Genomic DNA, 57,671 nt, shown 5'->3' on the forward strand with positions numbered 1-57,671 from the left:
GGCTCGATCGTCGGCAGCGTCAGATGTGTATAAGAGACAGGCCAAAGAGTTTGTAAAGTTCAACGAACGTTGCCTGACCATGCTATTGGGCGATATGCGTTCCTACAATTTTGTAGTCCAAATCACGCCCGATTTTGATGATATACAGTTCCGTATCCGGGCAATAGATTTTGACCAGCAGTTTTATGAAGGTAATATTAAGGTCTATATGCCACAGTTTTTTAAGGAGAATTTGCCTTTGGTGAAGCTTTGTATGGAACACCTTACCGAAAAAACAGTGCAACAGTATAAACAGGAAGAGCTTTCTTCTATCGTACATCGCGTACGTAGCGAACGTCACCGTTTAACCGATTTGAGAGATGTCTCCTGTAAAGAAGAGCTCACCACTAAAGAAAATATCCAAAAGCTGAAGGAAAGTATGGCGGAATATTATAAAGATGCTGCCTACAAAGATTGTCAGAACATGACGGATATTATAGAATTGAATATCAAGAATATTATACGACAGGTGAAATTATAAGAATTTAGTTGTTTCTTCGATAGGAGCAATCTATAGGATCTTGATTTAAATTGAGAACTGCAGCCCAAATTAGATTGAAGGCCAAGATAAAACGACCAAAGATGATGTTGGGGTTCCCATACAGTCATATTTAATCATTAGTCCTTCTATGTTTCACAAAGTAGAAAGCCAAGTTAAAAGCAATAATGATATGGTTGATGATGTTGGCTACCAAACCGTAGTAGTGGCTAAAAATATGGAAGCGTTCCTTTAAGCTTTCACGATGCTTTTTCTTGCTCATACCACCCACTAAATATTTGGCTACATACAAATGCGTATTGACAATACTGGAAGCTTTTTTGGCAATCTTAATAATCCAATCAATATCTGCACTGTATTTATAACGTAAATCGTAAGGCTCGGTTAGGCTACGCTTAATGTAGATGGCTTGGTGGCTAATGTTCATCCCATATTTAAAACTCTGCCAAGTGAAGTACTCGGGCGCTTGATGCCTACGTCTGCCTAAGCTTTGCCAATTCTCGTTGTACATTTCCGTTTCGCCGTAGTAAATATCTGCACCTGGAGCTGTAGCGAATATCCGTTTTACGGTTTCTTTATCATAGATTTCATCGCCCGAATTCATGAACAATACATAGTCGCCTGTGGCTAAAGCCAAGCCTTTGTTCATGGCATCGTAAATGCCCTTATCCTTTTCAGACACCAGCTTTGCGATACGATCTTTGTGTTTATTGATAATTTCTAGTGTCCCATCATTAGAGGCGCCATCAATTAGGATGTATTCAATATTACCATAGCTTTGGTTCAATACCGAAAGCATGGTACGTTCAATATCCCTGGCATTATTATATACGATGGTGATTACACTCAGTTTCGGAAGCATAGCACAATTTTAAGGATAAGTATTGATATTTTTTGGACGGTAAGTGAGAATTGTGTAATCAATGAAGCGCAACGTTAAGAGCTGATCCTCTCATTTTGGCAGCTCATCTATGAGCTTCAGATATAAGGCTAAATGCTGCTCGGCGATTACGGTCGGAGCAAAAGTAGTAAGAACACTTCTACGGGCCTCTTTTTGTATTTCTTCCTGGTGCTCATGAAGATAAAGCCACTCAATGCCATCGGCTAAATCTGTGGCAGATTGATAATCGGCCAAGTAACCATTTTGCAAGTGTTTTACCATGTCTGGAATACCGCCCGTTTTGAAGGCAATTACAGGGGTAGCACAGGCTAGGCTTTCCATCACCGTATTGGGAAGGTTGTCTTCCAAAGAAGCCGTAACGAATGCATCGGCTGCTGCATAACATTTGGCCAAATGTTCATCTTTATTAATGGTGCCTAAAAAAGTGGTTTTAAAAGGAAAATCGGGCATGTTCTTTTCATCTTTATTTCCAAAAATAACGAGTTCAATTTGCTTGTTCTGAATTTCGGGACGTCGAGAAAGCTCGAATAAAGCATCAATTAAATAGCTGGTGCCCTTATGTTTGTCATTTTTCGACGGCATGAAGCCACTCATGATCACAAACTTGTCGGGCGATATTTTTAATATCTTTTTGGCTTCTGCCTTAACGTAAGGTTTGAAGACATCGACCTCTATGGTATTGGGAATAACAGAACAGTGCCTTAAACCCAGTAGGCTGCTCTCTTTCACAGATTGTGCCATCCAATGGCTAGGCGCCACGATATGAAAACTGAGTGAGGAATAAGCTTTCTGTTTCCGTTGCCAGTTCTGATGTGAAATGTCATTTTTCCCACTGAGCTTAAGTAATGGGCAATGACCACATTGTCTATGGAAATTTTCACAGTTGTAACGTACATGGCAACCTCCGGTGAAAGCATTGCTATCATGGAAGGTCCATACAATAGGTTTTTCCAGCTCATCAAGCTCCGCTAGAAACTTAGGATTTAAAAAGCCATGGTTAACCCAATGGATATGGATAATGTCGGCTTCTTGGATCCATTTATTTTTTAATAGAGATTGACCAAACCATTGTAAAGAAAATGGGGTTTTAACCGCTTTTACAAATATCTTGGCCAGGTATCGTTCTGCCATGATATGGAAAATAGCCTTTGCTTTGGCTATGGGAGTACTGCTAAGGTTTACAATAGATGGATCTTGGCCAAATTTATAGTAAACCAATACCTTAGATTCGACACTTAATGTATTAAGGGCATTGCTTAAACGTAGGCAGGCACGTCCTGCGCCTCCATTGCCATCATAAGTATTTAGGTGAACAACTTTCAAATCAATCAAAAATAACATTAAATTACCTAGTCATATAACAATACACATTAAAATTTGCTTTAAAGCCTAGCGGAATTTTCTTTTCTTTGCTAAACTTATGGCAAACTTATTAACCGATAGGGATTTTTGGGTAAAATATTGGGAAGGCAAAACTGATCTTTCGGTTACCATCCCGGAAAACTATTTATTCCACCGGCAACTTGGCAATCTCGTTAAACGAGAGAAAGTGAAAACAGCGATAGAATTGGGTGGTTTTCCAGGGTACTATGCTGTTTTTTTAAAAAAGTACCTGAAGCTGGATGTTACCTTGCTAGATTATTTTGTACACGAGCCCATCACCAATCAGTTGTTGGAAGCAAATGGTTTGTCGAAGGGAGAGGTAAGCATTATCGAAACCGATTTGTTCAACTATCAGTCAGAAAAACAATACGACTTGGTGCTGAGCTGTGGTTTGATTGAGCATTTTAACGACACAGAAGATATTATTAATAGACATGTGAATTTCTTGAAACCTGGCGGAACCTTATTTATTACCCTGCCTAATTTTAGGTCTGTTAACGGATGGTTCCAAAAAACCTTTGATAAAGAGAATTACGATAAGCATAACATCGACTGTATGGACCCCGCTTTTCTGAAAGCAATTGTAGAAAAAACAGGGTTGAAAGTTGTACAGGCAAGCTATTTTGGGGGCTTTAGTTTATGGCTTGAAAATGAAAAGGAGAAATCTGCAGGTGTAAGATTATTTAAGAAAGCAAGTTGGTTTGTGGGGAAAGTGTTGACGAAGATCATTCCCTTTGAAAGCAAGGCATTATCTCCTTATATCTTGATTGAGGCAAAGAAATAGCGAGTAATCTTAATATAGAATGTAAATTTATCATCCCAGATCTTCTTGAAAAAAGCTATTATGGATTATAATAGAATGGATGGGGAAAGATACGATCTAATCGGCTTTAAGATATAATCCAATTTCACTCAGTGTAATAGCTGCTGGCGACTTTGTAATGCTCAGCCTAACCTTTTTGGTATGGATGGGTGCTGCAACTCTAATCAGTTTTTTGGCGCCAATACTTTCCCCCTCGGCAATTTTCTGCCAATGGTTATCTATAAAGGCTTCTATATGATAAGCTTCAATTCTTTGTCCTATGGCAATAAACTCTTGTAAGCTGATGAGGTCAAAAGTAATGGCTTGGGAGAAGCTTAAGGAAATGGACGCCTGTTTAACATTGTCATTCGTAGCCCAATAGGTATTTTTGTCCCCATCAATTAATAATTGGGGACTATATTTTTTGCCCCTAAAATGGGTTGCGCTAATAGCTGCTCCGTGGGCTAGGTTATTGGAAAAAGTCTTGGTTAAAATAAGGCCAAAAGCTGCTAGCGCCTCTACGTCATCTTCGTGTAGAATACCCCTGGTATCTGGTGCCAATCCCAAATCTAGTGCTGCGCCCCTGCCCACGCTTTTAAGATACAGGTCAAATAATTGCTCTGGAGTTTTAGGTTTTTCATTTGGGTGATAAAACCAGCCCTTTCGTAAAGGTACATCGCATTCTGCAGGCATCCAGAATTTGCCGTTTCTAATGCCCATTGGGCTCTGTGGATAGTTGGCCTGCCCGGGAACAGCTACATTTTTACCCTCCGGAGGCATAGGTGTAAAAGTTCCCCAGCTTGTTTCGGCAGCGGTTCCTTTTTCATTGCCTACCCAACGTATATCTGGTCCAATATCACTAAATATATTAGCTGTGGGCTGTAGTCTTCTGGTTAATCCCCAAGTATTTTCCCAATCGTAATAAGTGGTGTTGTCAATGGTCCTTTTCTCCTTTGCACCACCATAATAACCATCTCCACCATTTGCACCATCATGCCAACTTATAAATAAGGGGCCATAGTGAGTATATAGTTCTTTTAACTGGGCTTGATAGATGGATAGATATTTGCTAGTCCCATAATAGGCATTGTTCCTATCCCAAGGCGAGCAGTAAATACCAAATTGTAGGCCATTTTTTCTGGCAGCATTTTCAAAGTCCTTAACCAGATCGGCTTTGCCATTTTGATAAGGACTTTGGGAAATATTATAGTTGGTGGTTTGGGTGGGCCATAAAGCAAAGCCATCATGATGTTTAGCTACCAATATGATTCCCTTTAAACCACCCGCTTTTGCCGCTTTTACAATTTGTTCGGCATCAAAACTGGTAGGGTTGAATATCTTTGGGTCGGCATCGCCATAGCCCCATTCCTTGTTTTCGAAAGTGGTAGGTGTAAAATGGACCAAGCCATAGAGCTCTATATTATGCCAAGCCAATTGGCTTTTTGATGGAACAGCTCCATAAGCTGCAGGGGGAGCTTGAGCCTTTAAGATCGGTGAACAAATGATAAAAAATAGCAGTAGGTTTAGGGTAGATGCCTTCATGGGTTATTTTTTATTCAGTTTTTCGTGGATAAACCGTTTGATCCTATCCCAAAGAGAGCCTTTCCTGTGGGCCAAGAAATGTTTGATCGCTTGATAAGCCTCTTTATCTTCCGTTATTGTTTTTGGGAATTCTGTAATGGGCTTCGGATTGATCACTACGTTGTAAATATCATTGATCCCCGAGTGGATACCTGTTCCATCGTGCCCGATATTATTGACCAGCGATTGAGAGGGGTTTAAGGTCAAACCTCCATTTAGAAAGATCGAAGCGTACCAACGTATGGCCCAGGAATTGTTTTTTCCATGCTTGAAATCCTGCATCTGCTTCCAAAAATTCATGGTATTATCTATGGAGAAGGCCTGTTTTTTGGTGGCGTCAAATTGCTGGATCAAATTATCGATATTGGGTTCAAAATGTTGCCAAGCCCTTTTCCAAGTGGCCCACCCCCAACTGGTAGCCGCTCTGTAAAAAAAACTTTGAGGAAGGTTTTCATGATTTAGTACATACATGTAGGCGCCAATGTGCATTACCTTTGGTTCATGGCGATAACGGTCTAAGGCCTCATTAAAATAGGTTAACGTATGTGGAGAACTGATCAGGTCGTCCTCAAAAACGATCACTTGACCATAGGTCTGATTTAGGTAGGAAACCCCTTCAATTACTGAATTGGCCAAGCCTTTGTTCGTTTCGCTTTCAATGATCTTAATACTCTTAAAGCCGTCTATAGTCTTAATAAAATTTCTTACTTCATTTACCTTATCCTCGTCGACTTTGCTTTTTGCCCCATCTGAAAAAATGTACAACCTGCTGTCTGCGGCAAGTTCGTTCTGTTGTAAGAACTTTAGTGTACGTTCAGTATGTTGGGGCCTGTTGTAAACAAATAAAGCTATGGGAGCCAAGTTTTGCATTCGTTTTTTTTTTAACTTAACAAAGGTAGCATTAGCGAAGTATAGTCACACTACCAGTATATTTTCTTTTTGATTGATTGGCCAACTGCAAGATATAATAATAATTGCCTACGGGCAAGGGTTTTCCGTTGAAAATGCCATCCCAAGGCGTAATAAAATTATTGTTTTCGAAAACTTTTTGACCATATCGGTTAAATATTTTAACCGTAGTACCTATATAATCTTTAATATTTCTAATGACCCATTGATCATTCTTACCATCGCCATTTGGCGAAAAAACATTAGGAATAAAAATATCTTTCCATACGATAACTTTTACCTCGGCTTGTGCTGTGCAGCCACCTGGACCTGTTACGATTAGGGTATAAATAGTCGTAGATTCTGGATTAACCTTGGGATGCTTGATGTTGGGATAGTCAAGTCCAATTGTTGGCGACCAACTATAGCTAAGAACATCATTGCCCGTTTGCGGCTTCAAAGTTTTGGGACCATCGTTTTCAATGATAATATCACCTTCAAAATAGACTAAGGGTAATGGACTTACGGCAATAACAATCTTGTTGCTTATGAAGGGTACGCTACAGGCATCAGAACCAGCAATTTCACAATAAATCTCGTCGTTGTCTTTTAAACCGTTAGCAGTATATGTTCTTGAAGTAGTCGCCTGTATGCCATTTTTAAACCACTTAAATGTAGGATTTGTGCCGGCACTGGCATAGAGTGGTGTAAAAATGACTGGAGCTCCGGCACAGATGCTGGATTTGGATGCCGAAATACTCAAAGAAGGTATTAGACTTGTATTAATGATGATATCTTTTTGTAAAGTAACCATACAGCCGTTGGCATCGGTAATGGTTACATGGTAAGTGCCACTGCTATTAAAAGTATTGCTTGCGGAATTGGGCGTACTTCCACCATCCCATAGGTAAGTAACCCCTCCAGATGCGGTGAGGGTTACTTTATTGCAGCCAGTGGTATTACCTGTTATGTTGGTTTGTCCAATACCAATAGTAACCGTTTTAGATAAAGTGGCCGAGCACCCTTCTGCATTGGTCACTGTAACAGTATATGTGCCGCTGGTGGTAAAGGTGTTCGTCGCAGCGCTGGGTGTTAACCCTCCACTCCATTGGTAGCTTGTCCCTCCCGTAGCAATAAGGGTTGCGGAAGAACAGCCAGAGGGATTTCCAGAAATACTGACCGTAGGAGGCATAAAAACGTCGACTTTTAACGAATTGCTATAAGAAATACAGTTGTTGATGGTGGCAACTCGTCTGAAAAAAGTAGTTTCCGTAAACTCAGGAGGCGTATAGTCCTTTCCGGTAGCTGTAAAAATATCAATCCATGTAATGTTATCGAGGCTTTTTTGCCATTTATAAGTAAAGCTTGCCTGAACAGAAGCCGAAGGAGTAGATCCAGAGATGCTTAATGTGGCGCTGGAACAAAATATATTTTGGGCAATATTAACCAAGTTGTTTTGAATGGCGGGATATATCAACAAACTGGTATAAGAGTCGTAAGTTGAAGGATTGTTGGAAGTATTTTTTCTTCTGAAAGAGATGACAAGATTGCTATTGGTGAAATTAGTTAAATTATTCGTCTGATAGTTGACTTGGGTGGAATTAGCTGGGGCATTTGACCAAATATTATTAACGAGCATTTCCCATTGGTAATTTCCGGGACTGCTGCTTTCGCCGTTGAGTATTACATTTTCTCCAGAACAGCTACTAACCGAGAAAGTATTTTGGGCATTTACATTAACTTCCCAAAAATAATCGATGCAGTTAGAAGTAATTTTATAGATTTTTGGGGTAGAAAAATCTGTTTCAATAGCTGAAAGAGGATCTAGCACCCCAATATCTGTCTCTATTTTAGGCTTTAATTGCCTTATGTTGGTACCAGTCTTAACAGTAATTGTTATTTTTTTGTTAATCACATCAATAATTGTTGGACCATTCTGTTCGTCAAGTTCAAACTTGGTAATTAATGGTTCTCCAGTAAGTTTGATTTGGTTGAATTTTGAGATATAACCGTCAGAGTTACCGTGCTTTGCTGTTAGGTTTAAGTCGCAATTTCCGGGATTGAAGTCTACAGTACGACAAAATGCACCACCTAACAGCACATTCTTTTTTGAATCTACGTCAATTTTGTGCCCAAAGTTTCCAGTACAGCTGCTACCAAAATTAAATGCCCATTTATAACCCCCATTACTATCATATTTTGCAAAAAAAGTATCTCTTCCTCCATGAGAGGTCAATACTTTAGCTGCAGTGCCAGGATTAAACGTAAGTGTTTGATCGAAGAAGCCACCTATATAAGCATTGTTCTCATTGTCGACGGTTATGTAATAGCTATAGGGATTACTGGCGGTAGATGAAATGCCTCTGGCCCAAATGGTTTTTCCGCTGTTATCATATTTGGCAACAAAAAGGCTAATGGCACTGGTAGAATTTAAAGAGATTAAATTAGCCGAGTTGAAATTGATCGATCCAGAAAATACACCAGTTGCAAATAGGTCATTGGTAGGACCAATTGAAATTGATGCTACAGTTCTACTTGAAGATCCATCTATTTTGTTGGCCCATTCTAAAATTCCATTTGATGTATATTGGGCAATGAAGTACGTTTCTCCCGATGCAGTAAAGTGATTTGCTACTCCTCTTGGGTTTAAATTAATGTTGGCTCCAAAGTAGCCCATTAAAGCGATAGAACCATTGGAGTCTGTTTTTACACTCTTTATTTCGTCCATGCCTGTTGAGCCAAACCCAGCTGACCAAAGAACATCTCCAATTGGATTATATTTTACCACAAATCCATCATAGCTGCCTCTGTTTGCAAGTGTATTGCCAGAAATCGTTATACTGCTAGATGAAAATGAACCCACAAAAATGACATTTCCATCTTTATCCGTAGTTACAACATGCCCCCGATCAGTACTAAAGCTACCCACGCTTCTTGCCCAAATGAAATTTCCATCCGTATCCAGCTTAACAACTAATGCATCTTCTCCTCCATTGCTGTTAATGGTATAAACGCCGGGTCCAGGATTGCAATCTATGCTCGGAGAGGAAAATGATGCGCCTATAATCACATTCCCATTTAGGTCAACAGCAAGATTGTTCACTTGATCAAGCCCACTGCCACCAATGCTTTTTGCCCATAGTAGTTTGCCGTCAGGAGTGTATTTGGCAATAAATATGTCATAGTTGCCATTCGAAGAGAAATTGATCGGACTCGAAACTCCAGAATGGTCAACAGTCAACGTTCCTTGGAAATTTCCTGCAACATATATATTGTCGTTTTTATCTACGCCAATTCCTGCTAATTTGCTTTCACCCGTTCCGCCAATATCTTTTACCCAATCGGGAATAGGTAGATCCTGTGAAAATAGGGGAGTAAAGAAAAATAAAGAAATTAAAATAAACCAAGTTATAAGCCGTATCAAAGATTTTTATGCCAAAAAGTGATAAACGTTTAAAAGTAATTATTTTATGATATTATTTGATAATTCTTAAACCTTGTTTGTTAATTATCCATATTTTTAGCCATGATTAAGCATATAAAGCAAATGCTATTGAAGTATTTGCCTATTTATTACTTCCAGTCTAGTCGGTCCTATTCTCAAGATGGAGAGGATATGATTTTAAAAGCACTGTTTGAGCAAAAGAAAGGTTATAAAGGTTTTTATGTAGATGTAGGCGCCCATCACCCGGTTAGATTTTCTAATACCAAATATTTCTATGATAAAGGATGGAAAGGGATTAATATTGAACCTACACCCAATGCAATAAAGGCATTTAAAACCTTTAGAAGAAGGGATATCAATCTAAATATTGGCATTGGACCAGAAAAAGGGGAACTTACTTTCTACTGTTTTAATGAGCCAGCTTTAAATAGTTTTTCAAAAGAAGTTTCAGAACGAGTAGATAGAGAATCTTCAAAATATAAGATCATAAAAGAACTCAAAATCGAGGTAATGCCTTTGTCTTTAGTATTTGATCAGTACCTTCCAAAAGGGGGAAAAATAGATTTTATCTCTATAGATGTTGAAGGTTTGGACTATCAGGTACTAACCTCTAATAATTGGGATAAATATCAGCCAGAAGTAATTCTGGTAGAAGAGAATATCGATGTAGACCATATTGGAGATTCCCCAATTTATAATTTTCTAAAAGGAAAAGGTTATCGCTTCTTTGCGAAGACTTTAAGGACATGTGTGTATAGAAAATAAACCTAATTTTTTCTTGTAAATTTCTGAAATACAGTGACCAGAAATAATGATTTTAACATCATGAAACCCTGTTTTTGGGTTTTCGGTATAAAGATAATAAGGAATGTGGACGATAGGTAGGCAAATACAGTGGCAATGGCCGCACCCATCATACCCATTTTGGGAATAAGTAGAAAGTTTAAGATAATGTTTACCAAAGCACCTAGGCCAGTTCTGATAAAAGTTAGCTTATGATAACCTTCGGCAATAAGGAATTGTGTACTCGCTACGCCTAGAAAAACGAAAATGCTGCCCCACACATGTACGGCAAGCACAGGTGCTGCTTCCATATATTGAGGTTTAAAAAACTTGTAAATAAGAGGTGCGCCAAATGTGATCAATAAGGCAAAGCCCAAACTTAACCACACCATTAAATCGAAAAGGTTCTGCAGTCTTTTTTGATAGCGTTGTAGATCATCCCGTCGGGCATTCAAAATAGCAGGGAACAATGAGGAAACGATGGCAACGGGCACAAAATTTAAGGCTTCACTGAACATCACCACGGTAGCATAAGCTCCTGAGGCATTGGTGCCAGATTCTGTCCCTAAAATCTCCTTCAGCATAATGATGTCTATCTTCATGTAAATAGATACCATGATACCCGAAATAATCAAGGGCCATGATAACCTTAAAAGCTTTTGGGCCAACTGGGGGTTATACTTCCAGTTAAATATGTTCCGTCCCTTGCGTTGGTACATGAAAACATAGCCTAGGGAAATGAGCAGGATGTCAAAGGAGTAGGCGTAGATAAAATAGACCAGCTTTGCAGAAATAAAGATAAAAAAGATCTTTATCAGAGCAGAAATGATATTACCTATAATCTGTACTTGCATGATATATTTTGACTGTACTTCTGATTGAAAGTAGGAGTCAATGACCGTAAAAGATTGGAATAGTCCTGTAAAAGAAAGGATGAGCACAATAGAATAAGGTATTCCCGATAGGGGGAATAGCTGCCAGGCGATAAAAATTAAGGGAATGCAGGTTGCACCAGCAATGACTTTTAGGCAAAAAGAGGTGCCCAAAATCGTATCCCTTTTCTGTGGAGATTGATGCAGCTCTTTTACAATGAAGCTATCTAGTCCCAGCCCAGCTAATGCAGCAAAAAGAAATACATACGAAGTAGAGGTGCTTAATATCCCATTGTTATAGGTAAGCAAATAATTGGCCACCATAATATTGGTTATCATCTTAATAGCCATGCTACCTACGCGCCCCATCATCAACATGCCCGTATTCTTAAAATACTTATGTAGGGCATCTTGATCAAAGCCTGGAATGTGGGGAAGTTTCATGAGGTCAAAGATGCAAAATTAGCTTTGTTGCTTAAAACTATTTTCTATGCGCTGCAATTGTTTTAAGTGATGCTTCAAGTGAATTTCGATAAACCTAAGCCATTGTTTGGCATTTAGATAAAGTAATACCGGGTGTTTCACTTTAATTTTGGGGTCGGCACCATCTATTTTTGGAATGACCTGAACCAATTGCAACTCAAAATCGGTGATGAACTGCTGCGCTGCGGTAATACCAATTTTTTTCACCCTGGCAGCTATTTTTGAGGGAGCCTTGTATTTTTTGCCTGGTGGAAACATGCCGAAAAATAACACGAGCTTTACGATAAACAAGGTTGGCTTGATAGCGCCTTCTTTCTTAATGCAACTGTTCAGGGCGATTAAAGAAAGAAGGCTGGCATCAAAAATATGCGAGTAAACCTCACTGTAGCTCCAGCCGCCCATGGGAGGAGCTGTCTGGAAATCGGGTTCAACGATACTGTTCAGCTTTGTCTTGTAAGCTTCTATGGTTTTTATAATTGACTGATGTACTGGGTTGACCTTCATTAAATAAAAATAGGTTTTATTTCTGGCTCGCTAAAAAATCAAGCAAATCTTTTCTGTTGCTCGGAAACTTGAGTACATCGGCAATGGTAAAATAATTGGCTTTGTCAGATGCATTAGGGAAAGCCAATTTAGCGAAAATTAGCGCCTTATCTTCAAAACTATATAGTTTTATGAGGCTCTTGAGCTGTTCGGTAGTCAAGAGTACATTGGGTATAACGGTTTTGGCCAAAGTGGTTTTGTTATCGTCAAAAGCCTCGCTAGACATACGGGTGTAGAATTGTCTAAAATCTTCCGGAGATATGGGCCTTAAGTGCCTATTTGTTTTTTGGGCACCTGCAAACTTGGTAAACTCTTCTTTATAACTGGAGAAAGTAAAGGCATCCCTTACCAGATAGTAATTGCCAAGATCGGTAATATTTGGATAAGCACTCTTTGCAAGCGTTAATTTGTTGCCGTCGTTGTTAAAGTGATTTAGCAATGTAATCAGTTGGGTGCTGCTTATTTCGCCATAAGCCAGATAAGCCTCAATTAACTTCATTTTGGTATCATCGAAAGCTTCTTTTTTTACGGCGGAAGATAGGCTTTCAAACTGATGGATTTCGTTATTACCCGTAGGGTAACGAGGGGGAACGATACCGGTGTTGTAGGGTTCTATGTAGCCATCAAAATCATTAAGCGCATATACACGATTACGGTATAAGTTGAGCTCGTTGATAATACTCAGACCCCTTCGGCTATTGTAGCTTAAAATAAGCCTTGTACTTGGATTGACCTCTAAAACGCGACTGAATATTTTTTTGTTCCCAGACAGAATGGTTAATGTCGGGCTGTAATTATAGACATCATAAAACCTGAACCTACCTTTTGAAGAGCCCATAAACTCATCATCTAGGTATACGGTATAGTGGCCTCTATCTGTAATTTGGATAAAAACTTCGGCTTTGCCACGGTTATTTTGGGCAAAGCTTGACAAGGTACAAAGCAGTACAATGCCTAAAAGGATAAACTTCTTCATGTTGTTCAATTGTGTGTGGTTAAAACCAGACCAAACATCAAACCAAAAAATGTTAAGAAAAGTTAAAAATGCTTGAGCAGCTCTTCCAAATGGTTGATCTGAAATTCTACATCATTGGGTTTCTGCACTTTCAAGGGGTTAAAAAAAATGGCTTTCATGCCAAAATTCTGTGCGCCATAGATATCGGCCTCTAAACTATCGCCAATCATCACACTTTCGGGCTTGTTGGCTTTGGCAACACTTAGCGCATGCTCGAAAATGGCTTTGTCTGGTTTATTTACACCAACCTCTTCCGAAATGACCACATTCTTAAAGTAGGGGTTAAGATTGGAAACCTGCATTTTGGTAAGCGTAGCTTCCTTAAACCCATTAGAAATGATATGAAGTTGGTATCTTTTGCTGAGGTAATCGAGTACCTTTTCAGCACTTTCAAAAAGATTCTTTTTGGTTGGGCTGATATTTACGTAATCTTCTTCAAAATCTGTTGGGATAAGCTCGGGTTTTAAACCAAGGTCCAGGAATGTTTTTTTAAAGCGCTGTTCACGTAGGGCCTGTTTGGTGATCTTACCCAAGTGGTATTGTGCCCAAAGCTGGTGGTTGTTCTGTGTATAAGTATGGATGAAGAGCTCTACAGAAGATAAGCCTAATTCTTTCAGTTGATAGGCATGGTAAAGTTCTTGTAAAGTCTCTTGCGCATTGCGGTCAAAATCCCAAATGGTATGGTCTAAATCGAAGAAAATGTGTTTTATCGGTTGCAAATCTTATGGATGTGAAGTTGAAATCCTGTAAAGTTAAATAGATTTGACGAAGGTTTGATGTGCCGAACAATTTTATTTCTGATTACTGATTTTTAAAACTTTAGGTTAACTACTGTTTAATTCCATAAGCCAAATCGCCCGCATCGCCTAAGCCTGGCACAATGTAGCTTTTGCTGGTCATTTCACTATCAATAGCACCTAGCCACAAACTTGCTTTTGGTAAATTGGCCCTTACATGGGCAACCCCTTCTGTACTTGCAATGGCAGCTACAATGTGCAACTTGTCGATCTTGTATTCTCCAATGAGTTCTTTGGCACAAAGTACAATACTTAAGCCAGTGGCCAACATGGGGTCTACCAAAATAACGGTTTTCCCTTCTAGTTCTGGAGAAGAAATGTGTTCCATCTGTATCACAAAATCGCCGTTCTTTTTGGTTTTTCGGTAAGCGGTAATAAAAGCCGATTCTGCTTGATCAAAAACAGTTAACATACCTTGGTGCATAGGTAGCCCAGCTCTTAAAATGGTAGCTAAAACAGGTTTTTGCGCCAATACAGTGCTTTTTGCAATGCCCAAGGGGGTTTTGGTCTCGATTTCTTTATAGGAAAGTGTCTTGCTGATCTCATAAGCAAAAAATGCACCCAAGCGCTCCATGTTTTGCCGGAAACGCATCGAATCTTTTTGGATAATTTCATCTCTCAGTTCGGCAATGAAAGTATTGGCAATCGAATTGTTTTTGCTGAGTTCGTATATCATATAGTAAACATAGTGAAATATAAGCTAAAAGCAGGTCAGCTAACTGCAGTGCTGACCATATGTTCATAAACAGTTTTCCAGCCTTTCCAGCGGCTGGTTTCTGATAGCGATTCGTTATGCCATAAGCTATAAAACGTACCATTGACTATCTTCACGGCATTTAAAAGTTGATCAATCTGAATTTTTGCCTCGCTTGGGGTAAGCCCTAAATATTTTTGTAGTGTAGCATCCATTACAGCAAAAGGATGCACTTTAAGATGCGATTGCTTTTCTAGCTGTAGGTCATACCAAAAGAAAGGCGTACAAGTACCCGCTCTGAATCCTACCTGGGAAGCATAGCCCATTGTATAATCATGGTTGATACCCACTTTAATAAGCTGAAGATAGGTTTTGGGTAAATGGAGCTTTAGGTAATGTTGTCTAGAAATATCTATGGTTTTATCTAATAAATGATCTAGCGAAGCTTTCTCCGATCTTAATTTCAATACATTCGAATTAGACGCATAAGAAGGATGTATACCAACACGGGCATGTTTTGCGGTAGAGCGGATGAGCTGTTGTAATAAGCCATCTGAAGGATGGATATTTACATCATGTGTTTTATCGCCCTTCTCAGAAAAAAGAAAGAAATAAATAGGTTTTAACTGGTATTTTTGATGGAGCCCGTTGAGAAATGAATAAGTATCAAAGGGATCCTTCTTTTTGCCAAGACCTGTGTTGATGATATTGCCCAGTTTTTCCTTGTCCAGTTTTGTGAGTGCCTTGATGAGACGTGCTGCATTTTTTAATAAGCCACTTGATTTAAAATGATAGGCCCTGTCAATATCTATGGTAGGGATGAACTCAAAAGTTCTGCTGCCAAAATGTAATTGGGCGAATTTTTTCGACAACAAGTTTTTTAAGATCATGCTCCAATGGTCTATAATAGGAGTTCCGAGCAAATTCAGTTGATATTGTAAGCTTAGTTTTGCAGGAAACCTGAAATGTTCATCAGGCATATAAGGTAGGTATTCTTCATACCTGCTCAAAAAATAGAAGGATGCAGAAAAAATATCAAAAGGAAAGGTGCCGTTCTCTACAGGGAAGGGTACAGTTTCATCTCCGAACTGGGTAGTGCTAAGGTCTATTTGCTCAATGTTGTTTTTGGTAAGCAGGCCAAAAGATTTAAAGAACAGCTCATCGGCCAAAGGAGCGGGAGCGTAACTCAGTTTTGGACCATCATATTGGGCAAAGTTTTTTGCAACACTGGTAAACTCGAAATCACAGCGCAAGATCTCTCTAAAGATAAAATTAAAAGTGTACTTGATTCTTGGTGTAACCTGTGGGCTGTAAATGAGCAGTTGCATACAGCACTAAGATAGTGAATTAAGAAATTAATAGTTAAGAGTTTGTAAAAAAAGGAAAGGGAGCCAGGCCGGTTAAAAAGAAACAGACATTATTTTTTCTGGATAGTTTGCCTTTGTGCTCTTTCTTGCCCCGTTTTTTTCCACATGTAAAATATTCATTTGGTCATCGAATAGGTCATACAAGATGCTATTACTTACTGTTAAACTCTGTAAAGCACTGATGTTTTCGATCTCCAGAAAAAGATTTGTAGCTTCATGATCATTCTCAGCGCCTAAGTAGTTGGCCTTGCTTATTTTTCCATTAACTGTAAACTTTAGGTTAGCTTCTAGGTAACTTTTAATCAGAATATTCATTTCCTGCTGTAGTTTTTTGTCCTGCAGGTCGATTTTTGTTTTAAAACGTTTGGTTAATGCATTTTCAAAATCGTCGGAGAATATTTTACAAGTGATTTCTAATGATTTACTTTTGTTATTGTAGGAGATTTCAGTGGTACTTACATGTAGGGGGTGTCTATTTTCAGTTTTGAAGGCAGTAAGAATAAAAAATAGACTTATAATAGGTAACAATTTTGAAAGCATAGCGCTCATTTTTAATTTTATCTGATAAAATTAAGCTAAAGACTTTATATTAGCCAATAACCCGCTAAAAAACCGAGCTGTAATATGCCGTTACAAGATTTTTTATTCTATTTTAAACTAGGTTGGTCACATATTGTTAGTTTGGGTGCGTTAGACCATCAATTATTTATTCTGGCTTTGGTGGTTGTCTACAGTCCCAAGAATATAAAGCAACTGTTAATACTAGTTACGGCATTTACCATAGGCCATTCCCTTACCCTATTGCTCAGTACCTTGGATATTATTCGCTTTTCTGGCAAATGGATAGAGTTTTTAATTCCCTGTACCATTGTGGTTACGGCCATCAGCAATTTATTTAAAAGGGGATATTCATTAAAATCAATGAGTACCAATTATTATCTGGCGCTGTTTTTTGGATTAATTCACGGGATGGGCTTTGCAAATTCGGTCCGTATGATGCTCGCAAGAGACCAATATATAGGATGGGGGCTATTTGGCTTTAATTTGGGGCTGGAAGTGGGCCAACTTGTTTTTGTCGTGGTTATTTTGGTTATTACGGGACTTGCGTTCTCTATATTCAGGGTCAAACGAAGAGACTGGGTGATGTTCATATCCGCTGCGGTTTTTGCCTTGGCATTGCAGATGGCCATAGAAAGAGTTCCCTTTTAATATTAATATCTTATAAGATGATAAAGAAATGGTATAACATTTTAGTAATGAGCGTGGCTTTGGTTCAGCCCGTGTTGGGCCAAAATATTCAAAATAACCCTGGAAGTAACCACGGGAATAAATTTGAGCAGTTGGGCACCATTCTGCCTACGCCTAATGAACAGCGTACAGCAAGTGGGGCACCAGGGCTAAGGTATTGGCAACAAAAAGCTGATTATGATATTAAATGCGAACTGGATGAGAATAAACAAAGGTTGAAGGGTTCTGAAACCATTACCTATTACAACAACTCTCCAGATGTATTGACCTATCTGTGGATACAGCTGGATGAGAACCAGCATAATAATATAAGAAATGCTAATTATCAAAATGCCTCCAAGATGCCAGAGAATACTACTGGAACACAAGTGGATGACATGGCGTTGGGCAAAGCAGATAATGGTTATGGCTTTAACATTACCAAGATAACTGATGGGGAAGGAAAGAACCTTCGCTATACCATCAATAAAACCATGATGCGTATTGAGGTTCCCGCCCTAAAATCGGGTTCAAAATTTATTTTTAACATAGATTGGGACTATAATATTGTAGACAGGATTGCCCTGGGCGGAAGGGGAGGTTATGAATATTTTCCTAAAGATGGTAACTACCTGTTTACCATGAGCCAATGGTATCCACGTTTATGTGTGTACAGCGACTTTCAAGGGTGGCAAAACCACCAATTTACAGGGAGGGGGGAATTTGCGTTGACCTTTGGGGATTTTAAGGTTCAGATGACGGTTCCGGCAGACCATATGGTGGGTTCTACCGGCGAATGTCAGAATTATGCGCAAGTGCTTACACCAAGCCAATTAAGTAGGTTTAATAAGGCAAAAATAAGTAGTACTCCTATAGAAATAGTTACTCTGGCAGAAGCAAAGGCAGCAGAAACCAAAAAATCATCAGCTAAAAAAACATGGGTTTTCCATGCAAAAGATGTAAGGGATTTCGCATGGACCTCTTCAAGAAAGTATATATGGGATGCCATGAACCAGCCTGTTGAAGGAAAGGATGTGCTGTGTATGAGTTTTTATGGAAAAGAAGCCTATAATCTTTACAGTAAATTCTCTACAAGGGCAGTAGCACATACGGTAAAAACCTATTCTCATTTTACTATTCCATATGCCTATCCTGTGGCCCAAAGTATAGAGGCCGCCAATGGAATGGAGTATCCCATGATCTGTTTCAATTATGGCAGGACAAATGAAGATGGTACCTATAGCGAAACCGTTAAAAATGGAATGATAGGTGTAATTATTCATGAGGTAGGCCATAACTTTTTCCCTATGATCATTAATAGCGATGAGCGTCAGTGGTCATGGATGGACGAAGGATTGAATACCTTTGTTGAATACCTCACCGAAGAACTTTGGGACAATAAGTTTCCGAGCAAGCGAGGTCCGGCATATGCCATTGTACCTTATATGAAATTGCCCAAAGATCAGTTGGAACCCATTATGTCCAATTCAGAGAATATTGTAAATTTTGGGCCAAACGCCTATGCTAAACCCGCAACAGGGCTTAATATTTTACGGGAGACCATTATGGGCCGAGAGCTGTTCGATTATGCTTTTAAAGAGTACTCAAGAAGATGGGCGTTTAAACATCCAACACCTGCAGATTTTTTCAGAACCATGGAAGATGCCAGTGGCGAAGACCTCGATTGGTTTTGGAGAGGTTGGTTTTACAGTACCGATGCTTGTGATATTGCTTTAGATGAAGTGAAATATGCCAAAGCAGATTTTCCCAAACCAAGCCAGCCGGTCGCGGGTACCATAAAAATAGATAAGCCCTTGGTCAATGAGGATGATATTGGCAAAATAAGGAACAGGGAAGACAAACGAATTAAGTTCTATACGGATCAGGATTTGGAAGCCAGGGACTTTTACTGGAAATATGCGCGTGGTTTGGTACAGATTGATAGTAGTAAGATAAAAACCAAGGAGATAAGACTGCCATTGGAAGAATTTTCTGCAGAAGAGAAGACAAAATATGGCAACAAATATTTTTACGAACTTAATTTTAGCAATAAAGGAGGTTTGGTGATGCCTATTATTGTACAGTTTACCTTTAAGGATGGTACATCTGTGATCGATAGAATTCCTGCGCAAATTTGGAGACTGAATGAGCAAAAAACCTCAAAATTCTATGCTTTGGATAAAGAAGTGGCCAATATAAAGATAGATCCATTCCGTGAAACTTCAGATATAGACGAGAGCAACAATACCTGGGGAGGAGCGCAGGCACCATCTAGATTCCAACTGTTTAAAACCAAAATGAACGCGGCAGGAAGGGGCCAGTCTGACGGGGTCAATCCTATGCAGCTGGAAAAGAAAGGGAAATAAGACTGTTGATGAGGTTGCGGCTTGGCTTTGCTGCGTTTATAAAATAGGTGAAATGCAATTTGGGTTAATATATTTAAAAGTATTTTCAACTCATGCTGCTTCAAATTGTTGTATGCTAAAGCTATCTTTGTAGATCATGAAGTTCAAACTCATCTCCGATTATAAACCAACAGGCGATCAGCCAACTGCAATTCAACAATTGGTAGAAGGTGTAGATGCTGCAGAACATTACCAGACCCTTTTGGGGGTTACAGGTTCAGGCAAGACTTTTACCGTGGCTAATGTGATTGAGCAGACCCAAAAGCCCACACTTATCCTTAGTCATAACAAGACTTTGGCCGCACAATTGTACGGAGAATTTAAGCAGTTTTTCCCCGAAAATGCGGTGAATTACTTTGTTTCCTATTACGATTACTATCAGCCGGAGGCGTATATGCCTACCACAAATACTTATATTGAAAAAGATCTGCAGATTAACGAGGAGATTGAGAAATTACGTTTGCGTACGACTTCTTCATTAATGTCTGGCCGTAGGGATGTTATCGTCGTCTCTTCCATTTCCTGTATCTATGGTATGGGAAACCCGGAAGATTTTTCTAGATCTGTTTTTCGTTTTGGCGTAGGAACCAAAATAAGCCGTAATGCATTTCTACACCGTTTGGTAGAAATTCTATATGCCAGGACCATTAATGATTTTAAGCGTGGAACCTTTCGTGTAAAGGGAGATACTGTAGATATTTTTCCAGCCTATCTGGATAATGCCTATAGAATTTCATTTTTTGGCGATGACATAGAGGAACTTTCGATCATTGATCCGGTAACTGGAAAGACCTTTGAAAAAATACAGGACATGTCCATTTATCCGGCCAATCTTTTTGTTACGCCTAAGGATAGGTTTAATCAGTCTATTTGGGGTATACAAGAAGAGTTGGAAGTGCGTAAAAATCAGTTATTGAACGATAGGCAATTACTTGAGGCCAAACGATTGGAGGAAAGAGTGAACTTTGATATCGAAATGATGAAAGAATTGGGCTATTGCTCTGGAATTGAGAATTATTCGCGTTTTTTCGATGGAAGAGCACCTGGTATGCGGCCTTTCTGTTTGCTGGATTATTTTCCAGATGACTACCTGATGGTCATTGATGAGAGCCACGTGACTGTTCCGCAGATCAGGGCGATGTACGGTGGTGATAGATCACGCAAATTGTCATTGGTAGAATATGGTTTCCGCCTGCCTTCAGCTTTAGATAACAGGCCACTAAACTTTGAGGAATTTGAGCGCCTGGCGCCACAAACCATCTATGTAAGTGCTACACCTGCCGATTATGAATTGCAAAAATCGGGAGGAGTGGTTATTGAGCAGGTGATCAGGCCGACAGGTTTATTAGATCCTATTATTGAGGTCCGTCCTGCCATAAACCAGGTCGATGATCTGTTGGATGAGATTGATAAAACCATAAAAATGGGAGATCGGATATTGGTAACCACACTAACCAAACGTATGGCCGAAGAGCTTACTAAATATATGGACAGGTTAAATATCAAATGTCGTTATATCCATTCGGAAGTAAAAACTTTAGAAAGGGTTGAGATTTTGAGGGGATTGCGCTTGGGAGAATTTGATGTGCTGGTGGGAATCAATCTTTTGAGAGAAGGCTTAGATTTGCCAGAAGTAAGCTTGGTGGCCATTTTGGATGCAGATAAAGAGGGTTTCCTACGTTCGGATAGGGCTTTGATACAAACTATTGGCCGTGCTGCCCGTAATGATAGGGGTAGAGTTATTATGTATGCTGATAATATGACGGAATCTATGGAACGTACCATTAACGAAACCAATAGGCGTAGAGAAAAACAGGTAGCCTATAATCTGGAACATGGCATTACGCCCAAAACCGTAGGTAAATCTAAGGCTGAAATTATGGAACAGACCTCTGTACTAGAGGTTTCCGAGAAACATAAAGCCAGGGTTAAAGCTTATGTAGAAGTAGACGAAGTAAGTATAGCTGCCGATCCAGTGGTACAATATATGACCAAGCCCGAAATGCAAAAGGCCATAGATAAATCTCGTAAGGATATGCAAAAAGCCGCAAAAGATATGGATTTCCTAATGGCTGCCCGTTTACGTGATGAAATGTTTGCCCTAGAAAAGATATTTGAAGAAAGATTTGGGAAATAGTAAGATGGGGACCATAGGAATGGCCTAAATATCAATAAAAGATATTTAGGTGGGTGAGGATAGCCGCCTATAGCCCACTGCTAGGTTTGGTGTCCCCACCAAACTCCTGCTGTCAAATATTCAGTCAATTATAAACAGCGCCAAAGAAATGTGTGGAAAACAAATAAATAACCCATTCGAAATAGAGGAAGATGCTCCTCCCCATCAGTAATTTTGGGCGGTGTGGTTATCATCTATGATATAGTTGGGGAATTTGGCATTAACTTAAGAGGTTTTACTTCATAACACTTTGTGTAAAATATTTAGTAGGCTGCCCAATAAGTAGTTGGTTTAATTACTTTTGATTTCTACACTACACAACTATGAAATTAAAACTTTTTTTCGTGCTGGCCTGCGCCAGTACCACCGCTTTTGCGCAACTGCCGCAAACGGTAACCGTTCCCCTAGGTGGAAATGCCTATGTTGAACATCAAGATGATGCCAAACTGACCCAAAGAGGTATAGAGCAATGGAAATCATCCACTGCATCCATTAAAGTTTATGTGCGTTTGGCCAAAACTGGCGATTTGACGTTGTCTTTGGGCGATGTGACTAAAATTGAGGGCGATAACCAATTGAGTATTGGGATTAAGAACCAGTTCAAAACCATTCAGGTCAGGCAAGATGCTGCACATCAACTCAAGGTAGGAACATGGAAAATAACCGATACGGGCTATCTGGTCATCGAAATCAAAGGGCTAAAGAAATCTGGAGCTTATTATCCCAATATGGGCAATCTGGAGCTTTCTGGAAGTGCCATTGATGAAAATACAAAGTTTGTCAAAAGTAATGAGGGCAATTTCTTCTATTGGGGAAGAAGAGGCCCCTCTGTTCATTTAGGATACCAGGTGCCCGAAAAAATGGAAGTGGAATGGTTCTATAACGAACTAACAGTGCCCAAGGGTGAAGATGTAATCGGTTCTTATTATATGGCCAATGGATTTGCTGGGGGCTATTTTGGGATTCAGGTCAATTCAGCTACCGAAAGAAGAATTCTGTTTTCGGTTTGGAGCCCCTTTAATACAGATAATCCAAAGGAAATACCGGAAAGCCATCAAATTAAGTTGCTGAAAAAAGGTAAAGAAGTACATACTGGGGAGTTTGGCAATGAAGGAGCCGGAGGACAAAGTTTTTTGAGGTATCAATGGAAAGCAGGGAATACCTATAGATTTTTACTAAGAGCAGAACCCGTAGCAGATAATTATACAAATTATACAGCCTATTTCTTTGCTCCAGAATTAGGTCAATGGCAGCTGGTTGCCTCTTTCAGCAGACCGCAGACACATACTTATCTAAAAGGTATACATTCCTTTTTAGAGAACTTCAGCCCTAATCAAGGCGATAAACAAAGAAAGGTATTGTTCAATAACCAATGGGCTTGCGATTCAAAGGGGAACTGGACAGAGTTGAACACAGCCCGCTTTACTATCGATAATACAGGAGCCCAAGGTTACAGATTAGATTATGCAGGTGGAGTGGATGGAAAATATTTTTTTCTGAAGAATTGTGGATTTTTTAGTCAGAATGTAAAAGCCAAGACACTTTTTACTAGGCCATTGAGTAAGGAAAAGCCGCAGATCGATTTTAATGTTTTGCCTTAGCGATGTTATTAAACGGAAGGCATAGTGTTAACTGGCGTTTGGTGTCCTCATCAAATGCCAGCTATGGTTGATACAGGCGAGTAGGGATACCCGCTTAAGTATTTTCTTTCATTGAAATTTAGACAGCTTCTTCGTTTTCAAGATGTTATTTTTGAACATATCGGTTAAAGATAGGCTGATCATGAACATAGGCAGTTGGACTCGGGGGTTTAAAACATTATGGTAAATGTTAGTGTTATAAATAAGAATCTTTCGGGATATCAGTTTTCAACAGCATAAGAGCGAGGCTTTGTGAATGGTCCCATTTGACTTTTTCTGAGAATTTTTGGAAGAAGCTCGGGCTAGGGAGCAACGAGTTTGTAAAGATATAATGCTAAATTTGAAAACTTGTATGCTTAAAATATGGATGGACAAAACAGAAAAGATATATACCCAGGCCTAGAAGTAGGAATTATTCTAAAGAAAGACCAAAGAAACGGTACCATTACCTATGGATTTGTCAAAAACCTGCTCACCTCATCGGCATTTCATTCCAGGGGAATAAAGGTAAGGTTGGAGGATGGACAGATAGGAAGAGTGGTAGAGATTATAAAAGAAGATTAAAGGTAATTTGCCCCCATGCTTAGCAAGCAAAAAATCGGGTGGTTAAGAAAAGTAAATTATTCCTATTTCTTTTTACAGCTCTTCTGCCAGCGAAACCGCTTTTTTTATGAAATACTTTATAACATTTTTAATATAAAGAAGAAAACCAGAAAAAATAACGTTTATATAAGTAACAACAATTGGAAAATCTAATACAACTTTAATGATAGCTGATAAGGTTTCCCATATGAAAAAAGATAAGGACAGCAAGTATATTAACAGCGTGTGAAGACCGTAAATGAAGAATTGTAATGTAAATGCAATGAAAATAAGGTGCGGTAACAAAAAACATTCACCAAAGTCTATATTTGTATTAACAATATAAAGATGGGTTACATATTAAATTTTCTACTGATTGCTATTATTGTTTTATGGGTAATTCGATTACTTGTAAGGATGATTTTTCCTGCAGTAATTAGAAATGCGTTTGGCAATATGCAAAATCAGGCCAATGCAGGCCAACAACAACGATCAAGAAGACCGGAAGGGTCTATATCTATAGATTATATGCCTAAAAAAGATAAGAAAAAGGGCAACGCCGATAAATTGGGTGAATTTGTAGACTACGAGGAAGTAAAATAGGCTACAACCGTAGACTCATTAAATCCCTTAAGGTACTATCTAGTTTTGGATATTGAAACTTAAAACCATTTTTTACCAGTAGTTTTGGAGCTACCCACCTACTTTTTAGAATAAGTTCGGTTTCCGTTCCAATTAGCCGCGCACCCAGTGTCAACATCCAAGTGGAACAGGGTAAGCCAAAGTAGATTCCATATACTGCTCTTAGCTTTTGCATAAATTCCCTGTTGGTAATGGCATTTGGCGATGTGCAATTGACTCTACCTTTTATAGCTTCATTTTCTAGGATTCATTGTGTACTGAGGGCCGCATCTTGTTCATGTATCCAACTTACATACTGTTTGCCATCGCCTTGTTTACCTCCCATTCCAAACTTTGCCAAGGTTAACAATCTTGGAAAGGCACCACCAGATCTGCCCAATACAATGCCCATTCTTAAGGCTATCTTTCGGGTATTTGGAAGTTGGGTCTCAAAAAAACTTTCTTCCCATTGTCTACATACTTCAACAGAAAACCCATAGCCTATTTCTCCTGTACTTTCATCTTGTTCATGATCTTCAGCATGACGATAAATGGTGGCAGAAGTAATGTTGATCCAAACCTTTGGTGGATTGATCATTTTTTCGATCACGCGATTTAACAAGCGGGTTGGACCCACTCTAGAATAGATAATTTCTTGCCGATTTTTAGAAGTATACCTACAGTTTACGTTCTTGCCACAAAGATTAATCAATAAGTCGGCATTTTCAATTTCTATGCTCCAATCGCCCTCGGTTTTGCCATCCCATAGAACAGTTTTGATATTGGGTAGGCCTATGGGTTGTTGCTGCCTAGCCAATATGATAACCTCATTAGCTAAACCCATATAGTGTTTGGCTAGTACTTTGCCTAAATATCCGCTGCCACCAGCTAAAACTATTTTGTTGAACTTTTTCATCTTTTCTATAATTTATGAGCAGATTAAAACATGATAAAACCTAAGATAACAAGGCGATAAATGAGCCAACTAAAAGTCAACGAGTACCCTAAATCCAAAATTTTACTTCTTCTCAAATGTTCCAATAACATGAGTCCTGCAACAAATAAGAAATATAAAAGGTAAACCATGGTATGTAGCTGCAAAAATGTATGGATCCAAAGCAGTGGTAGTAATAGTAAGCTTCCCGCTAAGGAAATGGTCATCATGTTGCCCAGATAGTCCCATAATTTTTGAGGCCGATATAAAAGGCAGACTGCGCCTTGAAAAAACAGTTGCCCACCGCAAATCAGGTACTCCCTGTAGGCATTGCCATAATGGGTCAGTAGGTAAGCTGCAATAAACCAGCTTAGTATCAAATATAGCATTCGATAATGAAGCTTAAATTCTGGCCACATCTCTTGAGGTTTTGGTCTTTTGGGGATGATGATCTTACGGTTGTAAGATACTAATGCATAGATTTTGCTCATTGCCCAGGCAAAAGGTTTAAAGGTAAACAAAGGGTTGAGCATGGGTATGGCATGACCTATGATTTTAAATAGGCTATATATGCCATAGGTAACCTTGCCTGTGCGCATGTCTACCAAAGCGATTTCATTAACGACCCTTTTTTGATCTATGTATGGACAAATATTTTCGGACAGGTCCTGATAGGCACTTCTACCATTCGCCTCTAGCATTTTTGTTTTGGTAAAAGCTTCGGTATAAAAACGGCACATCGGACAATTAGCATCATATAGAATAAGGTGGTTGTATAATGTTTTTATAATGTATGTTTTGAATTTTCAGTAATAATTGAAACTTTAGGTTAAAAAATAAAGCCTTTAGGCTTTTATTGGCTACGTTATCAATTCTTAAGCAAATATACGTGGTGTTTCTGAAGTTTCAAATATTATTGAAATTTTTGGATTGCTTCTATTTTCTTGTCCATTTTTTTGAGCTGTGTTAAATTCTTACTTCTTTATCTCATCCAATTTTCTATTTTTGGAGTTAGTTTAAACTTAAAATAGCCTTAATGAATAATTGGTTCAATAAAAATGGTATTCATATCGCCATTATAGCTGCTTTTGTCATCATCTGTTTTGCTTATTTCAGCCCTGTACTGCAAGGAAAAGTACCTGCACAGAGTGATGTGATACAATCAAAAGCCATGCAAAAGGAAATTATGGAGTACAAGGACAAAGACGGCAAAGGCCCCCTTTGGACCAACCAAATGTTTGGCGGGATGCCAGCGTATCAAATTTGGGTACAATATGCCTATAATGGAGCCACCTATGGCATTGCTTTAATTACAAAAGCCCTTCCAAATCCTGTTGGAACCGTATTGTTACTATTAATAGGGGCCTATTTTTTGTTCATCACCCTAAAAGTGAATCCTTGGCTAGCAGCGGCAGGTGCCATTGCTTTTGCCTTTACCACTTATAATTTTGTATTGATTGCGACTGGACATAGCAATAAAGCATTGGCCATTGGTTTCTTTGCTCCAATTATTGCGAGTATCTTTATTACCTTGAGGGGTAGATACTTGCTCGGAGCCAGTTTAACGGCACTGTTCTTGGCCTTGGAAATTAGGGCTAACCATGTGCAGATGACCTATTACCTATTTCTTTCCCTACTTATTTTTCTGGGGATAGAGCTTTATCAGGCCTACAAACATAAGACACTGCCCGCATTTGGGAAGGCGATTGGATTTTTGGCCGGATCGATAGTTATTGCGGTGATGATCAATGCCAGCTTACTTTGGACAACTTCAGAATATGCTGCAGAGACCAACAGAGGCAAATCTAACCTGACCAATCAGGCTGCGGAGAAAAGCGCTGGCATGACCAAAGACTATGCTTATAATTGGAGCCAAGGGGTGGGAGAGAGTTTTACTTTTCTGATACCCAACCTATATGGTGGTGCTACAGGTATTGACGATTTGGTAAAACCAGAAAGTCATTTATATAAAACAATTGCTGCCGATTTTACGGGAGGTGACCCTACACAGACCGTGCAGGTGATCCAGCAGTTGGCGCAGGGTTTTAATATGCAGCAGTATTGGGGTGAAAAACCGGGTACATCTGGAGGCTATTACTTTGGCGCCATTGTATGCTTTCTATATATCTTTGGCTTATTCATTGTACGTAGCAGACTGAAATGGTGGATCTTGGGTACTACGGTATTGTTTATGCTATTGTCCTTTGGTAAAAACTTCCCCTTAGTATCAGACCTCTTCTTTGATTACTTTCCTCTATATAATAAATTCAGGGCGGTAGAATCCATCTTGGCCGTTGTAGGACTTATGGTACCAATATTGGCTTTTTTAGCCGTAAAAGAAGCACAGGAGGGAAACTTAGATCAGAAAGTATTGGTGAAAAAATTAACCTGGTCAGCAGGTATTACCGGAGGTTTCGCCCTTTTGGTGGCTATTATACCGACTGTGTTTTTTAGTTTTAAGACCAGTAACCACCAGGAAATTGTACAGGCCTTAACCCAAAGTCTACAAAATAATGCGGCCATGGCACAAAAATTGGCCAATGCACTGGTAGAAGATCGCGTAGCTATTGCCCGTGCCGATGCTTTTAGGGCATTTTTGTTTATTTTGATCGGTTATGCTATTGTATGGGCCTTTATTACCAAAAAACTGAATACACAGGTGGCATTTGGCCTGTTGGCTTTTGCCGTGCTGATTGATATGTGGCAGGTAGACCGAAAATACCTGAACAATAAGAATTTTGAGAGCAAATCAACTTTGGCCAACTATTTTCAGGCCAGAGATGTGGATGGGTTTATCAACTCAGATCAAGATCCTAATTTTAGGGTTTATGACCAAACAATCAATACCTTTAGTGATGCAAGCACTTCTGCTTTCCACAAAACCATTGGTGGTTATCATGCGGCAAAACTTAAAAGATATGATGAGCTTATCCAAAACCAGTTTGCCAAAAGTGTAAATCAAGATGTATTGGACATGCTGAATGCCAAATACTTCATTACCCAAGATCCACAAAACGGGTCCTATAAAATGTCAAGAAATGCAACGGCACTAGGCAATGCATGGATTGTAAAAGGAGTGCAGTTTGTGAAAAATTCCGATGAGGAAATGAAGGCCATTAGCAGTTTTGATCCTAAGCAGGAAGCCATTGTAGATGAAAGGTATAAGAAATTATTAGATACTACCCGTTTAGGTGCAGACCCAACTGCCTTCATTAAAATGGAGCATTATCATCCAGACCATATCGAATATAGTTATAGTGCACCAAGAGATGTGATCGCTGTATTTTCGGAAATCTACTATGATAAAGGTTGGAACATGTATATTGATGGTGTACAAAAACCTTATTTTAGGGCCGATTATGTACTTAGGGCTGCACAATTGGAGGCAGGTAACCACAAGGTAGAGTTTAAGTTTGAACCCAAATCATATTATACAGGCGAAAAAATATCTTTAGCGGGAACCATCCTGCTCATAGGCTTCTTGGGTTTTGCCGCTTATAGCGAGCGCAAGAAGAAAAAAGCCGCTTAACACAACGAGCTGATCACATCAGCCGATCGGGATGTAGCGTAGCCAGGTATCGCGCCAGCATGGGGTGCTGGAGGTCGTGGGTTCGAATCCCGCCATCCCGACTTAAAAGCCTTTAGCATTATGCTAGAGGCTTTTTGGGTTTAAGGGAGTTTGCAGATGATAGAAGGCTCGGGATTGAGTTGATAAAATTTGCAGCGCTGACTTAAAAGCTATTGATTACAGAAAGACAAAATGAAATACATGTTGTAGTATTAGATTTAGGGCGACTTTTATTATCTTTATTTTGCTAATAACTAGTTGAATACCTACGTAACATATCATCGCATGACTATAAAATTATCAGATCTGACCAAGGACATAAATAAAATTGACCATAAAGATATTATTTCAGATTGGGCTTGGTTAATCGATGAGCTCAAACAGATATTGATGGTCACAAAATTTGGCGATCTTTTTTTTACGGATACAAAGAATGAGGTCTATTGGCTCGATACGGGAGCTGGCTTAAGTGCCAAAGTAGGAGATTCGGTAGATCATTTTGAAGAAGTGCTAAAAGATAAGGAGAAATTTTCAGAATGGTTTTTGACCGACCTTTATTTACAGCTCCAGGAACAAGGAAGATTTTTGCAAGAAAACGAGGTGTACAGCTTCCAAACCCTTCCCATCTTAGGTGGAGAATATTCTACTGGCAATCTCAAGCCTACAGATATTAGTGTTCATTTTGCAATTAATGGACAAATATGTAAAAACCTAAAACACGTACCAGACGGTACTAAAATTGAATTAAAAGTCGATGAGGGAAAAAAGCCATGGTGGAAATTTGGTAAATCTTAAAAATGGCTTATATCTCTTATGAAATCAATGCTAAGCCTAAAACATTGGCAGGTATTATTCTTCGCGGCCAATTTTGGCAGGAAATGAATTAAACTCACTAAAAACTAAAAAGACATGCTAACAGTAATCCACCCAAAACTACCCATGCGAAATAAGTCTATTACCAAAGACTTTTATATCCATAGATTGGGTTTTCAGCTCCTTGGAGAGGTTGATTATGATGGATACCTGATGATACAAAAGGATAATATAGAAATCCATTTTTTTGAATTTAAGGAGCTTGATCCGAATGAAAATTATGGGCAGGTTTATATCCGGACAGATGACATTGATCAATTGTACCAAAACATGTTAGACCATAAACTAGCGATACATCCAGCGGGACACTTGCAAAGTAAATCTTGGGGGCAAAGGGAATTTTCTATGCTTGACCCTGACCATAACCTACTCACTTTTGGACAAAACATATAAGGACATTATTGCTGTCTATTTGACTTGAATCTATAAAATACGAACTTCACACTTATGAATTCGCTTGGTGATATTGGAGGAAAAGAACCATGGAGAGGTGACAGAAATTATGGACATTTCTGTGGGTACGGTTGTTCGTTAAAGAAACTTTTAGGTCCTTTAACAATACTGTCTAAAGCCCTCAAATGAAAAAACGCCGTGCCCTCTGCTGGCTATTGCCATGCTTTTTTTTCCGCCAACACCAATGCCCAACAGCACTAAGTATTAGTTTCTGCATTTATTATGTTGGTTTTTATAGGGTTGGAAAATATATACCCTTATGGATAAAATAAGTAAAATATTGTTATTGGCCATTTTTATATCATTATTTGGCTGTAATGAAAGCTATGACAAGGATAAATACAATCTCAAATTCCATTGCAATAATTGGATTGATATTGATTTCAATTCCAGGGAAATCAAGGTTGATGCAATGAAATACAAATGAAGGTTGGAATGGTCTGTAGCAGAAGAAAATTTAATAAAGGAAGCCTTCAGGAAGAACAAGATTGGCCGCTTGAAGGGTGAAATAGTTGTGGCTGATGGCATTGTTGATATGCCTGCAGATTTTTTTATGATCTTTATTATAGGGAAAGGTAAACGTAAAGCTCAAGTAATGGTTTATAAAAATTATAAGGCCACTGGATCGAATAAAGAAATGGACAGAATAGCGGATTTCAAGAATACTATTGAAATAACACTTAACAAGAACAAAAGTTATAAAAAGGTCTTGGACAGCACGTTGACGTATGCGAAAGAAAATAGGATATTTGCGTTGTAAAATTTATTGCAATCACTTCATTAAAAATGCTTTAGTTCATTTTTATATGTCTTATATTCGATCAGATAACCAGACGGATCAACTACAATAAAAAACATGTCTTTTCGACATCAGTAACAGGTAGGGAAAGGTGAAAAATAGCCATAATGTAGTATTGAAGCTAATTTAGGAAAAGCTTGATCAAGAGAAGACCCGGCCATAAGGTCAGGTCTTCAGTCCAAAGCATTGGTGCTAATTACTTCGAATTTTTTTTATCGGTTACTTCCTTGCGAATTTCGGTAGCCAGAACCTTCAGATCCTGCATGCCCTTACGTACCCTAGTGCCGGCAGCACTATTGGCCTTGTTATAGAATTTGTCTGCATCGGCTTCAATCTGTGATACCAGTTCTTTAACCTTTTTAAACTTCTCCATACCTATTAGATTTTTATATTAGTGAATGATTAATTAATTACAGATGAGTAAACTAATATATTTATTTTTCTTCAGATCATCAATCCCAATTTATGGAAAAGTTTTTTGTCCTGTATATCTTAAGCTTTATAATGGAGAAGATTTGTTATGTTTTCTTTAATCAAGGGAATAAGGTGGTTGTAAGTAGCTTATTAAGTACAGGTTTCAATGTCGGTTGAATCTGGCCATGGCCTAAAAGAGAAAGTCTATTTAAGGCAAGTACAATGAAAAATAAACGTATTGCCTTATATTAGGGGATAACATAATTGGGGCAATAAATTAGATCAACCATAAGGATGAAACCTAAAATTATAGGTTTGATAACTGTTATTTCTCATTTTAATTGAATGAATGCCCATGTAAAATAAAATGGCAATGGATAAATACAGGGAAACAGGGGAAACCTGGAACAAGGTAGCTACAGTATACGAAGATAAGTTCATGCATTTGACCTTGTATAATGAAAGCTATGATCTTATTTGCCATACCATTGCCAAGCCACAGGCCAACCTTTTGGAAATTGGATGTGGGCCTGGTAATATCACTCGGTATCTCTTGTCGAAACGTCCAGATTTTAATGTATTGGGTATAGATGTTGCTCCCAATATGGTGGCATTAGCCATAAAAAATAACCCTACCGCCCACTTTGAGGTGATGGACTGTAGGCAGATTGGTCGGTTGCACAAGAAGTTTGATGGCATTATAGCAGGCTTTTGTATTCCTTACCTTAGCAATGAAGACAGTATAAAGCTTATTGCAGCGGCTTCACATTTGCTGAACGACCAAGGGCTGCTTTATATTTCTTTTGTAGAAGGTGACCCTGCCAAGTCGGCATTTCAGGTGGGGAGTAGCGGTGATAGGGTTTATTTTTACTATCATCAATTGGCCTTACTTAACGAAGTTTTGCTTCAACATGGATTTGAATGTCCACAAGTCTTTAAGGTAGATTACGAAACAAAGGATGGGACTGTTGAAGTACATACCATTGTGATTGCTCAATTAAAGCCACTTTCCATGGGCTAACCACTTTTCTGCATAGTTCCTGCCATATGGCCCAGATTGAAGCGACAGCTCCCGTTCTGCACGGGACTACAGCGTAAAGCTGGACTGCAAGTAGATCAAAGAACAGGACTTGCGCTCCAAAAATCCTAAGGGAAACATAACATAGTCTTAACAATCAGTTAATTATATAGGTTCAATTTTGTACAAGTAATTTTGATTTACATGCTAGAACTGTTTTTAATTGTCTGTTTAATTGTATTTGTGGCATTTTTTTTTAGTCCTTATGAATTAACCGTTGGTGAAGACGAGGATTAAAACAAGATATTCTTTCTCCACAAAATGGCCTGCTATAATGGAGGACAGGACATTTATTCTCTCAAAAACTCATTTATGGAAAAAAGGGACGTAGAAATTGTGGTCATTTCCGATGTACATTTAGGTACATACGGTTGCCATGCTAAAGAGCTTTTAAAGTACCTGAAGAGTATTAGGCCAAAAACACTGATACTCAATGGCGATATTATTGATATTTGGCAGTTCAGCAAGCGTTATTGGCCAGAAACACATATGAAAATTCTGCGCAAGCTCATGAAGTTTGTGGTAGAAGGGGTGGAAGTCTATTATCTTACCGGAAACCATGATGAACTGTTGCGCAAGTTTGCCGATATGCAGTTGGGAACTTTTCACTTGCAGAACAAGCTCATTTTGGAGCTGGATGGTAAAAAAGCTTGGTTTTTTCATGGTGATATTTTCGACGTTACCATGCAGCATTCCAAATGGTTGGCAAAGCTGGGAGCTATTGGTTATGATGGCCTCATTCTGTTGAACAGTTTAGTCAATTGGGTGTTGAATGCCATAGGAAGGGAGAAAATGAGTTTCTCAAAAAAGATCAAGGCCAAATTTAAGGATGCCGTTAAATTTATAAATAGCTTTGAGCAGACCGCTGCTGATCTGGCTGTAGAAAATGGTTATCATTATGTAGTTTGCGGGCATATACACCAGCCAGAAAAGCGAATGATCGGAGCAGATCATGAACAGGTCATGTATTTGAATAGTGGCGATTGGGTAGAGAATTTAACCGCTTTGGAATATGCCAATCGAGAATGGAATATTTTCAGGTATGATGCGCAACATTTTGTAAAAGACGAAGTGGAACCGGGAGAACTTTCGGACGGAGAAGACCTGCACAATAAATTGGATATAGGCACCTTATTACAGAAAATTAAACTAGAAATTGCCTAAAGCCTAAAAAATACTGATATTAGAAACCGATGAAGATACTTTACGCCATACAGGGAACTGGAAATGGACACGTGAGCCGGGCAAGAGAAATTGTTCCCTTATTACAGCAATATGGCGAGCTAGATCTGCTGATTTCTGGCACACAGGTAGATGTGAAATTAACGCAGGAAGTCAAATACCAACTACATGGTTTTAGTTTTGTGTTTGGCAAAAAGGGCGGGGTAGATCATTACCAGACTTGGAAGAATATGGATTTGTTCCAGTTCAGAAAAGACATGAAGTCTCTTCCATTAGAGGACTATAACCTCATTTTAAACGATTTTGAGCCGATCACAGCTTGGGCTTGTCGTAGCCGAGGAATTGAAAGTGTGTCGTTAAGCCATCAGGCTTCGTTCAAATCAAAAAAGGTTCCCCGGCCAAAAACGATCGATTGGGGGAAGCTCATCTTAAGCAGATATGCCCCTACTACGCATCATATTGGTTTTCATTTCGATAGGTATGATGATTTTATTTATACACCCGTAATCAGAAGCGAAATACGAAAGCTGAATCCTGAAAACTTGGGTCACTATACCGTGTACCTGCCAGCTATTGACGATAAAGATCTGGTGAAACTATTAAAAGAAATACCAGAGGTGAAATGGGAAGTTTTTTCAAAGCATACCAAGATCGCCTATAATGATGGAAATGTTTTTGTAGAGCCTGTTAATAACGAGAAATTCAACCAAAGTATGGCCAGCTGCGAGGGTTTGTTTACGGGTGGTGGTTTCGAAGGACCAGCAGAAGCCTTGTACTTGGGGAAAAAACTGTTAGTGGCCCCTATGCGGTTTCAGTACGAACAGCAGTGCAATGCCTATGCGCTCAAACAATTTGGCCTGCCAGTTATTTGGGGAAGCAATAAAGATTGGCTAAGCACTTTAAGAACGTTTGTTAGGGAACCACAAGTACACCAATTTCATTTTCCAGATGAAACAGCTTCAATAATTGCACATACAGTAAATACTTTTGCCAGATAAATTTCTTTACTTTGCCATGGTATAATTGGCATGATCAATCAGTTTCGAAATTTAAATCCTATTAACCTGCTGCTATTGGCGGGATACACTGTTTTTATGCGTTTGGCAATATATTTAAATTTGCCGGACGCCCTTAGTTTCGAAATTTTAGAGTCCTATACCAAGCTTTTTATCCACTTTTCAATCGCTCCGCTGTCGCCAACAGCGAACGTTTTCCTGGCTACGGTAATCGTTTTTGTGCAAGCATTGATATTTAATAGGATTGTAAATAACCATACACTGTTGGCAAAGCCAAGCTATTTACCGGCATTATTGTACATCACCGGATCGAGTCTGTTCCTACAGTTTCTGGTGCTCAGTCCTACCTTGATTTGTAACTTTCTCCTCATTATCATTATAGATAAGTTTTTAAAACTGTCTAAAATGCCCAATGCCATGTCTATTATGTTTGATGTAGGGATGTTGATTGCCATAGGTACCCTAATTTATTTTCCTTTTATCATGCTCTTAACCATGTTATGGTTGAGTTTGCTTATGTATAGGCCTTTTAATTGGCGCGAATGGGTGTCGGGCATTATTGGCTTCTTGACCATATTCTTGTTTGTGGCCGTACTGTATTACTGGAATGATAACATTCACCGTTTTATAGATATATGGCAGCCCCTTACCAACAAGTTCCCTAGTAACCTACAGATCAACTATAACGATTACCTGGTACTGATCCCGGTAGGCATTATTATGATCCTGGCCGTTTTACAGCTGAGGGAAAATTTCTTTCGAAGCTTTATCAGTACCAGAAAAGCATTTCAAATGTTGTTTTTTATGTTTTTGGTCAGCCTGGTCAGTTTTTATACGAAACCCGGCGTTTCGGTAAACCACTTTTTGTTGTGCGTGGCGCCTGGAGCCATATTGTTGGCCTATTATTTTTCCAATGCAAAAAAACGTTGGTTTTACGAGAGTTTGTTTGTGGTTCTGGTGCTTTGCATCCAGTACTTTTTGTTTGTTTAACCTTTTTTAACAAATTGGCACGTCGAAACTTGTCAAAGATTAATAGCTTTGTGGCATGAAACTAGTAATGCTGTTTCTTTCAATTCGTAATTTGTGGTTTGATCATGTTGATATTTAATGCATAATCTGGTAATAGATATTGGCAATACCTATAGTAAACTGGCGGTCTTTGATCAAAAAGAACTCATTTATTTCGAGCAACTGGGCAAGATAGACCAACCATATTTAATAGAAATAATCGCAAAATATAAAATTGAAAATGCAACCATTTCTAGCGTAAGTGATAATATTAGTGAAATAGAGCACTTGTTGAAAGAGAAATTGAATTATACCCGTTTCACTACGGCCATAACAAGCGGCGTAAAAAACAACTATAAAAGTCCGGAAACATTGGGTTTAGATAGGTGGGCCAAGGTAATTGCGGCACATTATTTATATCGGGGCATAAACTGTTTAATGATTGATGCGGGCACCTGCATTACCTATGATATACTCAATGCCCAAAATGAATACTTCGGCGGAAGTATAAGTTTAGGGCTGAACATGCGTTTTAAAGCTTTGAACCATTATACTGAAAGATTGCCTTTGGTGCAATGGGATAAAAGTGAGGAAGAGATCCCCTTGGGGGCCGATACGGAAACTTCGATAAAGAATGGGGTATTGCGGGGTGCCTTAAATGAAGTGGAAGGATTTATACAACAGGCCAATAGGGAGAATAAAGATTTAAAAGTAATTTTAACGGGGGGTGATGCGGTTTTTTTGAACAAGCAATTAAAAAATAGCATATTTGCCGCCCAAATAATACATGAACCATATTTGGTTTTAAAAGGATTGAATGAAGTTATTATACGATAAAATGAACCATAAATTAAGATACATATACCTTGCATTCTTGCTATTGATAGGCTCAGCTGCGGTAGCACAGATAACGGTACAATCTCCATATTCAAAATTTGGTATTGGTAACATCCAGGGTTCCTTATTGCCGCAACTAAGGTCTATGGGAGGAATATCTGCAGGTGTTTTCAAAACAAGCTATATCAACAATATTAATATGCAAAATCCTGCCTCTTATGCAGGAATTAATTTAACTACCCTAGATATAGGCATGTCGGGAAGCTTTACGCAACTTAAAAGCGGAAGTTTATCAGAAAATAGTTTTAACTCTTCGTTAAGCCATGTGGCTATGGCATTTCCCATTTCCTTAAAATCTGCGTTAAGCGTGGGCATACTGCCTTATTCGGAGTTGGGTTACAACTTCAAAAATACGATGAGCGTAGGCACTACAACCGATAATACCAAAACTGTAGATTATATCTATGCAGGTGAGGGTGGTTTGTCAAAAGCATATTTGGGTTATGGGATACAATTTGGCGATCATTTTAGGGTAGGTGCTAACTTGGAATACTTGTTTGGTAACCTGATACAGAGCAGGTCTACGGAATATGTAAATGAAGTAGGGGCCATAAACTCGCGTAACCAAGTTAAAAATAGTGTATATGGCTTGAATTTTAGCTATGGTGTGCAATATGATTTCCGATTGGATAACAAGACCGCTTTGGTAATAGGTTATTCTGGATCTTCATCTTCGAATCTAAATTCGGAAAGAAGCCAGTACATTACGCAATACCTTAAAAATTCCGTTGGTGAAGAGCTTACCGCTTTAGATACCTTGGAATTTAGCGAAGGTGCCAAAACCAAATTGAAATTACCATTGATCCACAATTTTGGATTTACCGTACAAAGAGACAATAAATGGGTGGTAGGAGCAGATTACCGCATGGGGAAATGGTCTGGCCTTTCCATTGCTGGTGTTAACCAAAACCTTCAGGACACTTATGGTTTCTCTGTTGGTGGCCAGTTTACGCCAGACATTACGGCCATCAATGGCTATTTTAAAAGGGTAGACTATCGTTTGGGCTTTGCCTATGATAAAACCTATATCCAAATGAATAATCAGGATGTGAAACAGATGGCGATTACATTTGGCTTGGGCTTGCCACTATCTTCTTATGCCCGTTCATCATTCTATAAGATGAATGTTTCTGCAGAATTGGGCAGAAGGGGCAAGGCAAGCAATGGGTTGTTACAGGAGCAGTACCTTAACCTACGTTTAGGTTTTATGTTGAATGATAAGTGGTTTCAAAGGTTTAAATTTGATTAACTTTTGCAACTTTGCTTAAATCTATAGAACAGATGGAAGCTTTTAAGGTCAGATCGACATTATTATTAATCATTTCTTTTGCACTATGCCTAATAGCTTGTGAAGGTGATGACCTGAAAAAAGTAAGTGCAATTTCCGCAAAAAAAATTACCCTGAGCAAAGACCGTTCTTATGGTGTAGAGGTAATCTATAGCGATTCGGCAAAGGTGAAGGCCAAAGGCTTTGCCCCTATACTCGATAAGGTAACACCTTCGCAAGGTTTGGCTTATAGCGAAATGCCGAAAGGCGTGAAAATCGATTTTTATGACGAGAACCTCAAGTCAAAGGGAAGTATAAAGTCAGATTACGCCATCAATAAGGAAACAGAAAAGCTCACCATTTTCAGAAAAAATGTAGTGGTAGTCAGTGCGAACATGACGTTTACTACAGATGAGCTCATCTGGGATGAAAATAAGCGTATGTATTTTTCGCCAGCAGGTACCTTGACCACTAAAGATGGAAATATTGTAAACGGGACAAGCTTCTCCGCTCCGCAGGATTTTAGTACATATAACATTGTTTTGCCATCGGCAGAAGCATATTTAAAAGGTGGTTTGACCCAATAATTAGCGACTTTTCTTTGCTTCTATCTGCTTAATATTCAAGATAAAAAACAATTAAAATTTAATATTTTCTAATTAGTTTCAAATTTGTATCTTGCGCCCTCTTAAAATAAAAGTTAAAATAAAAGAATAATATGGGATTAATGACTTTCATGCGTACCAAAATGGGCTATTTTTTGGTTGGGGGTATCGCAGTAGTATTGGCGTTATTTGTTTTAGAACCATTATTGCAACAAGGTGGTGCAATATGGGGAGCATCATCAAGAACCGTAGTAGGAAGTATTGATGGTAAAGAAGTGAAGTATGACGAGTTCAACGCCAAGGTTGACCAAACAGTTGCCCAGTTTAAGCAACAATATGGCGGAGTAATGAATCCTCAAATGCAGGCAATGGCGGTAGACCAAGCTTGGCAGTCTGAAATAGCAGGTATAATTTTGGGCAAAGAGTTTGACCGTGTTGGTCTGACTGTTTCGGCCGATGAGCTTTATGATCTGGTACAAGGTAAAAAACCAAGCCCTTTAATCCTGCAATACTTCGGAAACCCACAAACTGGGGAGTTCGATAGGGCTGCGGTAATGAATTCCTTGAAATCTAAATCTAAAGATCCAAACCTTAGCAAGCAATGGGGCTTGTTAGAAACCGAGATCGAAAGGCAAGCACTGCAGCAAAAATATACCAAGTTAATCAGTAACTCTGTATACGTAACTACATTAGAAGCTAATGATGAATATATTAACCGGAATAAGTTGGTTAATTTCAAATATGTTAATTTAGACTATAGCTCAATTTTAGATGCCAATGTGAAATTGACAGATGCAGATTATAAGGAATACTATGACGCAAATAAAAAGCGTTTTGACAATCCACAAGAAACAAGAGATTTTCAGTATGTGTCTTTCGGTATACAGCCAACAGCTGCTGATACTGCGATTGTTAAAAGTCAGGTAGAAAAATTGGCGTCTGATTTTAGAATTACCCCTAACGATTCTCTATTTGCAGCGAATAACTCTGATGTGAAAATTCCATATGCTTACATAGGCAAAGGAAAGTTGGATGCCGCAGTTGATTCTGTGATCTTTAACTATCCGATTGGAAGTTTCTATGGGCCTAAATTTTCAGGAAATTCTTACAAATTAGTTAAGGTGGTAGATAGCCGTTATTCGCCAGATTCGGTAAAAGCAAGTCATATCCTAATTGATCCTAGTAAAGTAGGTGGTGATGCCAAAGCATTCAAATTGGCAGATTCATTAAAAAAATTAGCACAGTCGGGAAGTAACTTTGGTGACTTGGCTAAACAATATAGTGTTGACGGGTCTAAAGACAGTGGTGGAGAATTGGGCACATTTGGCCGTGGGGCTATGGTAGCCGCATTTGAAAATGCCGCTTTTGATGGTAAACCAGGTGATATTAAAGTAGTAAGGTCGCAATTTGGTGTACATGTTATCAAAATTGAAAAACAAGTAGGTTCATCTAAAGTAGTGAAACTGGCCTATATTGAAAAAACATTAGCACCTAGCCAAAAAACCAGGGATGCAGCTTACAAGAAAGCCAATGCTTTCCTAAGTGAGGTTAAATCTGATAATTTTAGTGCTTTGGCTCAAAAACAAGGCTATAATGTTGCCTTGGCAGATAGAATTACCAGTACACAAGGTTATGCTCCAGGTTTGGATAATCCTCGCCAGCTGATTAGAGATATTTATGCCGCGGATAAAGGAAAAGTGTTGCCTCAGGTATATAATATGGATAATGCCTATGTAGTGGCACAGCTAACGAGCATTAAACCAAAAGGACAATTGTCTTTAGAGGATGTAAAAAAACAAATTGAGCCACAAGTACTGAGCGCTAAAAAAGGTAAACTTTTATCTGAGAAATTGGAGAAGGCCTTAGCTGGGTCTGCTAATATAGAGGCTGTGGCCCAAAAAGTAGGAAAAGCAGTTGCTCCGGTTCAGAATATGGTATTCGCTAACCCAATTATACCTGGCTTATCCCAAGAAAATAAGGTTGTGGGTGCAGTTTTTGGTTCACAGGTAGGTAAATTATCTAAAGTCATTACTGGCGAAAGAGGCGTATATGTATTTACTGTTGATGGTTTTACCAATCCAGCTCCATTGGCGAATACTTTCAAACAAAAAGAAACAATGTTGACGAATATCAGTCAACGTTCTCTAGGCAGTGCTTTTCAAGCGCTACAAGAGAAAAGCGATATAAAAGACAATAGGGTGAAATTCTATTAATCTTATTTACTTAACTTTGTAACCGTCCTTGCATTGCTAGGACGGTTTTTTTATGAAAATGGTTATCATTTTGACTTTTTAATTTTCACTTTGACTTTGCATCATGGATATTCAAGAGAACATTGTAAATAAGGTAGCGGCAAGTGGGCTGATTACGTTTAACCTAGAAGACTATTTGGCTAAAGGAGAGCGTTTAGTGTACGATATCAAAGACAATCTTTTTCATGGCCTGATTTTAAAGGAGCAAGATTTTAGAGCTTTTGTAAAAGAACATGATTGGCAGCAATACACCCATAAGAATATCGCCATTACCTGTTCGGCCGATGCCATTGTTCCCACATGGGCCTATATGCTATTGGCAAACAAGATGAAGCCCTATGCAGATGAAATTGTATTCGGATCATTGGAAACATTAGAAACGGTATTGTTCTCTAAGGCGTTAAGTAAAATAGATATAGGTAGTTTTGAAGGACAAAGGGTTGTGGTAAAGGGATGTGGAGATATACCTGTTTCAGCTTATGTAGAAATTACAAACCTGTTAACTCCGGTTGTGAAAAGTATAATGTATGGAGAACCCTGTTCTACCGTGCCAATTTATAAACGAAAAGACTAAAAGATATTTTTTTGGATTACTTTTTGTTTTAGGCAAAGCATGAAGAGACTGACGTTAATATTTATTCTTATTGCAACATGCAAGCTTAGCTTTGCCCAAGAGCTTCCCTTAAAGAAAGAAAATGCCTTTAAAGAAGGGGAAATATTGACTTATAAGTTGAAATATGGTTTCATTACAGCCGCAGAAGCAACCATACAAGTCCAAGAGACCGACCTTAAGTTTGATAATAAGCCGACCTATAAGCTGGTAGTAGATGCAAAAACTTCTGGCACTTTTGATATTTTCTATAAAATAAGAGACCATTACGATTCCTATATTGATAAAGCTGATCTAACACCTTATTTTTATCAGGAAGACATTAAAGAGGCCAGTTACCGTAGGCAGGATAAAGCCCGTTTTTACCAGGATACAAAAAAAGTGGTGGCCAATACGGGTACTTTTACCACACCAACTACCCAAACGTTTGATCTGGTATCTGCCTATTATTTTGCGCGTAGTTTAGACATTTCAAAGCTCAAAATCAATGATACCTTTAAGCTGAATTATTTTTTGGGCGATGAAATATCTTCCCTTGAAATTCAATACATAGGAAAGGAAGTCGTCAAAAGTAAGTTAGGAAATATCAATTGTCTGAAATTTAGCCCTTCAATCAAACCGGGTCGAATTTTTAAAAAGGATAGTAAATTGTACCTTTGGATAACGGACGACGGGAATAGGGTTCCTGTAAAGGCGCAGGTAGAGATTTTGGTTGGTTCTGTAACTTTAGAGATAAAATCAGCCGAAGGACTAAAATATCCGATAGGAAAAGGGTAATTGTTGAGGCTGGTTATTTGGTTAATTGTTTTAATCGGTTAACTGTAAAACTCAAACGATTAAACATAACTGTAATGATTTGGGATTAAGCAGCAATTAACCAATTACAGAGTTCAAACGATTAAACGTAAAGAATGATAGAAATACAAAGCACCTTATTGCATGAAGACTTGATTAATGAAGACTTCGTATGTAATTTAAATAAGTGCAAGGGAATTTGTTGTGTGGAAGGAGATGCTGGTGCGCCACTAGAAAAAGCTGAAACACAGATATTGGAGGATATTTATCCCCAGATAAAACACCTGTTAGCACCTAAGGGGATTGCGGCAATAGAACAATATGGTACTTCTGTAGTAGATGCCGATGGCGATTTGACCACACCTTGTGTAGATGGAAATAAAGAATGTGCCTATGTTACGTTCGAAAATGGCATAACCAAATGTGCTATTGAAAAAGCTTATGAGCAAGGCTTGGTGGACTGGAAGAAGCCGATCTCTTGTCATTTGTATCCCATCAGGATTACCCATTATCCTGAATTTGATGTGCTGAATTATGATAGATGGCATATCTGTAAAGACGCATGTACCTTTGGACGTGAACTTAAGGTTCCTGTTTATCAGTTTTTGAAAGAACCTTTGATTAGAAAATATGGTGCAGAGTGGTATGTCGATTTGGAAGATCATGTAGCTGAAAACTTCTAATTGACAAACATGCAAACCATCCAATTTGTTGACCTACATACGCAATATCAAAAGATAAAGCCCGAGGTAGATGCTGCAATAGAAAAGGTAATAAATGATAGTGCATTTATAGGGGGTAAATATGTTAACGAATTCGAAATTGCCCTAAAGACCTATTTGGGAGCAGATCATGTAATTCCTTGCGGGAACGGAACCGATGCATTACAGTTGGCGTTAATGGCTTTGGATTTAAAACATGGAGATGAAGTGATTGTTCCAGGTTTTTGTTTTGTCGCACCTGCCGAAGCGGTAGCTTTATTAAATTTGACCCCTGTTTTTGCAGACGTAGATTTTGATACTTTTAATATTAGTGCAGAAACAATCGCATCACTAATTACGGAAAAAACCAAAGCCATTATTGTTGTACATCTTTTTGGACAGCCAGCGAATATGAAAGATATCATAGGATTGGCCAAAAAGCATGATTTAAAAATCATAGAAGATGTAGCACAGGCCTTGGGAGCCAGGGTAAATGTCAATGGAACTTGTTTGCAAGCCGGACTTGCGGGAGATATTGGCTGCACTTCTTTTTTTCCTTCAAAAAATTTGGCCTGCTTTGGCGACGGTGGAGCTGTTTTTTCTAATGACGATGAATTGGCCAAAAAAGTAAGAATGATGGCCAACCATGGCCAACAGAAAAAATATACCCATGAACTTATTGGCGTGAACTCCAGGCTTGATGGTATTCAGGCGGCCATTTTAACCGTTAAGTTAAAGCAGCTAGGAATTTACTTGTTAACTCGCCGCAGGGTTGCTGCTTTTTATAACGAAAGATTGGATAAGATCAACTGGCTTCAAATTCCCTTAGAAACTGAGTATGAAGCGCATTCTTATAACCAATATACCATTATATTAGATCCATCCATACATAGGGCACACCTGGTAGCTTATCTCAAAGAAAAGGGAATTCCAACTATGGTATATTATCCGGGAACGCTGCCGGAGCAGCAAGCCTATCAGGTTTTTTCTAAAGAAAGCCTTAGGAATAGTAAGGAATTATCAAAACGTGTATTATCTTTACCTATGCATACTGAGTTGGAACCAGACCAACAGCAGTTCATATGTAATGCTTTGATAAATTATAAACTATGAGTGGCCCCAATAACTTTATCCATCCTACGGCTGTAGTAGATGAAGGCTGTATGTTGGGAAGTCATATCAAGATTTGGCATTTCTCTCATTTAATGGAACAAACTTCCATTGGAGATCATTGTAATATTGGGCAAAATGTATTTATTGCCAACGGAGTTAAATTGGGAGAAAATGTAAAGGTGCAGAATAATGTTTCTTTATATAATGGTCTATTTTGTGAAGATGATGTGTTTATCGGCCCATCTGTGGTGTTTACCAACGTAATTAATCCTAGGAGTGCTATTAATAGGAAAAATGAATATAAGCCAACTATTCTTCAAAAAGGGGCTTCTATTGGAGCAAATAGTACGATTATATGTGGTCTTACCATAGGGAAATATGCGATGATAGGTGCGGGTTCAGTGGTAACGAAATCGGTGAAACCCTATGCTTTGGTTTATGGAAATCCCGCAAAACAGTATGGCTGGGTTGGAGAATTTGGAAATAAGCTTATCTTTGATAAAAATCAAATGGCTTATTGTCAGGAGACTGATCAACAATATAAACTAGAGAACAACATCGTTGTAAGAATAAAATAAATGAAGCAAAATACATTACCTATTAATTTTGCTGTTATTGGCTATGGTCATATCGGGAAAAAGCATGCCGATATATTAAACAATTATCCCGAATCAAACTTAGCCGCAATTGTAGATCCAAATACCGACCAGTTATTACCTGATGATAGTGTAATCCCCTTCTTTTCGGCATTAGACGACCTTTTAGACAGTAATATTGAATTTGATGTGGCTGTCATCGCTACACCTAACGGACTTCATGCAGAGCATGCCATCAAATGCCTAAATCGGGGCAAACATGTGGTAATAGAAAAACCGGTTGCCCTATCTACATCAGATGCGGAAAAAATATTTGAAATAGCTCGCCTAAATAAAAGAGAGGTATTCTCTGTATTTCAAAATAGATATGCTCCAGTTTCTATTTGGTTAAAAGATATATTAGCTAAACAAAAACTAGGTAAGATATTCATGGTCCAATTGAACTGCTTTTGGAACCGAGATGATCGATATTATAGTGCGGGAAGCTGGCATGGTTCGAAAGAGATGGATGGGGGAACGTTGTTTACACAGTTTAGCCATTATATAGATGCCTTATATTGGTTCTTTGGTGAGATTAATGAAATTAAATCTGAGTTTTTTAACTTTAACCATCACACCACTACCGAATTTGAAGATAGTGGTATAGTTACCTTTAATCTTGAAAATGGTGGCAAAGGATCATTTCATTTTACGACGGCTGTTTACGATAAAAACCTTGAAAGCAACATTACGGTTATTGCAGAGTCCGGCACCATTAAAATTGGGGGACAGTACATGGATTCGCTATTAGAAATGCATGCGGAAGGACTGATGAAACCAGAGGTAAAGGATTATATTACGACCAATCATCAGAATTTTCTTTATGATGTAATTCTACGACTTCAGCAAGGCAAAAAATCAGCTGTTTCACAGCAGGAAGTTCTAATGGTGATTGATATTATCGAACGGATGTATCAGCCAGTAGCACTATCGAAAGTTTAGTTCAATCTTCAGTGCAAGTAAGATACTTTATTATATTTTTGTAGGGAATAACTCAAGAAACTGTTTTGAAAAAAATATTAATTACCGGAGGTGCCGGATTCATAGGCTCACATGTAGTACGTAGATTTGTTAATCATTATCCCGATTATACCATTGTCAATCTGGACAAGTTAACCTATGCAGGGAATTTGGCCAATTTGACCGATGTGGAAAATAAACCAAATTATAGATTTGTTAAAGTAGATATTACAGATTCTATTGCTTTAAATGATCTTTTTTATGCGGAAAACTTTGATGCTGTCATTCATTTGGCGGCAGAAAGCCATGTAGACCGCTCTATCTCAGACCCAACTGCATTTGTAATGACCAATGTTATTGGCACCGTAAATCTTTTAAATGCGGCAAAAGATAACTGGAAAGGTCAGTATGATCAAAAGCGGTTTTATCATATCAGTACGGACGAAGTTTATGGAGCACTTGGTAAAGAAGGTATGTTTGTGGAAAGCACAGCCTATGATCCACATAGTCCCTACTCAGCTTCGAAGGCAAGTTCTGACCATTTTGTCCGGGCCTATCATGATACTTATGGTTTAGATTGTGTAATCTCCAATTGCTCAAATAATTATGGTTCGCACCATTTTCCTGAAAAACTAATTCCATTAGCTATAAACAATATTAAAAATAATAAACCGGTACCTGTATATGGAAAGGGCGAGAATGTAAGAGACTGGCTTTGGGTTGAAGATCATGCCAGGGCAATTGATGTCATTTTCCATAAAGCAGAAACGGGCGAAACGTATAATATTGGTGGTCACAACGAATGGAAAAATATTGATCTTATCCATTTGTTATGTAGCATTATGGACAAAAAATTGGGCAGACAAGAAGGTGAATCTGCCAAACTGATAACTTTTGTGACCGACAGGGCTGGACATGATCTGCGCTATGCCATTGACTCTACCAAACTGCAAGAGAAATTAGGCTGGATTCCTAGTTTACAGTTCGAAGAAGGATTGGAAAAAACAGTGGACTGGTATCTTGAAAATGAAGAGTGGCTGAGCAATGTAACCTCAGGTAACTATCAATCTTATTACGAAAAGCAATATCATACTAAATAATGGTGTTCAGCAGATAAGGATATGGGAGAAATACTTGTTATAGGCGCTGGTGGTCAATTGGGTCAATGTATTAAAAAAGTAATTGCCGATAGCGGCAGGAACGGGTTTGTTTTTCCGGAAGAAGGCCAAGCAGATATTTTAGATACCGTACGCTTAGAGGAACTGTTTAAGACAGCCCAGCCAAAATATGTAGTGAATTGTGCTGCTTATACGGCAGTTGATAAAGCAGAAGATGAACCAGAGTTGGCCAAGGCCGTCAATGAAATCGGCGCTAAAAACTTGGCCGTTTTATGTCGATCATTTGGCGCCATATTGATCCATATTTCTACTGACTTTGTGTTCGAGGGAAATGAGGTCAAGTTGCTTAAAGAGAACGATGAGGTCAAGCCAATTAATGTATATGGATTGACTAAATTGGATGGAGAAAAAGCAATTATTGCTACTTTGGCATCGCACATCATCATCAGGACAAGCTGGCTATATTCTGAATATGCGAACAACTTCGTTAAAACTATGCTCAAGCTTGGAGCAGATCGTGAGGAATTGAATATCATAGCTGATCAAGTAGGGACACCTACTTATGCCATTGATCTGGCAAATGCGATAGTTGATGTGATAGAAAGTCCGAGTAAAGAATTTGGCATCTACCATTTCAGCAATGAAGGAGTAACCTCTTGGTACGATTTTGCAAAAGCCATATTTGATCTGAACGGAAATAAGATAAAGCTAAATCCTATTCCTACCAGTGCATATCCTACAAAGGCTAAAAGACCTTCATTTTCTGTAATGGATAAAAGTAAGATAAAAAAAGATTATAAGGTACAAGTGCCTTATTGGCTAGATAGCCTTAAAGCTTGCATGAAGGTGCTAAAATCAACCAACCAATAAAAACATAGCTTTTACGAATAATTAAAACTAAACATATGAAAGGTATAATACTAGCTGGCGGTAGTGGCACACGTTTACATCCTTTAACGTTGGCCTGCAGTAAACAAATGATGCCCGTTTACGATAAACCAATGATTTATTATCCTTTATCTACTTTAATGCTAGCGGGTATTAATGAAATCCTCATTATCTCTACGCCTTATGACCTGCCCAACTTTGAAAAATTGTTAGGAGATGGAAGTAGCTTGGGTTGTAAATTTAGCTATGCTGTACAGCCAGCCCCAAATGGCCTTGCCCAGGCATTTGTGATTGGAGAAGAGTTTATAGGGACAGACAAAGTAGCCCTAGTGTTGGGAGATAATATTTTTTATGGAGATGGCATGGCAAAACTATTACAAGGTAGTGCTAATCCAGATGGAGGGGTTGTTTTTGCCTATCAGGTATCAGACCCTGAAAGATATGGGGTCGTTGAATTTGATCAAGATAATAAAGTGGTTTCCATTGAAGAGAAACCTTTAGCACCAAAATCAGATTATGCTGTGCCTGGCTTATATTTTTACGATAACGAAGTGGTAGAGATAGCCAAAAACATCAAACCGTCGGCACGTGGAGAATATGAGATTACTGATGTGAATAAGGTATATCTGGAAAGGGGCAAACTTAAGGTTGGGGTATTGAGCAGGGGTACGGCATGGTTGGACACCGGTACATTTGCTTCTTTAATGCAGGCAGGCCAGTTTGTTCAAATTATAGAAGAACGTCAAGGCTTAAAAATTGGTTGTATTGAAGAGATCGCCTATCGTATGGGCTATATTGATGCGGCACAGTTAAAAGAGATTGCCAAACCACTGGTAAAAAGTGGATATGGGGAATATCTATTGAGAATTGTAAAATAAATTTATTTTTTGTCATTCCGAGGGATAGCGTATCCCGAAAATCGGGGAGGAAGTCGTAAGCTAAAATTAAATAGACCTGCTGCTTAGCACTTCGCGATCTTCCATCTGCTCGGAATGACAAATTGGATTAACTTTTCTATCTCTCTCCAACCTGTTGCCTCCACATGGCATAATATAAGCCTTTCTCGGCCAATAAGTCCTCATGCTTACCTTGCTCCGTAATCTGTCCCTTCTCTAATACATAGATCCTATCAGCATGGCGAATGGTAGATAAACGATGGGCAATGAGAATGGTAACATGGTGGGTTAATATGGATACTTCTCTAATTGTTGCGGTGATTTCTTCCTCGGTAATTGAATCTAAAGAAGAGGTAGCTTCATCAAATACCAAAATATCAGGATTACGTAATAATGCCCTGGCAATAGAAAGCCTCTGTTTCTCTCCACCAGATACTTTCACCCCACCTTCACCAATTACACTATCTAAGCCTTTCTCTGCTCTTGCCAATAAGGTATGGCAGGCTGCCTGTCTGAGTACTTTCAAACATTCTTCGTCTGTGGCATTTGGCTTAACAAACTGAAGATTTTCTCTAATAGTGCCAGAAAATAACTGGGTGTCTTGTGTTACAAAACCTATCTTCTCCCTGAGTTGATCTAGATCGATTTCGCTTCCTGGAATATTATTATAAAAAACACTGCCTTCTACTGGTTGATATAGACCCACTAATAGTTTTACCAATGTGGTTTTCCCGGAACCAGAAGGACCTACAAAAGCAATGGTCTCCCCATTGTTAACGCTAAAATTAATATGGCTTAAGGCATTGCTTTTTCCAGTAAGGTGTTTAAAGCTTACCTTATCGAAAGTTAGTTTTTCTATTTTGTTTAAAGGCTTTGGGTTGCTGGGTTTTTGATCAATAGGGGTGCTTAGAATGCCTTTAAACCTGCCCAGTGATACTTCGGCCTCTCTCCAGGCTAAAATCACATTGCCGAGCTCCTGTAGCGGTCCGAATAGAAAGAAGGAATAAAATAGAAAAGAGAAATATTGACCTGGAGAAATGGTGTTCTCAAAAATAAGGATCAATAAAACAACAACCATGCTGCTACGTACCAAATTTACGGTAGTGCCCTGTACAAAGCTCATGCTTCTTACATATTTTACTTTTCTTAATTCCAAGCCTAATATCTTATAGGTAGTCTTGTTTAAACGTTCAATTTCCTGATTGGCTAGTCCCAGACTTTTTACCAATTCGATGTTTCTTAAGGATTCGGTGGTAGAGCCTGCCAGGGCAGTAGTTTCTGTCACTATGGATCTTTGTATGGTTTTTATTTTACGGCTCAGAAACCAACTGACGAATGCAATAACCGGAATTGAGGCACCATAAATAAGGGTAACTTTGTAGCTTACGGTAACGGAGTAGACAATAACAAAGACCATCCCAATTAGGCTTACAAATAGAACGCTAATAAAAGAAGTGATAAATTTTTCGCAATCGGTCCTTACCTTTTGTAATATGCCCAATGTCTCCCCACTTCTTTGGTCTTCAAAAACTTGATAGGGTAATTCTAGTGAATGCTTTAGCCCATCGGCATACATTTTCGCACCTACCTTTTGCACAATAATATTGGTAAAGTAATCCTGGAAGTTTTTGGCAATCCTTGAAACCATTGCGGCACCTATGGCCAAGCCCACTAGGCCCAATACACCCCAAATAAATTCAGTCCTGTTTAAGTGATCTTTTTTTTCAATAAATCCATCTACTATCCTACCTGTAAAATAAGGGTCCATTAAAGAAAAACCAATATTTACGGCAGCTAAGACCAAAGCCAGTACAACAACCCATTTATGGGCCTTTAAATATTCAAGTAATAAATTCATTTTTGTTTTGTGATTGCCATGCAAAAATAAAAAAAGGGAATGTAGCTGAACCACATTCCCTTTTATATTACAATATACCGATATTGTTAGGACTTATCGAATGCTCTTAAACAGTCATGATATCTTTTTCTTTGACTTCCGCATGCTTATCTACTTTTATGATATAAGCATCTGTTATCTTTTGTACTTCAGCTTCGCCTGTTTTAATCTCATCATCAGAAACACTCTCTGCCTTTAATTTTTTAATTTTCTCATTGGCATCTTTACGTATGTTGCGGATGGTAATGCGGCCTCTCTCAGCTTCTTCTTTAACTTTTTTAACCAGTTCCCTTCTACGTTCTTCAGTTAATGGAGGAACAACCAATCGAATAATAGAACCGTCATTCTGAGGATTGATACCTATGTTAGCCTCCATGATTGCTCTTTCAATAGGTACCAACATGTTTTTTTCCCAAGGTTGTATGATAAGTGTACGTGCATCTGGTGTGTTGATTGCGCTTACTTGGGCCAAAGGCGTAGCGCTACCATAGTAATCTACCATAATACCATCAAGCATTCCTGCTGATGCCTTTCCAGCTCTAATCTTTGTCAATTCTGATTCACAGTGTACTATGGCTTTATCCATTGTAGCTTGTGCATCGGTTAATTGTTTCTTTATGAGGTCATTCATCTTTCAATGTGTTTGATACAAAAATATAAAAATTAGTTTTACCCTTTTACCAAAGTTCCAATCTCTTCACCTTTGGCAATCTTCATGAAATTACCATTTTTATTCATGTCGAAAACAATAATTGGTAATTGATTTTCTTCACAAAGCGTGAAGGCAGTCATATCCATTACGTTTAATCCCTTGTCATAAACTTCCTTGAATGTAATCTGCCCATATTTTTCTGCTGTTGGCACTTTTTCTGGATCTGCAGTGTAGATCCCATCTACCCTGGTACCTTTTAGAACAACATCTGCTTTGATCTCAATGGCTCTTAATGCCGCAGCAGAGTCTGTGGTGAAATAAGGATTACCTGTTCCTGCACCAAAAATCACCACACGTCCTTTTTCCAAGTGACGTACAGCTCTTCTACGTACAAATGGTTCACAGATCTGCTCCATTTTTATAGCGGACAACAGACGGGTTTTTAGCCCTACCTTTTCCAATGCATCTTGTAGAGCCATGCTATTAATTACGGTGGCCAACATTCCCATATAATCTGCTTGTGCCCTATCCATACCAGATTTTTCCGCACTTAAACCTCTAAAAATATTGCCGCCGCCAATAACGATAGCAATCTCTAGTCCTTCATCATGAACCGCTTTGATATCTTCAGCGTATTGTTTAACACGATCATTATCAATGCCATATTGCTTTTCGCCCATTAGCGATTCCCCGCTAAGTTTAAGTAAGATCCGTTTATATTTCATTTATATGTTTTTGTATTTTCAGTGGTTTTTATGGTTTCAATTATCTTCGAGCTGGTTTATCGGAGATAAGCCTTGCCTACTGCAGACAGGTATCATGGTTTTTTTGAATAGGCATAATGGTATGAAGTTCATGATAGATTTCATAAAGGGCAAAATTATTAAGTTTTTTTAAATTGCTGATGCTTTATCTCTTTTAATTTCTTCTCCCCTGAAAAATACCTTTTCTAAGGCTAATTTTTTATCCAGTATAACTAAATTGGCCTGAGCACCTAATGCTATGGAACCAATGGAAGACTCTTTTTGGATTAATTTTGCTGGGTAGTAGGTCGCCATATTTATTGCGGTAGGTAGATCGATTTCACAATAGTCTACACAATTCTTAATGGCCTGTAGCATGGTTAATGCAGATCCTGATAATGTGCCGTCTGGCATGACGAACTTACCATTTATAAGATGGTGCCGATAAGGGCCTTCATGGCATTCAGTTACAGCATCAGTGATTAAAAAGAGTCGATCGTTCATGAGCTTTTGTGCTAACTTAACTACTTCAAAATCTACATGGTGACCATCTGCAATAATACTGGCCATCGCTTTATTGTGATTAAATACCGCAGTTGGTATGCCAGGTTGCCGGTGCAGTATGGGCGACATGGCATTAAATAGATGGGTAGTGGTTTGTATGCCATTGTTGTATGCCCTTGTGGCTTCATCAAAAGTGGCATCACTATGTCCCAATGAAATGACAATGCCATGGTCTAATAAGTACTCAATTATTTCATCATCTTGAAGCTCTGGTGCTAAGGTGATCATCTTAACCGTGCCGTCGGCGAAGTCGACCAATTTCTTTATTTCATCCAATGAGGCTTTTCTGATATATTTAGAAACATGTGCACCTCGCTTCTTGGGGTTGATAAAGGGCCCTTCTAAATGTAGGCCTAAACAGTTTCTACTATATTTTCGATGTGTTTTAACCACATCTATACATTGGTTGAAAACTTCGGGAGTATTGGTGGCCAAACAAATAAGGAAACCCGTAGTACCTTGATTTAATAATTCATCTTCAATATGGATGATATTTTCCAAACTAGGCTGCGCTGAAAATAGCTTGCCCGCTGCGCCATAGATCTGAAGATCTATAAACCCTGGTACTATAAAAGTATCATTATGTTCATTTGTATCAACGGTATTTATAGAAATAATTTTTCCATTTTTGATTGTTATTGATTGGTTCCGCTTTATATGGTTACCATCAAAATAGTTGTAGTTGCTAAAAAATTGCATTTATACTATGCATTTTTGTAAATTTCCCCTAATTGTTTTGCATGAAGAATAGGATTATGATATTCTGCTATTCTTGCAACAGCCCCTTGGGCTTTTTGCCTTATTATGGATTTGTCTGCTATGATATTTGATATGATAGATTTTAACTGGGTTTTTATGTTATTTGAAATGTTCATTTGATCAGTTTTATAGTTTAAAAGCTCTCCATAAATATTTTTCTCCAGCTTAATGATCCATCCACAATTATCATTGTTGATTTCAGGAATAGCCCTTATATCGGTTGTTATTACAGGTACTCCCGAAGCTTGCATTTCTAGTATAGAATAGCCAAAACTATCTGACCATGTGGGTAATAATCCTACATCTGTGGTTTTTAGTAAAGATAACACATTAGCATTTGGTAGATGATGGAAATGTTTAATCCAACTAGAGTTTTTATTGATAATTTCATTGCTTTTGACAATTTTAGCTTCACTGCTATTGACATACCATTCTTGTCTTATATCAGCTACTATTGTTAGCTTTATTGGAAGGTTAGTTTCGCATTTAAGTTCATTAAAAGCAATGAGTATCTCATATCCTCCTTTCCTGAAAAAATCTTTTCCTATGAAAGTAAAATGTAGGGCACTTTTTTTTTCTATATTTTTATTGCCATTTATATTTAATAATGCTTGTGGAGGAAGTAGGGTAATTAATTTGCCATAATCAAAGCCTTCAGCTTTTATTTGAGAGCAAAAATCATACTGAATACGTCTTGCACATTCTGACATTGCAATTAGTCCCAGACAATTTTTAGAAGAAAGGGGCTTTAAGAATTTTACCAAATGGTTATTGCCTAAAAATTTCGTGTAATTAGGAGCATTTTCCTTATGCTCATTTAATAATAATGAATGTCTAGGTACAATGGTTTCAAAAGTCGTTAGCCAAGGTGTATTTGAACCAGAAATTATGCCATTAAATAGGTGATAAAGCTGCGGTTTCCTAGGGAAAGAATATTTTGGATAGAAAATGTTTTTGAGGTCTCCTGCTTGATCAGAAATTGGTATATACTTGTTAAAGTAAGAAATCAATAACCCTATATCGTAAGTGTTTAAGAAATGATTTGTGTTTTGAGCATAAGTTATGTTTCTGTTCACTGCATAATTGCTATAGCCTACTCCAATGATTTTCATAATTAAAGGTAGGAAAAAATAATAAAGAAAATTTCCAATTTGAAGACCTCTTACATTCGATTTTAAAGACAGAATTCCTGAATGGCTCTGTTTGAAATAGCTATAGTTAATTTTTAAGAACACACTTAACAGCCACTTATTTGATAAGAAGCAGTTTTATAATAGTTTTTATTTAGTCTCTATTATTAGCAATCACTTAAAATTGGACAGGAAGTTCATAACGTAAATTTTAAGTGAAATTGAACAAATTTAAGCTTTGTATTCTATATTTGGGACATACCTAACATCTATATTATGAAAACAACAGAACAAGGAGCACTCCCTAGGAGAGGTTTTCTTAAAACTACCTTGACTCTAGGAGGCACTGCATTATTGGCGCCCCAATTAGCTGTGGCACAGGTTGTAGAAAGTCAAAATTCATTTGATATTGCAGCCGGGCCTTATTTGCAAACTAATTTCGATAATTCCATGGCTATCCTATGGCTTACCAATAAGCCAGCGGCAGGATGGGTGGAATATGGGGAAACACCCGATAGCCTCAGCTTTAAGGCCTACGGAAAAAGTGAATTTGGCTTAAGACCTGCAAATAGTAAACTAAATTTGGTAGAGCTGAAAAACTTGAAACCAGGTAGAACTTATTATTATAAGATTGTGGTAAAAGAAATTTTAAACTTTCAGCCCTACAAGCTTACTTATGGTGATACGATCAGAACAGAAGTAAATCATTTTATCAATGCCGATGTTAAAAAGGATGAGGTAAGGTTTATGATGATGAATGATATACATGACAGGCCACAGTCTATCCCACAGTTATTGGCATTAGATAAGGAAATGAATAATGATTTTGTATTCTTCAATGGAGATATATTCGATTATCAGACAGATGAACAGCAAATTATTGATCACATGCTGAAACCGTGTATAGACACTTTTGCCAAAACAACCCCGTTTATATATGTAAGGGGAAATCATGAAACTAGAGGTAAGTTTGCTAGAGAGTTTCCTCAGTATTTCCAAAATGTGGGCTATACCGCTTTTACACTTGGCCCTGTAAGATTTATAATATTGGATACGGGAGAAGATAAGGAAGATACCCACCCGGTGTATGCGGATATTGTAGATTTTGATGACTATAGGATACAACAAGCCTCGCTATTACAACAAGAAATAGAGAGCAAAGCCTTTAAAAAAGCGACGTTTAAAATAGTGATGATGCATATTCCGCCACGTTATTCAGGCGATGCCCATGGGCCTAAACACTGCACCGAAGTTTTCGAACCTTTACTTAATAAAGGAAAGGTAGATCTGGTACTTAGCGGACATACACATCAATATAAGGTACATCTGCCTGAAAAGGGTTTGAATAATTATCTCTTGTTTATTGGAGGAGGTCCTAGAGACGGTACAAGAACGTTAACCAAAGTTGTGGTGAATGGACGAGAATTGCTCGTAAAAATGATAAAAGACGATGGGACCGAAGTAGGATCATATTCCATTAGAAAATAGTGTTTTCCTGGCCGAGATGAGCAAAAAATAAAGGGCTTCAATATTATATTGAAGCCCTTTATAATTTTTTATAGGTTATTTATTAAGCACCCAATTGTACGCGTTTGAAAGCAGTAACTGTTAATCCTTTAACAGTATTGTCTAAGAATTTACGAACATCTATCGAACTATCTTTAACAAACTCTTGGTTTAATAAAGTACTGTCTTTGTAGAATTTGTTCAATTTACCAGCAGCGATCTTTTCAACCATTTCTTCTGGTTTACCTTCTTGACGGATAACATCTTTAGCAATTTCAATTTCACGCTCGATAGTAGCCGGATCAACACCTTCTTTATCAACAGCAACTGGGTTCATGGCTGCAATTTGCATGGCTACATCTTTACCAGCTTCTGTAATATCTACACCATTAGCACCCTCAAATACCACTAAAACACCCATTTTACCATTAGAGTGGATATAAGAAACGATTTTCTCGCCAGTTATATTTGCGTACTCTTGAATAACGATTTTCTCACCGATTTTACCAGTTAATTCAGTTATAGTTTCGGCAACTGTACGTCCATCTTCCAAAGAAATAGCTGATAATTCTTCAGCAGAAGCAGGATTGTTTGCTACTGCTGCAGCTAAAACAGCCTGAGCTAGATTACGGAAATCTTCAACTTTAGAAACTGGCTCAGTTTCACAAGCCAAAGCAACTAATTTACCATTTGTGCCATCTGCTGAAACATTGATTGATACTAGACCTTCAGAAGTAGCATTACCAGAACGAGCGGCAGATACTTTTTGACCTTTTTTGCGCAATAAATCAACTGCAGCTTCGAAATCACCGTTTGCTTCAGTTAAAGCTTTTTTGCAATCCATCATGCCGGCACCTGTTTGTTGACGTAATTTGTTTACGTCTGCCGCAGAAATTTGTACTGTAGACATCTTTAAAAATTTTATAAGTTTTTTTAAATGTTAAGAGTTGTAAGTTATCGGTTGCAGGACTAATCCCATAACGCGTAACTCACAACTCATAACTATAATTTTTATTAAGCTTCTGTATTATCTTCTGTTGAAGCTTCAGCTTCAGCAGTTTCTTTTTTAACAGCTTTTTTAGCTGGAGCCTCAGGAGCATCTGCAGCAGCTTTAACAGCTACAGCCTCTTTTTCTGCTTCTTCATCTTTTTCGCGTTTACGCTCATCTAAACCTTCTTCGATAGCTTTAACAATGATGTCCGTAATCAATGAAATTGATTTGGTTGCATCATCATTCGCTGGAATTGGGAAGTCGATGTTTGAAGGATCAGAGTTGGTATCAACCATTGCAAAAGTAGGAATGTTTAATTTCAAAGCCTCTGCAACTGCGATGTGCTCTTTCTTCACGTCGATTAAAAAGATAGCAGCTGGTAAACGATTAAGATCGGCAATACCACCCAATAAGTTTTCTAATTTGATACGTTCACGTTGGATCATTAAACGCTCTTTTTTAGAAAGGATAGCATAAGTACCGTCTTTAGTCATTTTATCGATGTTCGACATCTTTTTGATGGACTTGCGTACTGTAGCGAAGTTGGTCAACATACCACCTAACCAACGCTCGGTTACGAAAGGCATGTTTACCTTTTTTGCTTGTTCAGCAACAATTTCTTTA

The 57,671-nt window shown here is 38.4% G+C and carries 53 protein-coding genes, 1 tRNA gene and 1 pseudogene (1 of these 55 running past the window's edge); 32 read left to right on the forward strand and 23 right to left on the reverse strand.

Going from position 1 to position 57,671, the window contains the following annotated elements; genetic code table 11:
- A pseudogene (locus JHD79_RS09975) lies at window positions 1–520 on the forward strand (hypothetical protein); the annotation flags it as partial.
- A gap of 130 nt (window positions 521–650) precedes the next feature.
- Here JHD79_RS09975 and JHD79_RS09980 read toward each other — a convergent pair.
- Together JHD79_RS09980 and JHD79_RS09985 are read right to left on the reverse strand one after the other, a co-directional pair.
- A complete protein-coding gene (locus JHD79_RS09980) occupies window positions 651–1,400 on the reverse strand; it encodes a glycosyltransferase family 2 protein (RefSeq protein ID WP_199119087.1) in 750 nt (249 codons plus the stop codon).
- 90 nt (window positions 1,401–1,490) lie between these two features.
- Window positions 1,491–2,780 (reverse strand): glycosyltransferase, encoded by a 1,290-nt coding sequence (locus JHD79_RS09985; RefSeq protein WP_233164638.1) that lies wholly within the window; start codon window positions 2,778–2,780, stop codon window positions 1,491–1,493.
- A 79-nt stretch (window positions 2,781–2,859) separates the two neighbouring features.
- On the opposite strand from JHD79_RS09985, the gene JHD79_RS09990 reads away from it, so the two are divergent.
- Window positions 2,860–3,606 carry a bifunctional 2-polyprenyl-6-hydroxyphenol methylase/3-demethylubiquinol 3-O-methyltransferase UbiG gene (locus JHD79_RS09990; RefSeq protein WP_199119088.1) on the forward strand — a complete coding sequence of 249 codons (747 nt, stop codon included), beginning with the start codon at window positions 2,860–2,862 and terminating at the stop codon, window positions 3,604–3,606.
- Window positions 3,607–3,702: 96 nt separating this feature from the next.
- On the opposite strand, the gene JHD79_RS09995 is transcribed toward JHD79_RS09990, so the two are convergent.
- The 3 genes from JHD79_RS09995 to JHD79_RS10005 are packed head-to-tail and all read right to left on the reverse strand — an operon-like array spanning window position 3,703 to window position 9,517.
- Window positions 3,703–5,166: an alpha-L-fucosidase gene (locus JHD79_RS09995; RefSeq protein WP_199119089.1), complete on the reverse strand. Its 1,464-nt coding sequence runs from the start codon at window positions 5,164–5,166 to the stop codon at window positions 3,703–3,705.
- Between the two features lie 3 nt (window positions 5,167–5,169).
- Window positions 5,170–6,075 carry a glycosyltransferase gene (locus JHD79_RS10000; RefSeq protein ID WP_199119090.1) on the reverse strand — a complete coding sequence of 302 codons (906 nt, stop codon included), beginning with the start codon at window positions 6,073–6,075 and terminating at the stop codon, window positions 5,170–5,172.
- A gap of 31 nt (window positions 6,076–6,106) precedes the next feature.
- Window positions 6,107–9,517 (reverse strand): gliding motility-associated C-terminal domain-containing protein, encoded by a 3,411-nt coding sequence (locus JHD79_RS10005; RefSeq protein WP_199119091.1) that lies wholly within the window; start codon window positions 9,515–9,517, stop codon window positions 6,107–6,109.
- Between the two features lie 102 nt (window positions 9,518–9,619).
- Here JHD79_RS10005 and JHD79_RS10010 point away from each other — a divergent pair, with 102 nt between their 5' ends.
- Window positions 9,620–10,303: an FkbM family methyltransferase gene (locus JHD79_RS10010; RefSeq protein WP_199119092.1), complete on the forward strand. Its 684-nt coding sequence runs from the start codon at window positions 9,620–9,622 to the stop codon at window positions 10,301–10,303.
- A 2-nt stretch (window positions 10,304–10,305) separates the two neighbouring features.
- Here JHD79_RS10010 and JHD79_RS10015 read toward each other — a convergent pair whose 3' ends face one another.
- The 7 genes from JHD79_RS10015 to JHD79_RS10045 form a co-directional block, all read right to left on the reverse strand.
- A complete protein-coding gene (locus JHD79_RS10015; RefSeq protein WP_199119093.1) occupies window positions 10,306–11,637 on the reverse strand; it encodes a flippase in 1,332 nt (443 codons plus the stop codon).
- Window positions 11,638–11,655: 18 nt separating this feature from the next.
- Window positions 11,656–12,180, reverse strand: coding sequence for a DinB family protein (locus JHD79_RS10020; protein WP_199119094.1), 525 nt, complete (start codon window positions 12,178–12,180; stop codon window positions 11,656–11,658).
- Window positions 12,181–12,196: 16 nt separating this feature from the next.
- Window positions 12,197–13,195 (reverse strand): DUF4476 domain-containing protein, encoded by a 999-nt coding sequence (locus JHD79_RS10025; RefSeq protein WP_199119095.1) that lies wholly within the window; start codon window positions 13,193–13,195, stop codon window positions 12,197–12,199.
- A 62-nt stretch (window positions 13,196–13,257) separates the two neighbouring features.
- Window positions 13,258–13,953 (reverse strand): YjjG family noncanonical pyrimidine nucleotidase, encoded by a 696-nt coding sequence (locus tag JHD79_RS10030; RefSeq protein ID WP_199119096.1) that lies wholly within the window; start codon window positions 13,951–13,953, stop codon window positions 13,258–13,260.
- Window positions 13,954–14,062: 109 nt separating this feature from the next.
- Window positions 14,063–14,707: a uracil phosphoribosyltransferase gene (upp, locus tag JHD79_RS10035; protein ID WP_199119097.1), complete on the reverse strand. Its 645-nt coding sequence runs from the start codon at window positions 14,705–14,707 to the stop codon at window positions 14,063–14,065.
- A gap of 35 nt (window positions 14,708–14,742) precedes the next feature.
- Window positions 14,743–16,053 (reverse strand): polysaccharide deacetylase family protein, encoded by a 1,311-nt coding sequence (locus JHD79_RS10040; protein ID WP_199119098.1) that lies wholly within the window; start codon window positions 16,051–16,053, stop codon window positions 14,743–14,745.
- Window positions 16,054–16,125: 72 nt separating this feature from the next.
- Window positions 16,126–16,632, reverse strand: coding sequence for a DUF6702 family protein (locus JHD79_RS10045; RefSeq protein WP_199119099.1), 507 nt, complete (start codon window positions 16,630–16,632; stop codon window positions 16,126–16,128).
- Window positions 16,633–16,716: 84 nt separating this feature from the next.
- Here JHD79_RS10045 and JHD79_RS10050 point away from each other — a divergent pair, with 84 nt between their 5' ends.
- The 6 genes from JHD79_RS10050 (at window position 16,717) to JHD79_RS10075 (ending at window position 24,725) form a co-directional block, all read left to right on the forward strand.
- Complete coding sequence (locus JHD79_RS10050; protein WP_199119100.1) at window positions 16,717–17,301, forward strand: HupE/UreJ family protein; 585 nt, start codon at window positions 16,717–16,719, stop codon at window positions 17,299–17,301.
- Window positions 17,302–17,318: 17 nt separating this feature from the next.
- Complete coding sequence (locus JHD79_RS10055; protein WP_233164639.1) at window positions 17,319–19,685, forward strand: M1 family metallopeptidase; 2,367 nt, start codon at window positions 17,319–17,321, stop codon at window positions 19,683–19,685.
- A 136-nt stretch (window positions 19,686–19,821) separates the two neighbouring features.
- Window positions 19,822–21,861 (forward strand): excinuclease ABC subunit UvrB, encoded by a 2,040-nt coding sequence (gene uvrB, locus JHD79_RS10060; protein WP_199119101.1) that lies wholly within the window; start codon window positions 19,822–19,824, stop codon window positions 21,859–21,861.
- 362 nt (window positions 21,862–22,223) lie between these two features.
- Entirely contained in the window at window positions 22,224–23,501 is a 1,278-nt protein-coding gene (locus JHD79_RS10065) for a DUF3472 domain-containing protein (protein WP_199119102.1), read from the forward strand.
- 402 nt (window positions 23,502–23,903) lie between these two features.
- Window positions 23,904–24,104: a YwbE family protein gene (locus JHD79_RS10070; RefSeq protein ID WP_199119103.1), complete on the forward strand. Its 201-nt coding sequence runs from the start codon at window positions 23,904–23,906 to the stop codon at window positions 24,102–24,104.
- 366 nt (window positions 24,105–24,470) lie between these two features.
- Window positions 24,471–24,725 carry a DUF4834 family protein gene (locus JHD79_RS10075; protein ID WP_199119104.1) on the forward strand — a complete coding sequence of 85 codons (255 nt, stop codon included), beginning with the start codon at window positions 24,471–24,473 and terminating at the stop codon, window positions 24,723–24,725.
- Between the two features lies 1 nt (window position 24,726).
- Here the strand turns inward: JHD79_RS10075 and JHD79_RS22770 are convergent, their stop codons facing one another.
- The 3 genes from JHD79_RS22770 to JHD79_RS10085 form a co-directional block, all read right to left on the reverse strand.
- The gene (locus JHD79_RS22770) at window positions 24,727–24,939 is read right to left on the reverse strand and encodes a DUF1731 domain-containing protein (protein ID WP_370583318.1); all 213 of its coding nucleotides are present in this window, start codon (window positions 24,937–24,939) and stop codon (window positions 24,727–24,729) included.
- Between the two features lie 72 nt (window positions 24,940–25,011).
- Window positions 25,012–25,659: an NAD-dependent epimerase/dehydratase family protein gene (locus tag JHD79_RS10080; RefSeq protein WP_233164640.1), complete on the reverse strand. Its 648-nt coding sequence runs from the start codon at window positions 25,657–25,659 to the stop codon at window positions 25,012–25,014.
- 23 nt (window positions 25,660–25,682) lie between these two features.
- Window positions 25,683–26,378 (reverse strand): DUF393 domain-containing protein, encoded by a 696-nt coding sequence (locus tag JHD79_RS10085; RefSeq protein WP_233164641.1) that lies wholly within the window; start codon window positions 26,376–26,378, stop codon window positions 25,683–25,685.
- 335 nt (window positions 26,379–26,713) lie between these two features.
- Between JHD79_RS10085 and JHD79_RS10090 the strand changes: the two genes are divergently transcribed.
- From JHD79_RS10090 to JHD79_RS10110, 5 genes are all read left to right on the forward strand, one after another.
- Window positions 26,714–29,206 carry a hypothetical protein gene (locus tag JHD79_RS10090; RefSeq protein ID WP_199119105.1) on the forward strand — a complete coding sequence of 831 codons (2,493 nt, stop codon included), beginning with the start codon at window positions 26,714–26,716 and terminating at the stop codon, window positions 29,204–29,206.
- Between the two features lie 27 nt (window positions 29,207–29,233).
- Window positions 29,234–29,307: transfer RNA gene (locus JHD79_RS10095), tRNA-Pro, on the forward strand.
- A gap of 223 nt (window positions 29,308–29,530) precedes the next feature.
- Window positions 29,531–30,040 (forward strand): T6SS immunity protein Tdi1 domain-containing protein, encoded by a 510-nt coding sequence (locus JHD79_RS10100; RefSeq protein WP_199119106.1) that lies wholly within the window; start codon window positions 29,531–29,533, stop codon window positions 30,038–30,040.
- Window positions 30,041–30,154: 114 nt separating this feature from the next.
- Window positions 30,155–30,511 (forward strand): VOC family protein, encoded by a 357-nt coding sequence (locus JHD79_RS10105; RefSeq protein WP_199119107.1) that lies wholly within the window; start codon window positions 30,155–30,157, stop codon window positions 30,509–30,511.
- A 490-nt stretch (window positions 30,512–31,001) separates the two neighbouring features.
- Window positions 31,002–31,331, forward strand: a complete 330-nt coding sequence (locus tag JHD79_RS10110) for a hypothetical protein (RefSeq protein ID WP_199119108.1) — start codon at window positions 31,002–31,004, stop codon at window positions 31,329–31,331.
- Between the two features lie 235 nt (window positions 31,332–31,566).
- Here the strand turns inward: JHD79_RS10110 and JHD79_RS10115 are convergent, their stop codons facing one another.
- Window positions 31,567–31,743 carry a histone H1 gene (locus JHD79_RS10115; protein ID WP_199119109.1) on the reverse strand — a complete coding sequence of 59 codons (177 nt, stop codon included), beginning with the start codon at window positions 31,741–31,743 and terminating at the stop codon, window positions 31,567–31,569.
- Window positions 31,744–32,157: 414 nt separating this feature from the next.
- On the opposite strand from JHD79_RS10115, the gene JHD79_RS10120 reads away from it, so the two are divergent.
- The 17 genes from JHD79_RS10120 (at window position 32,158) to rfbA (ending at window position 48,787) form a co-directional block, all read left to right on the forward strand.
- The gene (locus tag JHD79_RS10120; protein WP_199119110.1) at window positions 32,158–32,805 is read left to right on the forward strand and encodes a class I SAM-dependent methyltransferase; all 648 of its coding nucleotides are present in this window, start codon (window positions 32,158–32,160) and stop codon (window positions 32,803–32,805) included.
- 369 nt (window positions 32,806–33,174) lie between these two features.
- Window positions 33,175–34,026: a UDP-2,3-diacylglucosamine diphosphatase gene (locus JHD79_RS10125; protein ID WP_199119111.1), complete on the forward strand. Its 852-nt coding sequence runs from the start codon at window positions 33,175–33,177 to the stop codon at window positions 34,024–34,026.
- A gap of 29 nt (window positions 34,027–34,055) precedes the next feature.
- Complete coding sequence (locus JHD79_RS10130) at window positions 34,056–35,042, forward strand: glycosyltransferase family protein (RefSeq protein ID WP_199119112.1); 987 nt, start codon at window positions 34,056–34,058, stop codon at window positions 35,040–35,042.
- A 30-nt stretch (window positions 35,043–35,072) separates the two neighbouring features.
- On the forward strand, window positions 35,073–36,050 hold the full coding sequence (locus tag JHD79_RS10135) for a DUF6427 family protein (RefSeq protein WP_199119113.1): 978 nt from the start codon (window positions 35,073–35,075) through the stop codon (window positions 36,048–36,050).
- 117 nt (window positions 36,051–36,167) lie between these two features.
- On the forward strand, window positions 36,168–36,905 hold the full coding sequence (locus tag JHD79_RS10140) for a type III pantothenate kinase (protein ID WP_199119114.1): 738 nt from the start codon (window positions 36,168–36,170) through the stop codon (window positions 36,903–36,905).
- On the forward strand, window positions 36,886–38,214 hold the full coding sequence (locus JHD79_RS10145; RefSeq protein WP_233164642.1) for an outer membrane protein transport protein: 1,329 nt from the start codon (window positions 36,886–36,888) through the stop codon (window positions 38,212–38,214). Before JHD79_RS10140 ends, JHD79_RS10145 begins: the two co-directional genes overlap by 20 nt.
- A gap of 32 nt (window positions 38,215–38,246) precedes the next feature.
- Window positions 38,247–38,819, forward strand: coding sequence for a hypothetical protein (locus JHD79_RS10150; protein ID WP_199119151.1), 573 nt, complete (start codon window positions 38,247–38,249; stop codon window positions 38,817–38,819).
- Between the two features lie 131 nt (window positions 38,820–38,950).
- Window positions 38,951–41,050: a SurA N-terminal domain-containing protein gene (locus tag JHD79_RS10155; protein ID WP_199119115.1), complete on the forward strand. Its 2,100-nt coding sequence runs from the start codon at window positions 38,951–38,953 to the stop codon at window positions 41,048–41,050.
- Between the two features lie 103 nt (window positions 41,051–41,153).
- Window positions 41,154–41,663 carry a DUF2480 family protein gene (locus JHD79_RS10160; RefSeq protein WP_199119116.1) on the forward strand — a complete coding sequence of 170 codons (510 nt, stop codon included), beginning with the start codon at window positions 41,154–41,156 and terminating at the stop codon, window positions 41,661–41,663.
- Between the two features lie 39 nt (window positions 41,664–41,702).
- The gene (locus JHD79_RS10165) at window positions 41,703–42,476 is read left to right on the forward strand and encodes a DUF3108 domain-containing protein (protein ID WP_199119117.1); all 774 of its coding nucleotides are present in this window, start codon (window positions 41,703–41,705) and stop codon (window positions 42,474–42,476) included.
- A 134-nt stretch (window positions 42,477–42,610) separates the two neighbouring features.
- Complete coding sequence (locus tag JHD79_RS10170; protein WP_199119118.1) at window positions 42,611–43,177, forward strand: DUF3109 family protein; 567 nt, start codon at window positions 42,611–42,613, stop codon at window positions 43,175–43,177.
- Between the two features lie 9 nt (window positions 43,178–43,186).
- Window positions 43,187–44,308 carry a DegT/DnrJ/EryC1/StrS aminotransferase family protein gene (locus JHD79_RS10175; protein ID WP_199119119.1) on the forward strand — a complete coding sequence of 374 codons (1,122 nt, stop codon included), beginning with the start codon at window positions 43,187–43,189 and terminating at the stop codon, window positions 44,306–44,308.
- Window positions 44,305–44,886 carry an acyltransferase gene (locus tag JHD79_RS10180; protein WP_199119120.1) on the forward strand — a complete coding sequence of 194 codons (582 nt, stop codon included), beginning with the start codon at window positions 44,305–44,307 and terminating at the stop codon, window positions 44,884–44,886. The genes JHD79_RS10175 and JHD79_RS10180 overlap by 4 nt, the downstream gene beginning before the upstream one ends.
- The gene (locus tag JHD79_RS10185; RefSeq protein WP_199119121.1) at window positions 44,887–45,885 is read left to right on the forward strand and encodes a Gfo/Idh/MocA family protein; all 999 of its coding nucleotides are present in this window, start codon (window positions 44,887–44,889) and stop codon (window positions 45,883–45,885) included.
- Between the two features lie 65 nt (window positions 45,886–45,950).
- Window positions 45,951–47,003, forward strand: coding sequence for a dTDP-glucose 4,6-dehydratase (gene rfbB / locus JHD79_RS10190; RefSeq protein WP_199119122.1), 1,053 nt, complete (start codon window positions 45,951–45,953; stop codon window positions 47,001–47,003).
- 21 nt (window positions 47,004–47,024) lie between these two features.
- Entirely contained in the window at window positions 47,025–47,891 is an 867-nt protein-coding gene (rfbD, locus tag JHD79_RS10195; RefSeq protein WP_199119123.1) for a dTDP-4-dehydrorhamnose reductase, read from the forward strand.
- A 35-nt stretch (window positions 47,892–47,926) separates the two neighbouring features.
- Window positions 47,927–48,787, forward strand: a complete 861-nt coding sequence (gene rfbA / locus JHD79_RS10200) for a glucose-1-phosphate thymidylyltransferase RfbA (RefSeq protein ID WP_199119124.1) — start codon at window positions 47,927–47,929, stop codon at window positions 48,785–48,787.
- 136 nt (window positions 48,788–48,923) lie between these two features.
- On the opposite strand, the gene JHD79_RS10205 is transcribed toward rfbA, so the two are convergent.
- The 5 genes from JHD79_RS10205 to JHD79_RS10225 all read right to left on the reverse strand — a co-directional run bounded on the left by JHD79_RS10205 (window position 48,924) and on the right by JHD79_RS10225 (window position 54,532).
- A complete protein-coding gene (locus JHD79_RS10205) occupies window positions 48,924–50,663 on the reverse strand; it encodes an ABC transporter ATP-binding protein (protein ID WP_199119125.1) in 1,740 nt (579 codons plus the stop codon).
- A gap of 106 nt (window positions 50,664–50,769) precedes the next feature.
- On the reverse strand, window positions 50,770–51,333 hold the full coding sequence (frr, locus tag JHD79_RS10210; RefSeq protein WP_199119126.1) for a ribosome recycling factor: 564 nt from the start codon (window positions 51,331–51,333) through the stop codon (window positions 50,770–50,772).
- A gap of 38 nt (window positions 51,334–51,371) precedes the next feature.
- On the reverse strand, window positions 51,372–52,079 hold the full coding sequence (pyrH, locus tag JHD79_RS10215) for a UMP kinase (protein WP_199119127.1): 708 nt from the start codon (window positions 52,077–52,079) through the stop codon (window positions 51,372–51,374).
- Window positions 52,080–52,247: 168 nt separating this feature from the next.
- Complete coding sequence (gene nagA / locus JHD79_RS10220; RefSeq protein ID WP_199119128.1) at window positions 52,248–53,360, reverse strand: N-acetylglucosamine-6-phosphate deacetylase; 1,113 nt, start codon at window positions 53,358–53,360, stop codon at window positions 52,248–52,250.
- Window positions 53,361–53,365: 5 nt separating this feature from the next.
- Window positions 53,366–54,532: a glycosyltransferase gene (locus JHD79_RS10225; RefSeq protein ID WP_199119129.1), complete on the reverse strand. Its 1,167-nt coding sequence runs from the start codon at window positions 54,530–54,532 to the stop codon at window positions 53,366–53,368.
- 294 nt (window positions 54,533–54,826) lie between these two features.
- Here JHD79_RS10225 and JHD79_RS10230 point away from each other — a divergent pair, with 294 nt between their 5' ends.
- Complete coding sequence (locus JHD79_RS10230) at window positions 54,827–56,038, forward strand: FN3 domain-containing metallophosphoesterase family protein (protein ID WP_199119130.1); 1,212 nt, start codon at window positions 54,827–54,829, stop codon at window positions 56,036–56,038.
- Window positions 56,039–56,120: 82 nt separating this feature from the next.
- On the opposite strand, the gene tsf is transcribed toward JHD79_RS10230, so the two are convergent.
- Window positions 56,121–56,966 carry a translation elongation factor Ts gene (gene tsf, locus JHD79_RS10235; RefSeq protein WP_199119131.1) on the reverse strand — a complete coding sequence of 282 codons (846 nt, stop codon included), beginning with the start codon at window positions 56,964–56,966 and terminating at the stop codon, window positions 56,121–56,123.
- Window positions 56,967–57,070: 104 nt separating this feature from the next.
- On the reverse strand, window positions 57,071–57,671 hold the 3' portion of the coding sequence (gene rpsB, locus JHD79_RS10240; RefSeq protein ID WP_199119132.1) for a 30S ribosomal protein S2. 227 nt of this gene lie beyond the right edge of the window; 601 of the gene's 828 nt are visible here — the last part of the coding sequence; its start codon lies beyond the right edge, outside the window — the gene reads right to left on this strand; its stop codon occupies window positions 57,071–57,073.

The sequence above is a fragment of the Pedobacter sp. ASV28 genome, from assembly GCF_016428855.1.
Lineage (GTDB): Bacteria > Bacteroidota > Bacteroidia > Sphingobacteriales > Sphingobacteriaceae > Pedobacter.

Coding starts and splice junctions, on each gene's coding strand:
- JHD79_RS10080 (WP_233164640.1), bottom strand. CDS start 25,659: ATGAAAAAGTTCAACAAAATAGTTTTAGCTGGTGGCAGCGGATATTTA.
- JHD79_RS09985 (WP_233164638.1), bottom strand. CDS start 2,780: ATGTTATTTTTGATTGATTTGAAAGTTGTTCACCTAAATACTTATGAT.
- JHD79_RS10155 (WP_199119115.1), top strand. CDS start 38,951: ATGGGATTAATGACTTTCATGCGTACCAAAATGGGCTATTTTTTGGTT.
- JHD79_RS10055 (WP_233164639.1), top strand. CDS start 17,319: ATGATAAAGAAATGGTATAACATTTTAGTAATGAGCGTGGCTTTGGTT.
- JHD79_RS10140 (WP_199119114.1), top strand. CDS start 36,168: ATGCATAATCTGGTAATAGATATTGGCAATACCTATAGTAAACTGGCG.
- JHD79_RS09995 (WP_199119089.1), bottom strand. CDS start 5,166: ATGAAGGCATCTACCCTAAACCTACTGCTATTTTTTATCATTTGTTCA.
- JHD79_RS10170 (WP_199119118.1), top strand. CDS start 42,611: ATGATAGAAATACAAAGCACCTTATTGCATGAAGACTTGATTAATGAA.
- JHD79_RS10085 (WP_233164641.1), bottom strand. CDS start 26,378: ATGCTAGAGGCGAATGGTAGAAGTGCCTATCAGGACCTGTCCGAAAAT.
- JHD79_RS10070 (WP_199119103.1), top strand. CDS start 23,904: ATGGATGGACAAAACAGAAAAGATATATACCCAGGCCTAGAAGTAGGA.
- JHD79_RS10145 (WP_233164642.1), top strand. CDS start 36,886: ATGAAGTTATTATACGATAAAATGAACCATAAATTAAGATACATATAC.
- JHD79_RS10020 (WP_199119094.1), bottom strand. CDS start 12,180: ATGAAGGTCAACCCAGTACATCAGTCAATTATAAAAACCATAGAAGCT.
- JHD79_RS10135 (WP_199119113.1), top strand. CDS start 35,073: ATGATCAATCAGTTTCGAAATTTAAATCCTATTAACCTGCTGCTATTG.
- JHD79_RS10105 (WP_199119107.1), top strand. CDS start 30,155: ATGCTAACAGTAATCCACCCAAAACTACCCATGCGAAATAAGTCTATT.
- JHD79_RS10025 (WP_199119095.1), bottom strand. CDS start 13,195: ATGAAGAAGTTTATCCTTTTAGGCATTGTACTGCTTTGTACCTTGTCA.
- JHD79_RS09990 (WP_199119088.1), top strand. CDS start 2,860: ATGGCAAACTTATTAACCGATAGGGATTTTTGGGTAAAATATTGGGAA.
- JHD79_RS09980 (WP_199119087.1), bottom strand. CDS start 1,400: ATGCTTCCGAAACTGAGTGTAATCACCATCGTATATAATAATGCCAGG.
- JHD79_RS10150 (WP_199119151.1), top strand. CDS start 38,247: ATGGAAGCTTTTAAGGTCAGATCGACATTATTATTAATCATTTCTTTT.
- JHD79_RS10015 (WP_199119093.1), bottom strand. CDS start 11,637: ATGAAACTTCCCCACATTCCAGGCTTTGATCAAGATGCCCTACATAAG.
- JHD79_RS10185 (WP_199119121.1), top strand. CDS start 44,887: ATGAAGCAAAATACATTACCTATTAATTTTGCTGTTATTGGCTATGGT.
- JHD79_RS10230 (WP_199119130.1), top strand. CDS start 54,827: ATGAAAACAACAGAACAAGGAGCACTCCCTAGGAGAGGTTTTCTTAAA.
- JHD79_RS10130 (WP_199119112.1), top strand. CDS start 34,056: ATGAAGATACTTTACGCCATACAGGGAACTGGAAATGGACACGTGAGC.
- JHD79_RS10160 (WP_199119116.1), top strand. CDS start 41,154: ATGGATATTCAAGAGAACATTGTAAATAAGGTAGCGGCAAGTGGGCTG.
- upp (WP_199119097.1), bottom strand. CDS start 14,707: ATGATATACGAACTCAGCAAAAACAATTCGATTGCCAATACTTTCATT.
- JHD79_RS10115 (WP_199119109.1), bottom strand. CDS start 31,743: ATGGAGAAGTTTAAAAAGGTTAAAGAACTGGTATCACAGATTGAAGCC.
- JHD79_RS10065 (WP_199119102.1), top strand. CDS start 22,224: ATGAAATTAAAACTTTTTTTCGTGCTGGCCTGCGCCAGTACCACCGCT.
- JHD79_RS10100 (WP_199119106.1), top strand. CDS start 29,531: ATGACTATAAAATTATCAGATCTGACCAAGGACATAAATAAAATTGAC.
- JHD79_RS10175 (WP_199119119.1), top strand. CDS start 43,187: ATGCAAACCATCCAATTTGTTGACCTACATACGCAATATCAAAAGATA.
- JHD79_RS10125 (WP_199119111.1), top strand. CDS start 33,175: ATGGAAAAAAGGGACGTAGAAATTGTGGTCATTTCCGATGTACATTTA.
- JHD79_RS10165 (WP_199119117.1), top strand. CDS start 41,703: ATGAAGAGACTGACGTTAATATTTATTCTTATTGCAACATGCAAGCTT.
- JHD79_RS10120 (WP_199119110.1), top strand. CDS start 32,158: ATGGATAAATACAGGGAAACAGGGGAAACCTGGAACAAGGTAGCTACA.
- JHD79_RS10010 (WP_199119092.1), top strand. CDS start 9,620: ATGATTAAGCATATAAAGCAAATGCTATTGAAGTATTTGCCTATTTAT.
- JHD79_RS10075 (WP_199119104.1), top strand. CDS start 24,471: ATGGGTTACATATTAAATTTTCTACTGATTGCTATTATTGTTTTATGG.
- rfbD (WP_199119123.1), top strand. CDS start 47,025: ATGGGAGAAATACTTGTTATAGGCGCTGGTGGTCAATTGGGTCAATGT.
- JHD79_RS10180 (WP_199119120.1), top strand. CDS start 44,305: ATGAGTGGCCCCAATAACTTTATCCATCCTACGGCTGTAGTAGATGAA.
- frr (WP_199119126.1), bottom strand. CDS start 51,333: ATGAATGACCTCATAAAGAAACAATTAACCGATGCACAAGCTACAATG.
- JHD79_RS22770 (WP_370583318.1), bottom strand. CDS start 24,939: ATGCAAAAGCTAAGAGCAGTATATGGAATCTACTTTGGCTTACCCTGT.
- rfbA (WP_199119124.1), top strand. CDS start 47,927: ATGAAAGGTATAATACTAGCTGGCGGTAGTGGCACACGTTTACATCCT.
- tsf (WP_199119131.1), bottom strand. CDS start 56,966: ATGTCTACAGTACAAATTTCTGCGGCAGACGTAAACAAATTACGTCAA.
- JHD79_RS10090 (WP_199119105.1), top strand. CDS start 26,714: ATGAATAATTGGTTCAATAAAAATGGTATTCATATCGCCATTATAGCT.
- JHD79_RS10225 (WP_199119129.1), bottom strand. CDS start 54,532: ATGAAAATCATTGGAGTAGGCTATAGCAATTATGCAGTGAACAGAAAC.
- nagA (WP_199119128.1), bottom strand. CDS start 53,360: ATGCAATTTTTTAGCAACTACAACTATTTTGATGGTAACCATATAAAG.
- JHD79_RS10050 (WP_199119100.1), top strand. CDS start 16,717: ATGCCGTTACAAGATTTTTTATTCTATTTTAAACTAGGTTGGTCACAT.
- JHD79_RS10205 (WP_199119125.1), bottom strand. CDS start 50,663: ATGAATTTATTACTTGAATATTTAAAGGCCCATAAATGGGTTGTTGTA.
- uvrB (WP_199119101.1), top strand. CDS start 19,822: ATGAAGTTCAAACTCATCTCCGATTATAAACCAACAGGCGATCAGCCA.
- pyrH (WP_199119127.1), bottom strand. CDS start 52,079: ATGAAATATAAACGGATCTTACTTAAACTTAGCGGGGAATCGCTAATG.
- JHD79_RS10000 (WP_199119090.1), bottom strand. CDS start 6,075: ATGCAAAACTTGGCTCCCATAGCTTTATTTGTTTACAACAGGCCCCAA.
- JHD79_RS10045 (WP_199119099.1), bottom strand. CDS start 16,632: ATGCTTTCAAAATTGTTACCTATTATAAGTCTATTTTTTATTCTTACT.
- JHD79_RS10040 (WP_199119098.1), bottom strand. CDS start 16,053: ATGCAACTGCTCATTTACAGCCCACAGGTTACACCAAGAATCAAGTAC.